52 protein-coding genes and 1 tRNA gene (2 of these 53 running past the window's edge) are annotated in these 57,671 nt (G+C 32.9%); 46 read left to right on the top strand and 7 right to left on the bottom strand.

Features of this window, described 5'->3' with window-relative positions:
* A protein-coding gene (locus VP395_RS08250; RefSeq protein ID WP_346241388.1) for an MFS transporter crosses the window boundary here: on the top strand, nucleotides 1–119 show its 3' portion. Its footprint begins 1,147 nt before the window's first position; the window shows 119 of its 1,266 coding nt (coding positions 1,148–1,266); the start codon falls outside the window, past its left edge; its stop codon occupies nucleotides 117–119.
* A 60-nt stretch (nucleotides 120–179) separates the two neighbouring features.
* Here VP395_RS08250 and VP395_RS08245 read toward each other — a convergent pair whose 3' ends face one another.
* Nucleotides 180–932, bottom strand: a complete 753-nt coding sequence (locus VP395_RS08245) for a UDP-2,3-diacylglucosamine diphosphatase (RefSeq protein WP_346241386.1) — start codon at nucleotides 930–932, stop codon at nucleotides 180–182.
* Nucleotides 933–1,204: 272 nt separating this feature from the next.
* Entirely contained in the window at nucleotides 1,205–1,657 is a 453-nt protein-coding gene (locus VP395_RS08240) for a 6-pyruvoyl trahydropterin synthase family protein (RefSeq protein WP_346241384.1), read from the bottom strand.
* Nucleotides 1,658–1,768: 111 nt separating this feature from the next.
* Here VP395_RS08240 and VP395_RS08235 point away from each other — a divergent pair, with 111 nt between their 5' ends.
* The 9 genes from VP395_RS08235 to VP395_RS08195 all read left to right on the top strand — a co-directional run bounded on the left by VP395_RS08235 (nucleotide 1,769) and on the right by VP395_RS08195 (nucleotide 8,418).
* On the top strand, nucleotides 1,769–2,410 hold the full coding sequence (locus tag VP395_RS08235) for a 2OG-Fe(II) oxygenase (protein WP_346241382.1): 642 nt from the start codon (nucleotides 1,769–1,771) through the stop codon (nucleotides 2,408–2,410).
* Between the two features lie 274 nt (nucleotides 2,411–2,684).
* Nucleotides 2,685–3,479 carry a universal stress protein gene (locus tag VP395_RS08230; RefSeq protein WP_346241381.1) on the top strand — a complete coding sequence of 265 codons (795 nt, stop codon included), beginning with the start codon at nucleotides 2,685–2,687 and terminating at the stop codon, nucleotides 3,477–3,479.
* 6 nt (nucleotides 3,480–3,485) lie between these two features.
* Nucleotides 3,486–3,559: transfer RNA gene (locus VP395_RS08225), tRNA-Ala, on the top strand.
* Between the two features lie 521 nt (nucleotides 3,560–4,080).
* Nucleotides 4,081–4,368 (top strand): helix-turn-helix domain-containing protein, encoded by a 288-nt coding sequence (locus tag VP395_RS08220; protein WP_346241379.1) that lies wholly within the window; start codon nucleotides 4,081–4,083, stop codon nucleotides 4,366–4,368.
* Nucleotides 4,369–4,439: 71 nt separating this feature from the next.
* A complete protein-coding gene (locus tag VP395_RS08215) occupies nucleotides 4,440–5,639 on the top strand; it encodes a virulence-associated E family protein (protein WP_346241378.1) in 1,200 nt (399 codons plus the stop codon).
* 219 nt (nucleotides 5,640–5,858) lie between these two features.
* The gene (locus VP395_RS08210; RefSeq protein ID WP_346241377.1) at nucleotides 5,859–6,734 is read left to right on the top strand and encodes a toprim domain-containing protein; all 876 of its coding nucleotides are present in this window, start codon (nucleotides 5,859–5,861) and stop codon (nucleotides 6,732–6,734) included.
* Complete coding sequence (mbpA, locus tag VP395_RS08205) at nucleotides 6,718–7,233, top strand: mobilization protein MbpA (protein ID WP_346241376.1); 516 nt, start codon at nucleotides 6,718–6,720, stop codon at nucleotides 7,231–7,233. Before VP395_RS08210 ends, mbpA begins: the two co-directional genes overlap by 17 nt.
* Nucleotides 7,230–8,093, top strand: a complete 864-nt coding sequence (locus VP395_RS08200; RefSeq protein WP_346241374.1) for a relaxase/mobilization nuclease domain-containing protein — start codon at nucleotides 7,230–7,232, stop codon at nucleotides 8,091–8,093. The genes mbpA and VP395_RS08200 overlap by 4 nt, the downstream gene beginning before the upstream one ends.
* A 10-nt stretch (nucleotides 8,094–8,103) precedes the next feature.
* Complete coding sequence (locus tag VP395_RS08195; RefSeq protein WP_346241373.1) at nucleotides 8,104–8,418, top strand: DUF6730 family protein; 315 nt, start codon at nucleotides 8,104–8,106, stop codon at nucleotides 8,416–8,418.
* Between the two features lie 47 nt (nucleotides 8,419–8,465).
* Here VP395_RS08195 and VP395_RS08190 read toward each other — a convergent pair whose 3' ends face one another.
* Nucleotides 8,466–9,182, bottom strand: a complete 717-nt coding sequence (locus tag VP395_RS08190) for a hypothetical protein (RefSeq protein ID WP_346241371.1) — start codon at nucleotides 9,180–9,182, stop codon at nucleotides 8,466–8,468.
* Nucleotides 9,183–9,258: 76 nt separating this feature from the next.
* Between VP395_RS08190 and VP395_RS08185 the strand changes: the two genes are divergently transcribed.
* The 16 genes from VP395_RS08185 to VP395_RS08115 all read left to right on the top strand — a co-directional run bounded on the left by VP395_RS08185 (nucleotide 9,259) and on the right by VP395_RS08115 (nucleotide 19,022).
* Nucleotides 9,259–9,396 carry a hypothetical protein gene (locus tag VP395_RS08185; RefSeq protein ID WP_346241369.1) on the top strand — a complete coding sequence of 46 codons (138 nt, stop codon included), beginning with the start codon at nucleotides 9,259–9,261 and terminating at the stop codon, nucleotides 9,394–9,396.
* Between the two features lie 139 nt (nucleotides 9,397–9,535).
* Entirely contained in the window at nucleotides 9,536–9,685 is a 150-nt protein-coding gene (locus VP395_RS08180; protein ID WP_346241367.1) for a hypothetical protein, read from the top strand.
* Between the two features lie 80 nt (nucleotides 9,686–9,765).
* Nucleotides 9,766–11,676 carry an ATP-binding protein gene (locus VP395_RS08175; protein ID WP_346241365.1) on the top strand — a complete coding sequence of 637 codons (1,911 nt, stop codon included), beginning with the start codon at nucleotides 9,766–9,768 and terminating at the stop codon, nucleotides 11,674–11,676.
* 3 nt (nucleotides 11,677–11,679) lie between these two features.
* Complete coding sequence (locus tag VP395_RS08170; RefSeq protein ID WP_346241363.1) at nucleotides 11,680–12,345, top strand: DNA-binding response regulator; 666 nt, start codon at nucleotides 11,680–11,682, stop codon at nucleotides 12,343–12,345.
* A gap of 240 nt (nucleotides 12,346–12,585) precedes the next feature.
* Entirely contained in the window at nucleotides 12,586–13,425 is an 840-nt protein-coding gene (locus tag VP395_RS08165) for a hypothetical protein (protein WP_346241361.1), read from the top strand.
* Between the two features lie 143 nt (nucleotides 13,426–13,568).
* Complete coding sequence (locus VP395_RS08160; RefSeq protein WP_346241360.1) at nucleotides 13,569–13,724, top strand: YegP family protein; 156 nt, start codon at nucleotides 13,569–13,571, stop codon at nucleotides 13,722–13,724.
* A gap of 6 nt (nucleotides 13,725–13,730) precedes the next feature.
* A complete protein-coding gene (locus tag VP395_RS08155; protein ID WP_346241359.1) occupies nucleotides 13,731–13,961 on the top strand; it encodes a DUF4177 domain-containing protein in 231 nt (76 codons plus the stop codon).
* Nucleotides 13,962–13,963: 2 nt separating this feature from the next.
* Nucleotides 13,964–14,239 (top strand): membrane protein insertion efficiency factor YidD, encoded by a 276-nt coding sequence (gene yidD, locus VP395_RS15815; protein WP_379884264.1) that lies wholly within the window; start codon nucleotides 13,964–13,966, stop codon nucleotides 14,237–14,239.
* Between the two features lie 13 nt (nucleotides 14,240–14,252).
* Nucleotides 14,253–14,621: a DUF6804 family protein gene (locus VP395_RS08150; RefSeq protein WP_346241358.1), complete on the top strand. Its 369-nt coding sequence runs from the start codon at nucleotides 14,253–14,255 to the stop codon at nucleotides 14,619–14,621.
* Between the two features lie 25 nt (nucleotides 14,622–14,646).
* The gene (locus VP395_RS08145) at nucleotides 14,647–15,051 is read left to right on the top strand and encodes a hypothetical protein (protein WP_346241356.1); all 405 of its coding nucleotides are present in this window, start codon (nucleotides 14,647–14,649) and stop codon (nucleotides 15,049–15,051) included.
* Between the two features lie 5 nt (nucleotides 15,052–15,056).
* The gene (locus VP395_RS08140; RefSeq protein ID WP_346241354.1) at nucleotides 15,057–16,322 is read left to right on the top strand and encodes an MFS transporter; all 1,266 of its coding nucleotides are present in this window, start codon (nucleotides 15,057–15,059) and stop codon (nucleotides 16,320–16,322) included.
* 2 nt (nucleotides 16,323–16,324) lie between these two features.
* Nucleotides 16,325–17,242, top strand: coding sequence for a hypothetical protein (locus tag VP395_RS08135; RefSeq protein WP_346241352.1), 918 nt, complete (start codon nucleotides 16,325–16,327; stop codon nucleotides 17,240–17,242).
* An 11-nt stretch (nucleotides 17,243–17,253) separates the two neighbouring features.
* Entirely contained in the window at nucleotides 17,254–17,784 is a 531-nt protein-coding gene (locus VP395_RS08130) for a DUF4236 domain-containing protein (protein ID WP_346241350.1), read from the top strand.
* A 75-nt stretch (nucleotides 17,785–17,859) separates the two neighbouring features.
* Nucleotides 17,860–18,351 carry a thermonuclease family protein gene (locus VP395_RS08125; protein ID WP_346241348.1) on the top strand — a complete coding sequence of 164 codons (492 nt, stop codon included), beginning with the start codon at nucleotides 17,860–17,862 and terminating at the stop codon, nucleotides 18,349–18,351.
* Nucleotides 18,351–18,725 (top strand): hypothetical protein, encoded by a 375-nt coding sequence (locus VP395_RS08120; RefSeq protein WP_346241347.1) that lies wholly within the window; start codon nucleotides 18,351–18,353, stop codon nucleotides 18,723–18,725. Before VP395_RS08125 ends, VP395_RS08120 begins: the two co-directional genes overlap by 1 nt.
* Nucleotides 18,726–18,881: 156 nt before the next feature.
* Nucleotides 18,882–19,022: a hypothetical protein gene (locus VP395_RS08115; RefSeq protein ID WP_346241345.1), complete on the top strand. Its 141-nt coding sequence runs from the start codon at nucleotides 18,882–18,884 to the stop codon at nucleotides 19,020–19,022.
* A 4-nt stretch (nucleotides 19,023–19,026) separates the two neighbouring features.
* Here the strand turns inward: VP395_RS08115 and VP395_RS08110 are convergent, their stop codons facing one another.
* On the bottom strand, nucleotides 19,027–19,425 hold the full coding sequence (locus tag VP395_RS08110; RefSeq protein ID WP_346241343.1) for a Fic family protein: 399 nt from the start codon (nucleotides 19,423–19,425) through the stop codon (nucleotides 19,027–19,029).
* An 11-nt stretch (nucleotides 19,426–19,436) separates the two neighbouring features.
* Nucleotides 19,437–19,571, bottom strand: coding sequence for a Fic family protein (locus tag VP395_RS15810; protein WP_379884306.1), 135 nt, complete (start codon nucleotides 19,569–19,571; stop codon nucleotides 19,437–19,439).
* 63 nt (nucleotides 19,572–19,634) lie between these two features.
* Between VP395_RS15810 and VP395_RS08105 the strand changes: the two genes are divergently transcribed.
* Complete coding sequence (locus tag VP395_RS08105) at nucleotides 19,635–20,756, top strand: ATP-binding protein (protein WP_346241341.1); 1,122 nt, start codon at nucleotides 19,635–19,637, stop codon at nucleotides 20,754–20,756.
* Nucleotides 20,757–20,776: 20 nt separating this feature from the next.
* On the opposite strand, the gene VP395_RS08100 is transcribed toward VP395_RS08105, so the two are convergent.
* The gene (locus tag VP395_RS08100) at nucleotides 20,777–21,994 is read right to left on the bottom strand and encodes a phage integrase SAM-like domain-containing protein (protein ID WP_346241339.1); all 1,218 of its coding nucleotides are present in this window, start codon (nucleotides 21,992–21,994) and stop codon (nucleotides 20,777–20,779) included.
* A 438-nt stretch (nucleotides 21,995–22,432) separates the two neighbouring features.
* Between VP395_RS08100 and VP395_RS08095 the strand changes: the two genes are divergently transcribed.
* The 19 genes from VP395_RS08095 (at nucleotide 22,433) to VP395_RS08005 (ending at nucleotide 57,288) form a co-directional block, all read left to right on the top strand.
* A complete protein-coding gene (locus tag VP395_RS08095) occupies nucleotides 22,433–25,249 on the top strand; it encodes a triple tyrosine motif-containing protein (RefSeq protein WP_346241337.1) in 2,817 nt (938 codons plus the stop codon).
* A 228-nt stretch (nucleotides 25,250–25,477) separates the two neighbouring features.
* Nucleotides 25,478–28,495 carry a SusC/RagA family TonB-linked outer membrane protein gene (locus VP395_RS08090; protein ID WP_346241335.1) on the top strand — a complete coding sequence of 1,006 codons (3,018 nt, stop codon included), beginning with the start codon at nucleotides 25,478–25,480 and terminating at the stop codon, nucleotides 28,493–28,495.
* 9 nt (nucleotides 28,496–28,504) lie between these two features.
* Complete coding sequence (locus VP395_RS08085; RefSeq protein WP_346241333.1) at nucleotides 28,505–29,986, top strand: RagB/SusD family nutrient uptake outer membrane protein; 1,482 nt, start codon at nucleotides 28,505–28,507, stop codon at nucleotides 29,984–29,986.
* Between the two features lie 11 nt (nucleotides 29,987–29,997).
* Entirely contained in the window at nucleotides 29,998–32,178 is a 2,181-nt protein-coding gene (locus VP395_RS08080) for a phage tail protein (RefSeq protein WP_346241331.1), read from the top strand.
* Between the two features lie 12 nt (nucleotides 32,179–32,190).
* Nucleotides 32,191–33,093, top strand: a complete 903-nt coding sequence (locus tag VP395_RS08075; RefSeq protein ID WP_346241329.1) for a glucan endo-1,3-beta-D-glucosidase — start codon at nucleotides 32,191–32,193, stop codon at nucleotides 33,091–33,093.
* Nucleotides 33,094–33,160: 67 nt separating this feature from the next.
* The gene (locus VP395_RS08070; protein WP_346241327.1) at nucleotides 33,161–34,261 is read left to right on the top strand and encodes a glycoside hydrolase family 16 protein; all 1,101 of its coding nucleotides are present in this window, start codon (nucleotides 33,161–33,163) and stop codon (nucleotides 34,259–34,261) included.
* Nucleotides 34,262–34,263: 2 nt separating this feature from the next.
* Nucleotides 34,264–36,552, top strand: coding sequence for a beta-glucosidase BglX (gene bglX, locus VP395_RS08065; protein WP_346241326.1), 2,289 nt, complete (start codon nucleotides 34,264–34,266; stop codon nucleotides 36,550–36,552).
* A gap of 864 nt (nucleotides 36,553–37,416) precedes the next feature.
* Nucleotides 37,417–37,968, top strand: a complete 552-nt coding sequence (locus tag VP395_RS08060; RefSeq protein ID WP_346241325.1) for an RNA polymerase sigma-70 factor — start codon at nucleotides 37,417–37,419, stop codon at nucleotides 37,966–37,968.
* A 117-nt stretch (nucleotides 37,969–38,085) separates the two neighbouring features.
* Complete coding sequence (locus tag VP395_RS08055) at nucleotides 38,086–39,249, top strand: FecR family protein (RefSeq protein ID WP_346241323.1); 1,164 nt, start codon at nucleotides 38,086–38,088, stop codon at nucleotides 39,247–39,249.
* Between the two features lie 157 nt (nucleotides 39,250–39,406).
* On the top strand, nucleotides 39,407–42,703 hold the full coding sequence (locus tag VP395_RS08050; protein ID WP_346241321.1) for a SusC/RagA family TonB-linked outer membrane protein: 3,297 nt from the start codon (nucleotides 39,407–39,409) through the stop codon (nucleotides 42,701–42,703).
* A 31-nt stretch (nucleotides 42,704–42,734) separates the two neighbouring features.
* The gene (locus VP395_RS08045; RefSeq protein WP_346241320.1) at nucleotides 42,735–44,297 is read left to right on the top strand and encodes a RagB/SusD family nutrient uptake outer membrane protein; all 1,563 of its coding nucleotides are present in this window, start codon (nucleotides 42,735–42,737) and stop codon (nucleotides 44,295–44,297) included.
* Nucleotides 44,298–44,565: 268 nt separating this feature from the next.
* Nucleotides 44,566–46,161, top strand: coding sequence for an alpha-N-arabinofuranosidase (locus VP395_RS08040; protein ID WP_346241318.1), 1,596 nt, complete (start codon nucleotides 44,566–44,568; stop codon nucleotides 46,159–46,161).
* A 12-nt stretch (nucleotides 46,162–46,173) separates the two neighbouring features.
* The gene (locus VP395_RS08035) at nucleotides 46,174–47,859 is read left to right on the top strand and encodes an arabinan endo-1,5-alpha-L-arabinosidase (RefSeq protein WP_346241316.1); all 1,686 of its coding nucleotides are present in this window, start codon (nucleotides 46,174–46,176) and stop codon (nucleotides 47,857–47,859) included.
* An 18-nt stretch (nucleotides 47,860–47,877) separates the two neighbouring features.
* A complete protein-coding gene (locus VP395_RS08030) occupies nucleotides 47,878–48,864 on the top strand; it encodes a glycoside hydrolase family 43 protein (protein WP_346241314.1) in 987 nt (328 codons plus the stop codon).
* A gap of 8 nt (nucleotides 48,865–48,872) precedes the next feature.
* Nucleotides 48,873–49,865, top strand: coding sequence for an arabinan endo-1,5-alpha-L-arabinosidase (locus tag VP395_RS08025; protein ID WP_346241312.1), 993 nt, complete (start codon nucleotides 48,873–48,875; stop codon nucleotides 49,863–49,865).
* A 1-nt stretch (nucleotide 49,866) separates the two neighbouring features.
* Nucleotides 49,867–52,236, top strand: coding sequence for a beta-L-arabinofuranosidase domain-containing protein (locus VP395_RS08020; protein WP_346241310.1), 2,370 nt, complete (start codon nucleotides 49,867–49,869; stop codon nucleotides 52,234–52,236).
* Between the two features lie 16 nt (nucleotides 52,237–52,252).
* Nucleotides 52,253–53,956, top strand: coding sequence for a GH39 family glycosyl hydrolase (locus VP395_RS08015; protein ID WP_346241308.1), 1,704 nt, complete (start codon nucleotides 52,253–52,255; stop codon nucleotides 53,954–53,956).
* Nucleotides 53,957–54,017: 61 nt separating this feature from the next.
* The gene (locus VP395_RS08010; protein WP_346241306.1) at nucleotides 54,018–56,003 is read left to right on the top strand and encodes an alpha-L-arabinofuranosidase C-terminal domain-containing protein; all 1,986 of its coding nucleotides are present in this window, start codon (nucleotides 54,018–54,020) and stop codon (nucleotides 56,001–56,003) included.
* 106 nt (nucleotides 56,004–56,109) lie between these two features.
* Complete coding sequence (locus VP395_RS08005; RefSeq protein ID WP_346241304.1) at nucleotides 56,110–57,288, top strand: aldose epimerase family protein; 1,179 nt, start codon at nucleotides 56,110–56,112, stop codon at nucleotides 57,286–57,288.
* An 84-nt stretch (nucleotides 57,289–57,372) separates the two neighbouring features.
* Here the strand turns inward: VP395_RS08005 and VP395_RS08000 are convergent, their stop codons facing one another.
* Nucleotides 57,373–57,671, bottom strand: partial view of a glycoside hydrolase family 97 protein gene (locus VP395_RS08000; protein ID WP_346241302.1) — the final stretch only. The gene runs 1,621 nt beyond the window's last position; only the last 299 of its 1,920 coding nucleotides appear in the window; its start codon lies beyond the right edge, outside the window; it ends in the stop codon at nucleotides 57,373–57,375.

The raw sequence follows: 57,671 nt of genomic DNA, 5'->3' as shown, positions 1-57,671 counted from the left end.
CTGCGGTTGTTTTTGGAGGCACCATGACGTTGATTACCGTTGTTACTACAGGAATTGTGTCCCCAACTTTTAGAAAGCTGGATTTAACTAAGGATTTGGAAGAACATAATAAAGACTGAAGTTAAAAAAAAACGAGACCCCACAGGTTTTTAAAACCTGTGAGATCTAAAATAGTGTTTTTAAAACTCTTTCAATTCAAAATTTTCTCCATCAAAAACGCCGTAGGTGTAATAAGAAATCCAATCGCCTAGATTGATGTATTTTGAATTTTCATTTAGGCTGATTTCCATAGGCAAATGGCGGTGGCCAAAAATAAAATAATCGCGGTGTTTGTTTTTTAGTTTTTCTTTGGAATATTGCACCAACCATTCGTTGTCTTCGCCAAGAAATTTAGCGTCATCATCACCCGAAATCAATTTGTTTTTTACCGACAGGTATTGGGCTATTTTAACGCCAATATCTGGGTGTGTCCACCTAAAAATCCACTTAAAAAACGGGTTGGTAAACACCTTTTTCATGCGTTTATAACCTTTATCGTGAGGGCCTAAACCATCGCCATGACCAATAAAAAAGGTTTTATTGTTAAAGGTAAATTCTTTGGGTTTGTGGTAAACGGGAATGTTCAATTCTTCTTGAAAATAGCCATTCATCCATAAATCGTGGTTACCAACAAAAAAGTAAACAGGAATTCCAGCATCTGTAATTTCGGCAAGTTTGCCTAAAGTTCTTGTAAAGCCTTTCGGCACTACGGTTTTGTACTCAAACCAAAAGTCGAATAAATCGCCTACTAAAAATATAGCAGCAGCATCGTGTTTAACGCTGTCTAACCAAGCCACAAACTTTTTTTCGCGTGGGCGAGAAGCTTCTATAGTTGGCGCTCCCAAATGGTTATCGGAGGCGAAATATATTTTTTTTCCTTCTGGAATATTCATGCGGTAAATATAAATAATTCCTGCAAAGACAGGAATCTTATTGTTATGGCGTAAAAATAATGAAGATTATGGGTGATTATGCCACTAATGCATGAATATTTGCTTTATCACTGCACATAGCTGCGTTAGGGATAGAAATGAAAATCCTTTTTAAATTTGAAAAACACCTAAGTTTTGGCTGAGTAATGATTTAGCAGATTGCTTCGTTCTTCGTCCTCGCAAAGACGTTTAAAAAGATTGTAATGTATAGCCCGACCCGATAGGGGAACGCCTTAAATATTATCATAAGCAAACCATTCGGCAAAAGAGCTGTCTGTTTCTTGAAGTTTTAGAGAATGCAAATCGATGTTTTCTGGCAAACGGCGTTTTATTTTTTTTGCAAAATCGATTACCATCATTTCGCTAGTTGGTTGATAGTCAACAAGTAATACATTGTGACCGCGGTCTTCAAGTTCTTTTGCAAGCTCTACATGTGGTGTGTTTTTATTGAAAACGGTGGCATGGTCGAACACGTTTACAATCTCTTCTTTCACTATTTTTTTTAAATCGCCAAAATCTATAACCATGCCATATTTTACGTTTTTGGTATCTGCAATAGGTTTTCCAATTACTGTAACCGATAGTTTGTAGCTGTGTCCGTGTACGTTTTTGCACTTGCCATCGTACCCGTAAAGAGCGTGTCCGGTTTCGAAAGAGAATTGTTTTGTGATGCGAATAAAGCTCATTTTAGAAAAATTTAAAGTACAAAGATAGTTGTTTTGTAAAAGCAATTTGTTTTTAGATTACATTTGCGCGCTTTTGTTCAATCTGGATAAGAGATTTATTGCTAAATACTTATGAATCATCTTTTTGAATCAATTGATTTTGTTGAGAATTCGCTGTACGAACAGATAATTTCGGATATTGGAAAGCAGCAATTTAGTATTGTTGAGAATTTTTTCAGTGATGAAGAAGTTGCCGTTTTAAGACAATCTATTCAAGAAAAATATGAAGAGGACAGTTTTAAAAAAGCTGCGATTGGAAATAGGTTGAATGAAACCATTGTAAAATCTATTAGAGGCGATGTTATCTTGTGGATGGATGAAAGCAATGTGAATGACGCAGAATTGTTATTTTTTGATAAAATAAACGATTTGGTTAATTACTTAAACAGAACCTGTTTTTTGGGTATTTTGCACAAAGAGTTTCACTATGCCATATATCCGAAAGATACTTTTTATAAAAGACATATTGATACATTTCAGAATGACGACAGGCGAAAATTATCATTTGTTTGTTATTTAAATGAAGATGGTTGGTTGCCCGAAAATGGCGGTGAATTGGTGTTGTATTTAAATGAAAATGGTGAGGAAGTTGAAAAGGTAATCTATCCGTTTCCTGGGCGTGTGGTTATTTTTGAAAGCCAAATTATTGAACACGAAGTAAAACCGGTAAATACCGAGCGTTTAAGTATAACAGGGTGGCTAAAAACACGTTAGTTAGCGTCTTTTTCTTCTGTTTACAAAATACACAATTATTAAAACAAGGGCTAAAACCAAAAATAGGCCATTACCACTTATAAAACTTAAAATATCCATAGTTGTTGAATTTAAAGGACAAATGTAAAAATATTTGTTATATAAATTTATAGTAATAGAAAGTATGTTTTTTATTATGAATTAATTAAAAAGTACAGATTAATTTCGTCTATATTTGTTCAGAATTTTATGCAATACATTTAATTAATTACTTTTGCATTAAATTAATTACAACATGAAAAATATTTTAGTACCTGTTGGAGCTTCCAAAAATGCATTAAGCAATTTACAATATGCTGTAGATTTTGCCCAAGCCTTTGGAGCTAAACTTTATGTAGTTCAAGTATATAATGTTTACACTAAAGCAGGCACGATGATAAAGATTGATCATATTTTAGAAGAAGATACGCTTAATTATTTAAACGATTTGGTTTCTAAAGTGAACACAAAAAATGTTGAGGTTGTAGTAAGGGCACTTAAAGGAAAATTTGTTGATACCATAGAGCTGGTTTGCAAAGCCGCAAGTATTGATTTAATTTTAATTGAACCTAGAATTTACTCGGAAGATGAAGAGGTGTTTTTAGGAAAAACTTCTGGAAAAATTGTGAAGCAAACAATCATTCCAACGTTAATAATTCCGGAGGGTTATATTTTTAAGCCTATTGAAACCATTTTAATGGCAGTAAAATCGGCAATTATTAAAAAAGAAGGCGTACTTAGTCCATTAAAAGCTGTAAAAGATAATTTTAAAGCTGTTGTGAATTTATTATTGGTTAAAACACCTTATTATAATGAAGGTGATTTTGATATTAACGATGAATTATCTGGTATTGTTTCGGATGTAACGTATTCTGAAAACCCAACCACATATCATGGGGTTTTAGAGCATTATAAATTACATAACCCTGATATGCTTTGTGTTGTAAGACGTAAAAGAGGGTTTTTCATGAAGCAATGGGAGAAAAACCAGATTTACAAAAAAGATTTTAATAGTAGCTTACCCGTTTTAGTGTTAAGCGAATTAAAATAATTAGTTGGGGATGTAGCTCAGTTGGCTAGAGTGCTTGACTGGCAGTCAAGAGGTCGTGGGTTCGAATCCCATCTTCTCCACAGTGATAGCAAGGCTTTACAAGGTTTTACCTTTTAAAGCCTTTTTAATTTGCACGCAATTTGCACGCAGAAAAGAGATTTAATTAAATTTGTATTAATTTGATACGAATTAGTTTAATTGGGTATCATTTTTTTAATTATTCAATAATCTTAAATTATAACAGTGTTTTATACCTAATTAAACATGTTATATTATTCAAAAATTTGCGCTTTAACCCCAATATTTTATAAAATCAAAGACTTCCATTGTTAATAACCCAAAATCAGCACAAAAAAGGACGTTTTATTTCCATTAAATTTGATACCGTTTGATGGCATATGACATACGGAAATATCACAGACTAAAAACTTAATTAAATTTGATCATATTTATATTAACTTATTGTATATCAATTATTTGTGAATAAATAATTGATTTTATTTTTTCTTTCAATAGCCTCGTTTTATACCTTTATTACCATAATCCCATAAGGGGTAACAAAAGCGCTTTTGTTCATTTTATTAACCTTAAAACAATAAAAATGGACACTATTTTAATACTGGAACGATTGGATCGTTTAGAAAAACTACTTGTAGGAAGCAAAGAGGTATTGACCTTTGATGAAGCCAGTGATTATACGGGCATATCCAGAAGTTATCTTTACAAACTCACAGCTTCCGGAAAAATTCCACACTCCAAACCCAATGGTAAAATGGTCTTTTTTGAGAAGAAGAAACTTGTGGAATGGTTACTGCAAAATAGTCGTAAATCTAAGAATGAGGTTGAGACGCATGCTATTACAAATTCTTTTAGAAATAAAAGAAGGTAAAGAATTACGATTTACAAAAACATTTTTTAATTAAATGGTAACACTTTTCGCCGTTTACCAGACCGTATGACATGGCTTCAACAAACAATGAGCTTTATCTCGTTAAAGACCCCAAAAAGAAAACAATTTATGATTATACCTACGAATATCTGTGTTCGAAATATGATATTTTTTATAATGAAATATCACATGATTTTCAGATATCGTTGAAAGGGTACAAATCATGGCATTATCTCAATGTGAACTCTTTGATCATAGAGTTGGCCAAAGCAGGAGTTGATATTAGTTCCGCTAGGCTTGAGATCTTGATCAAGTCAGAGCTTATCAAAAAACACAACCCTATTAAAGCGTATTTTCAAGCCCTCCCTGATTGGGACGGGTTGGACCATATTGCTAAATTAGCTTCCTATGTGCCAACCTATGATGATGATGCTTTCTTATACCATTTAAGGAAATGGTTGGTTCGGGCCATACGGTGCGCCTTTGAACCCAATTATTTCAATAAACAGGCCTTGATAATCAGCCATAAAGGCCAAAGCTCTGGGAAGTCGACCTGGTGCAGGTACTTATGCCCTCCTGAATTGAGCGAATATATGGCCGAGGATATCAGTAACGATAAGGATGCAAGAATTCAACTGTGCAGAAATTTTCTTTATAACCTGGATGAGTTGGCAGTGCTTTCCAAAAAAGATGTCAATGCTCTTAAAGCCTTTTTCTCCAAGACCTTTATCAACGAAAGATTGCCCTATGATAGAAAAAACACAACCCTGCCCAGAATATGTTCTTTTATGGGATCTACCAATATGTCTTCCTTTCTTAATGATGAAACGGGGTCTGTGCGCTGGTTGTGCTTTGAGCTAAAAGATCAAATTGATTTTGCGTATTCAAAAGAGGTTGACATCAAAAAGGTATGGACACAAGCGTATCATTTAGCTTACAAAGACACTACGTTTAATCCAGAACTATCCATTCAGGATATTCGCGAAAACGAAGAACGGAATAAGAAATATACCAGTCTCACCACAGAACAAGAACTGGTTGCCAAGTATTATGAAAAATCGACCGACATCGAAGATTTTGTAACGGCATCCGATGTCATGGTCGCATTGTCCTGTTTAAACGTAAGATTGAACCAAGTAAATATTGGAAAAGCTTTTACGGGTTTTAACTTTCAGCGCGTGAAGCATTCCAAGAGACAGGTTTATGGTTATTTGGCAAAACCAACTTTTAAAAGCAGTCCATGGGAAGTGGAATTACCTATAAACAGGTAAAACAACCTACCTAGTTACCTAAAGGGTTTAAATGTCTTATAGGTACAGGGAATTTCTTAGGTAAGATTAATAAAAACTAGGTTACCTGTTTCCCTTCCAACTTACCTGATTGGTAAGAAAGGTAAGGTGAATTTCGAACCAACCTAAGGCCTTAACCCTTATGAATAAAGGATTAGGTAACTAGGTAGGTGAAAATAGAAAAAAGAAATTATTTAGCTGATGAAAAGAAAAAAAATAAATTGTGAAACAGCCCGTAATTTTTCAGTGGAAAAGGCACTGGAAAAATTAGGGTACTTTCCCAATCGCACAACGGAACAAGAAGCTTGGTTTCTGAGCCCCTTTCGGTCAGAAACCCAAGCCTCTTTGAAAGTTTCCAGAACCAGAAACCGATGGTACGACCACGGCGAGGGCATTGGGGGTAACGTGATAGACTTGGTATGTAGGATTCTAAAATGTTCCATAAAAGAAGCTTTGGAGTTTTTAAGTGATTCCATTCCAATTAACATAATGGAACAACGGTATCAGTGGGATACAACGGCAATTAACATAATCCCATGTACCAATATTAAAATCATTAAATTCCAAGACATCATGCATCCTGCCCTGCTCCAATATATAAGGTCAAGGGGCATAGCCATAAAGGTTGCCAAAACGTACTGCAAGGAAGTGTGGTACAGATATAAGGAAAAAGCCTTTTTTGCTGTAGGCTTAAGGAGCTATAAAAATGGTTGGGAGTTACGAAATAAGATTTTTAAAAATAGTAGTAGCCCAAAGTTCTATAGTTATATTCAAAATAACAACAACCAGCTTGTTGTGTTGGAAGGCATGTTCGATCTGTTGTCATTGGCCATGTTGGATGAAAACCTTTTGGACACATCAGATATTCTAGTTTTAAATTCCCTTGCCTTTATTAAGGAATCTGAGAAATATTTCGAAACCTATGATTTTGTAAACCTCTATTTGGATAGGGATGCAGCTGGACAAAAAGCTACCAAGTATTTAATGGATAGGTACAAACATGCTATAGATAAAAGTAGCTGCTACAAAAACTATAAAGACTTAAATGAATTGATAAACCATGAAAAAGAAAGATGAAAATGATTTTTACTTCAAAGATGAACCGAAGCAGACACTAAAGATTCCTACTGAAGTACTCGGTCAATCCGATAGCTTGGAACTCGATCTGGAAAAGGATCTATCGGAAAACGAAATGCTTGTGGGTAGGAATTCGAGATGTGTGCCTGTGGACACATTCTCGTTTGCTCCCCTTGGTCGCAAAGGAAAAAAAGTGTTTAAGGGGAAGGGTGACCTCGTTAAGTTTCGATGCTCTGTTTATGAAAAGAAGCTCCTAAAAGTAAAGTCAAAACGTAGTGGATTGACCTTGAGCGAATACATCCGGCGCAGTCTCTTTGAACAGGAAATCACGGAACGGTTTACGGAGGAACATATCACGCTTTATAAAATGCTGATTAAATACCACAATAATTTTAAGTCGATTGGGAACATGTACAAAAAACGGAATCCCAAATTGACCCAAGAAGTCTATGACCTTGCGAATGAAATCAAGGTACATCTTAAAAAATTCCAACCATGATTGGCAATGGCAAAAGCATATCGCACACCATGGCATCCATGTCCTATGGATGGAACCAGGAAAAGGAGGCAGAAATCGTACTAAAGGAGTTTCTACATGGTGATACGCCAAAAGAAATCACCCAAGAGTTCAAAATGCTCCAGGACCAAAATTACCATTGTACTAAAAACACCTTATCCTTTGTGATCAGTCCCACCATTGAAGATGGCAAGCGATTGGACAAGAAAGACCTGCAAGCCATTGCAAAACGTTTTATGCATGAAATGAAATTGGGGGAACGACAGGCCATCGCTTTTGTACACCACGACAAAGAGCATAAGCACATCCATTTATATGTCAACCGCATTGATTTTAGAGGAATTGCCTATAAAGATAGTTTTATTGGTAAGCGCAGTCAACAGGCTGCTGAAAAGGTAGCGGAACACATGGGACTGACAACCGTAAAACAGATCCAATTTGAAAAGGAGTTCAATTTAAAGGAAATCCGAACGGAAATCAAACGACGGCATGACCTGACCATGAAGCAGTTCCAGCCCAAATCCTTTGATGACTATGTCAAAGCCATGCAGGTTAATGGAGTTAAGGTCATCCCTACCATTAACAGCCAAAATAAGCTTCAGGGATTTCGATTTGAGTTTGATGGACATAATCTCAAGGGCAGTGAAGTCCATCGGAACATGTCGCTTGGTAATATTGGCAAACAAATGTCAGGAATTCAAGGTGCAAAGATTCTAAAGGACAACAAGGTAAGTGTTACACTCGCAGGAAAGCTGGTTGACCTGACACCTAACCTAGCTCTGAAAATTACGAAGTTCATTATTAAAAAAGCCATTAATAAAGGAATCGATATAGGATATTAAATTAACACTCATGACAAAATTGGAAGAGCTATCAGCTTTACTGGTTAATGAACTCCATGAGTTCAACAAGAATATTGAAAAATTGGAATCTATTAGCCAGCAATTAAATGACCTAAAGGTTAAGATGGATGTGTCGGAATATAAAGCTCTCATCATTGACCATCAAAAACAAATGGCGATTCATAAAAACATGATGGAAAGTTTTGAAAGCCGTTTTAATGCTAAAATTGACCAAGCTAAAATATATCCTACTTGGGCGGTGGTGGTTTTTATTGTTTGTATTATACTAATCATAATTTTAGTATCCTATTTAATTCTAACATAAAAATATCCTAAAACAACCACTATTGATATTGTAGGAGGTGAAATATGTCATTTTTTTAAACTCCATTGACTCTTTTTAAGATTTGGACAGATATACTTGTTAATCATATACTCTGTAATGGGTTTCAATGTTTTACTTGTTTCTGGATGAAGCCCATAAGCAGTAAAATATTCTAACTCTCCATTTATATTTTTACCATACCATAAATTTTCCACTCCATCTACTTTGAAAAAGGAATAATTACAATCAGGTTCTATTCTTTTAAAATTTTGTAAAAGGTAATCATTCTTTGGAATTGATTCAAAATCACCTTTCTTATCACACGAAATAGATTCATAACAATTATCATTTGTCCAAACCATGCAATCTTTATTGGTAACATCATATCCTATATAACTGGCTAACAAAACCATAACAGAAACACTAGCAATTTTAGACTTCTTATTAAAAACCTTATTTACTTCCTTTTTTTTATTAATAGCGATAAAATCTAAATTATTTTTATAACCTAAGTATTGACATAAAATATCCAAATTATAAGTACTTGGAATTCTTCGCTCTGTTTTTTTGTTTAAAACATAACCATCATAATATCTAATAAGTGTTCGCTGATTAATATTATTATTCAATTCTTCAATTAAATACTTTGAAAGCCCATAAGCAGTGGTTTCTTTTGATAATTCCATAGCCTTTTCAAATACTTTTTTAATCAATTTTTGAATTAATTCTTCATTTTCCGTTTTAGTTGATTCTAAATTTTCCATATATAAAAATCTGATAATCAATATTTTGTATTCAATTGTAAACTTGTCAAATATTTGTCAAAAAGTTGACATGTTAATGTCAACTCATGTTTCGTCAATCAATCATTTATTTGTTTCAGAAATGGTAAACACCTTAGAAACAATAAGGTTTATGAAAGATATCAATTCTACAATGGAGTTGCAAGGTAAAGTTGTATTACCTATTGGGAAGTAAGTATACTTCTTTACTGCTGCGCTCCACACTTCCCAAAAGAGAGACGTCTCTTTAAAATTATTAACGTGTTGCTATATGACAATATCTGAGTAAAACTTGGAAAGCAACACTATTGTCTAATTCTTTAATAACAAGTAAAATGAAAAAAATACATTTAATATTGTTTACGGTTTTCCTTAATATGGCGTTATTTTCATGCACACCACAAGCTATATCAGAAACTGGTAAAGCAACAACAGAACAAGCAACTACTGGTGATGATGGAGAGATTTTACCTCCAGAAGATTAAAATCATGTAAATAATTAATAAAATCCTTTTTATCAAAAGTATAAACTGAAATTAGTTATTAATTTAGAGGAATGAAAGTTATGAAAACATCATTCCTCTTTTTTTGTTTAAATGTTACAAGTTTTCTTTTAACTATAGGTGTTAATCTATTTGCGCAGCAAAACACAGATAGTTTAGCTCATTATTATAAATTATGTGAAGACAAAACTCAAAATGCTTCAAACAACTTACAATATGCCAATAAATTAATTGACCTTGCAATTAAGAATAATAACTCTTATTATACATTAAATGGATTAAGTAGAAAAAGCTATTTGCTTTCAAAAACGGGAGATTATAATGGTGCAATTTCAACGGCGAAATTGTTTTTAAATGAAAGTAAAAAAATAAAAGACTCTTCTAATCTTTTATTAGCTTATAGAAAGTTAGCTGATTATAGTAGGCTTAACGATAGCCTGCTAAATGCATATTCATATTATCAAGAACATAAATCATTAAATGTTTTATTTAAGGATTCTTTAGAAATTATAAGGGATTTAAGATTCATGTCCAGCATTCAATATAATTTGGGTTTAATTTATGAAAGTGAATCGACAGCAGTTGAAGCTATAACACTACTAGACTGCTTGAAAGAAACGGATAAAACTATCGATGCAAAAATTGGGCTGTATAATCATTTAGGTATCATTTATAAAGAAATAGGAAGCTATAACCGCGCCTTAGAACTCTACAATAAGCTTTTATTAATTACTAAAAACCACCAATATCTAAACATAATCCATGGCAATATTGCCAATGTTTATAAGGAACAAGGTAATTATACATTGGCTATAGCCGAATTTAAAAAAGTTTATGATAATAGTTTAAAAACTAATAAAAAGAAAGAAATAGCAAGAGCGTTGAATAATTTGGGTTTGGCGAAATCGAAGTTGAATTACCCTGAAGCCCTTACTGAATTAGAAACGGCGTTGCAAATAAGAAAAAGCGAGAATGATTATGCAGGACTTTTTTCTAGTTATATAGCACTTACTGAATATTTTATAGATAGAAAGGTAACAAATAAAGCAAGGTTGTACTCTAATAATGCTTATGGTGTTTCGGTTAAAACAAATAATAAACTAGACAGAATTAAAGCCCTTTCGTATATAATTGAACTTGAAAAAGGAGAGAAAATAGTCGAGTATAAAAACTTAACTGATAGCGTTGCTAACGCTAAACAAATAAATGAAAATAAGTTTTCCTATATTAAGTATAATTATAATAAAAAAGAAAAAGAAGCTCAGGAAGTTAAGCTTAAGTATATTCAAAGTGAACTAAAAGCCACCAAAGAGCGAGCAAATAAAGTTATCTATCAATTTTTAGGATTATTATTAATCCTTGTTTTGGTGTTTTCTTATATCATTCTAAAATCAAAACACAAAAAAGACAAACTTCAAGTGGTTTATAATACTGAATCGCGCATAGCTAAGAAAGTGCACGACGAGGTGGCTAATGATGTGTATCATGCCATGACCAAGCTTCAGAATGACTCAAACAACAAAGAAGATTTGTTAGACGATCTGGAAAATATATATATACGTACTAGAGACATTTCAAAAGGTATTAGCGACATTAATGTGAAAACGAACTTTAACGAATTACTCTACGATTTATTAATAAGTTACAAATCTCAAGAGATAGGTGTTATTGCTAAAAACTTATCAACCATAAACTGGAACGGTGTTAACGATATAAAAAGAGCTACGGTTTATAGAGTTTTACAAGAATTGATGACCAATATGAAAAAGCACAGTAAAGCCAATATAGTACTTGTAAGCTTTAGTCAAACTAAAAACAAAATAAAGATAAGTTATACCGATAATGGGATGGGCTGCAAGATTTCAAAACAGAATGGTTTACTGAATACGGAAAACCGTATAGCATCTATAAACGGAACAATTATCTTTGAATCTGAGCTGGGTAAAGGCTTTAAAGCAACAATTACAATTTAAAGTATGTTTACAAAAGTTTTAGTTTCTGAAGATATGGACGATATTCACAAAGGTGTCTATACATTACTTACAGATATAGGAGTTTTAGAAGTGCAGCAGGCACAGTATAGTGACGATGCTTATTTAAAAATTAGAAAAGCAATTTTTGATGAAGCGCCTTACCAATTGCTCATTACAGATTTATCTTTTAAACAAGACCATCGTGAACAGAGATTTAAATCGGGGGAAGCATTAGCAAAAGCCATAAAACAGGAATATCCTAATTTAAAAATCATCGTGTATTCGGTAGAAAATCGTTTACAAAGAGTAAGAACTTTAATAAACGAATATCATGTGGATGCCTATGTATGTAAAGGCAGGAAAGGTTTATTAGAACTATCAAAAGCCATTACATCCGTATATAATAATGAAACTTATCTATCACCAGAAGTCGCGAATGCTTTGAGTCCAAAAAACGAATTGGAAATAGATAATTATGATATTGAGATTTTAAAACAATTATCAAATGGTTTATCTCAAGAAGAAATTAGCCAATATTTTAAAGCAAATAACATATTTCCTAACAGTTTAAGCTCTATTGAAAAACGATTAAATAAACTTCGCATTCAATTTAAAGCCAATAATGCCATTCATTTAGTGGCTCTTGTAAAAGATTTGGGGCTTATTTAAAATAATTTTAGCATTACGGATTTCCGTAAAAAACCATGCACCATAAGTAATATGTTTGTAACGCTATTAATACTTAATGCTATTATCGGCATAGAGGGATAATTGAAAAGCACGTTTGGTTAACGTGCTTTTTTTTTTGTGCTTATATGGTTTTCCGTAAAGAATAGAAACGCTATGGATTTACTTTTGTTTTATAGTCGGAACAAGCCGACTTTAAATATTTATAAAAACAAATTTATTATGAATAAAAAGTATTTAATTTTTACAATTTTAATTGTTATGTTGGCAACATCTTGTTCAACACCTTTCTATCAAGTTTATAAGGCTTCGTCTTCGGATAAGGTTGTACTTAAGGATAAATTACTAGTCTTTGAAGATGATAATTGCAAAGTTTTATATAATCTTTGGGATGAAGGTGGTAATATTGGCTTTACCTTTTATAATAAAACGGAGACCACCATTTATATAAATTTGAAAGAAAGCTTTTTTATATTAAATGGAGTAGCTAATAACTATTATAAAAACAGAGTGTATATTGCTTCAAAGAATTTGGAAAGTTCAGTTTTCAGTGGATTGGTTGCATCAAAATCTATCACAGGTTTGAATTATTCTGATTTAATTCAAACAAACAATGTATCAACCTCAAAATCCTCTGGAATTAAAACTTCATCTGGTTTTTCAACATCATATGCCGAAGAGGAAATAGTTATAATACCTTCAAAAACTTCTAAGTCAATATCAGAATATTCTATTAATGAATTACTTTTTAGAGATTGCAACCTTTTTAGATATCCAACCAGAAAGCAGATAGTTAATAAAACATTCACTAAATCAGATAGCCCATTTATTTTTAGTAACAGAATTCAATATAAAATTGGCAAGGAAGAAAGTGCCAAACTTGTTGAAAATGACTTTTATATAAAGGAAATTGGTAATTATCCAGAAAGTGAAATACTTGAATTAGTTCAAGATGAATTTTGTAATCAAAAAACTTTAACCAAAACTAAATATTTTAAAAATGTTTCTGCTGATAAATTTTATATAAAATATAGTAAAGGTCAAGATAGATTAAAGCATTAGTATATTTAAGCGCCAAGCATATCTATTAATTTAGTGGTAGTGAACTTTTTAAAAGTCAAAATGTAAGACCTTACGGAATCCCGTAAGGTTTTGATTTATAATGTGTTTAAGTTTGAATTGTTAAGCATTAAATATTAAAAATTATGAATGATAAATGGGAGTTTTATTTAGATGGAAGTAAAGAATGGAGATGGAGAAGAATTGCTTCAAATGGAAGAATTGTAGGAGCATCTAGTCAAGGTTATTTTAATAAATCCGATTGTATTGCAAATGCAATGCGAAATGGATATAATGGATAAATTATTATGGAATATAAAGTAATACCATTCGTTGCATCAATTGACTCCAAGAAAGGAAATTCAAGTCATGTTGCAGATCAATTAGAAGAAATTATTAATCATCACTCTAAACAAGGCTGGAAATATGTTCGACTAGAAAGTGTTTCAACCCTTGTTCAACCGGACGCTGGGTGTTTTGGTCTAGGAGCAAAACCAGGCTTTACAACATCTACGCAAATGGTTGTTTTTAGTAAGTAATTATGAAATATTTACTCATACTGATTATCAAATTGTATTGGGCATTCATATCTGAGTCCCAAAGAAGAAAATGTTTATTCAAAATTTCTTGTTCTAATTATGTATATGAGAAGGCTACAACAGAAGGTTTGGTTTCAGGGTTAAAAGCTTTAAAACTTAGAATCACTAATTGTAATTCAAGTTATAATATCATTAAGGTGAATAATGAATTATTACTGGTAACATCTACAAATAAGGTATTTAAAGAACAAGAGATACGCAAATCACTTTTAAATTAGAATATCATTGATAATGAAAACAACAATTACATATAAAATAAAACTTATAGCTGTTATTTGTGCTTTTTTATTATTCTTAGCGGTTTTAAAAATGCCCATTGAATATTATACACTGTTAAGAATTATTGTTTTTATAGGGGCATTGTTAATCATTACATCATTATTAAAACAAACTCTATGGGTGATAATTTTTGGAATTATAGCCATTCTATTTAACCCAATAATTCCTGTTTACTTATATCTAAAAGCATATTGGATTCCTATAGATATTATTTCAGGCATACTATTTCTTTTAATTCTGTTTTTTGAAAGACCTACAAAAAAAATCAAAAAAATAGAACCCACTAAGCAAAGGGAATTTAAAAGAGATAAGATCTATTGAACCAATTAATCAACTAATCCTTTTTATGGAAGAAACAAAAATAACTACTGAATTGAAAAGTCATTTTTTAAGACTGTACCAAATTGCATTGGCCGATGATAATTTCAGTCATTTAGAAATGCAATTGTTATACAAATTTGCAGAAGAAAGAGCCATTTCAAAAATGGAATTGGACACTGTTTTAACGGGGTATGCAGGCGACGTCCTAATTCCAGAAACCTTAGAAAACAAAATAGAATACCTCTATGATTTTGCCTTAATGATTTGGGCAGATAATATTGTAAGTGTAGATGAAGAAATAGCCTTGAAAAAATATATTAAAAACTTTGGTTTTTTAGATGATAATATTGAAGAGTTAGCCAATTACCTTTTGGATAGTGCCCAACAAGGCAAACCTAAAAAGGAAATTCTTAAAGAACTTAAAGACTAAGAAATATGGGACTATTAAAAAAACTAACTGCATTAACTTCTCAAAATGGAAAAATGAATGTGGTAAAACCAGAAGCTATTGAGAAGGAAAAAATAACTTACCATGAAGACGGATATAACACTTCTAAAGCATGTCAAGGAAATTCACATAATTTACACATATCATTAGATGCGTTATATCAAAAATTCGAAAACAAATGTAAAACGGATTTTAATGAACAAGAACGTCTCAAACAACCCTATGCAACAGAACAGAAAGGTAAAAAAACGGCATTATTAAATAAAACTGAAGAACTTGAAAAAGTAGAAATCAATATTAAAAAAGTTGATGAAGATATTGAAAAGCTTAATCAAGATATTAGAAAGGTTAAGACACATCCTGAAGAATATTTTATAGATATAAACAATAGGTCCTCAGCTAAATTTTGGATTGGTTTAAGTTTCCTATTGCCTTTAGCTGTTTACATATTTATATTTTACATATCTACATCTTTCTCAGCTTTTTTTAGGGAGTTTGACCCTGGGATTAGTTTGTTTCAAGGTATGTTTGACCCACAAGCACTTTCAAAGGCTTATAAGGACGGGTGGCTTGAATTATGTTTTGTTCTTTTTATACCATTTGTATTCTTTGCTCTAGGGTATTTAATTCACATGTTTCATGAGAAAAAAGGATGGGAAAGTAAATTTAAAATTATTGTTTTATTTATAATTACTTTTCTGTTCGACGCTATTTTAGCTTACCTAATAGATGAAAAACTATATAATTTAAATAAAACTTTTGAAAGCGAACCGTTTAATGTTTCAGTTGCCTTCCAAAGTGTTAGTTTTTGGGTTATTATTTTCGCTGGTTTTGTATCGTATATTGTTTGGGGGTTAGTATTTGATTTTGTAATGAAAGAACATGCAGATCGAGATAAAATTAAGTTATTCATTAGAGAAAAAAAGGAAGCTATTTTCGAAAAGGATAAAATACTTTCAAAACTGAATGAAAGAGTTGAAAAAATAGAGGAAGAACGATCTAAATTAAAAATTAGAATAACAGAACTTCAAAATATAATTGATGGTTGCATACTTCCTGTTATGAATTATAAAGCATTATCCACTGAATATTTTCAAGGTTGGCAAGAATATATATCAGCTGGATTAAGAATGGGTGGAAATGAAAAAGACCTTCTACTAATAGATTGCAGTAAGATATATGAAAAACACATCAAAAGTTTAGAGTTAGACACAGACACATATCAAAATAAAGTATATACCAAAACACAGTAATTATGAAACAGATACAGTTTATACTTATTATTTCAACTTTCTCTATAATATTTTGTTGTAAGAATGACACTAAGGAAGATGCCGAAATAATAGAAGACGTAATTAAATCAGAATTTTCTAGTGATTGTCCTAAATATATATTAGATCAAAAAGAAAATAATCTTAACATCAGCATTCTTTTAGACTTATCAGATAGAATTGAAGAAGCGAAAATAAAAGAAAAGGATTCAGCGTATTTATCAAGTTTGTCAAAGGTATTTGTGGATCATGTAAAACATAAAAAATTAATTTTATTAGAAGATCGAATACAACTTTTTTTTAATCCAGAGCCTTCAGACACTGACATAAATAACATCGCTAAAGAATTAAAAGTCGTTTTTACTAAACAAAGTTATAAAACACAAATTGAAGAAACGGTATCTCTATATGCTTTAAAACCTTCTCAATTATATGATTTAGCAAAAAAGGATGCTATAAAGGCTGGTGGGTATCCAGGTTCCGATATTTGGAGTTTTTTTAAATATAATGCAGCCGATTATTGCATAGATACTTGCCACAGAAATATACTTATAATTTTAACCGATGGTTACATGTATCATAACAAAGCGGTTATGAAGGAAAAGAACAGAACATCTTATTTAACGCCTAATAGCTTAAATGCTTTGAAATTAAATAAAGGAAATTGGAAAGATGAAATGGAAAAGAAAGACTTAGGGTTTATCCCTGCAACAACCCATTTAAATGATTTAGAAGTTTTAATTATTGGAATAACGAGCCGTAATGATGAAAACCCTTATTCTTATGAGATTATTGAAGCCTATTGGAACAAATGGTTTGATGATATGGGAGTGAAAAAATATAAGATTAAAAACGCTGATATTCCATCCAGTATTGAAAAGGTAATTTCTGATTTTATCTAAAAAAATAAAAAATGAGCATTCGTTTTAATAAACGCATAAACTTAGGAAAAGGAATTGGAGTTAATATCAGTAAATCGGGTATAACGCCTAGCGTCAAAACCAAAATCGGAAGTGTAAGTTCCAAAGGTTATTCAGTAAGAACCGGGATTCCCGGAATCACATATAGAAAAACATATAGTAAATCTAAAAATAGTGGTTGTCTTATTATTTTAATCTTTTTTATAGCCTCAATTACATTTTTAACAATTGCTTCTTGTAAAAATGAAATTATTAAATCTACTAATCAATGGTATCAAGTAGGAACGCTGCATAATTCTAACATTTCAGATTGGAAATATGCAACAGAAGAAAACAAGTTAGCTACTTGTGGTGAGTTTTGTGCAAATATATACAAAGACCATTCTATTGATTATATCAAAATAATTGCAACGAATCTAAAAATTTGTATTGATGAAGCGGTCAAAGGGCATGATGTTGTTAACAATTCAGCAATTTCTGAAATGGCAACATATTGTTTATTATTAATGGAAAACTTGAATTAAATTATATAATTTCTATCTGTCATAATAGATGTACTATTGAATAAGTTGATAAATCTTATATTTAAACAAAAAATAATGTTCTATTTCAAACAATTCTTTTTAACTGTTGTGTTTTTATCATGCCTTTTTGGCTTTTCGCAAATCATAACAGGCAAAGTAGTGGCAATAGCAGACGGCGACACTTTCAAGCTATTAGACAAAGATTCTAAATTACATAAAATTCGTGTAGCTAACATAGATTGCCCAGAAAGAAAGCAGCCTTTTTCAACCAAAGCCAAAAAATTTACCTCTGATGCTATTTTTAATAAAACGGTAAAAATTAATATTCTAAGAACAGATAGATATGGTAGATTAATTGGAGATGTAATTTATAATGGTTCTTTAAATTTAAGCGAAGAACTTCTTAAAAAAGGATTAGCATGGCACTATGTAAAATATTCTAAAGACCCAAAGCTGCAAAGTTTAGAAAATGATGCTCGATCAAAAAAAAATGGTTTATGGCAAGATCCAACTTCTGTAGCACCTTGGGAATGGCGTGCAAATAAAAAGAAAATCAAGAGCGAATAATGAAATTAATTAAAGTTTTTTTATTTGTCTGTTCAATAATATTTACTGCAAATGTTTCTTCTCAAACTGTTTACACAACAAAATCAGGTGAAAAGTTTCATAAAAGCACTTGTGGTTATTTAAAGTATTCAAAAAAAGAAATTACTTTAGAGAAAGCGTTGGAATTAAATTATAGTGCGTGTTCTGTATGCAAACCGCTCTCAGAAGTTAGTACATCACAAAATCCTTCAAATTTTAAAAGTACCACCAAAACAACTTCAAAGGATGCGGCTAAGTCGTCTGTTCAATGTTCGGGAAAAACAAAGGCAGGAGCACGTTGTAAACGTATTACTAAAGATTCTAGTGGCAGGTGTTATCAACATTGGGTTAGATAAGTGTTTAATTTAATTGATTAAACAGTTCAGTTTTTTAATTGTTATGTTTTATTATGATTTCTATGTAATCCTTATGTTTAATTGAATACGGAATTTCATAAACCTTTACTTATTAAATTTCGGATATTTATGTTTTTATATCTAAAAACAAATATTATGACGAAAATTGAAGCAATAAAGCCTGGTCCTAAACCGAAAAAAGAGGATGGAGATTTAGATAGAAGAAGACGGGTTACACCTGAAAAGAAAAAAGATTACCCACCGCTAAAACCTCACAAACACAAACCTAATGACTGACAATTTATTTGTTGATGGTATCTAGAGGTTTTTTGTTCAACCAGTAACGAGTCCCTTTTAACTCGCGTGTAGTTGTTGAAGCTGAAGTTTTTGAAATTCTGGTGTAATTCTCGGTACTTAAACCACCTTCGAAACCTTGATGCCCGGAATTGAAAAGTCTCTTTACAACTTTTAATTGACGTTCATTCAGGAGAGAGTTATATCGATCAAAAAACTTTGCTTTTTCAATTAAAAAATCAATGAGTCTGAGTGTTTCATCTTGGGCTTCTAAAATAGTTTGTCCAAAGTAAAGCAACCAATCAGTAATATTGCGGTTTTTGTTATTTTTCTCTAGTGATTCGAAGTAGGCTTTTTTATGTTCTTCAATTGTTTTTGATAAAGAAATCATTGTAGGTTGTTCCATACTTAGAGAAATTAATTTTTTGCAATAGCTCGGGCAATACGTCCGTTACCATCTTCAAAAGGATGAATACTCACAAAATATATATGTGCAATTCCTGCTTTAATAATTGGTGAAATCGGTTTATTCGTTTTGGAGTCATATTTTATTTGCTTTTAGCCAATATTTTATCCAAAAAACAGTACTTTTGGCTATTACAATAACAGAAGGTTATGATAAATAGAACTATATCAGCAATTTTAAATGAAAAAATAGGATCAGGAAAAGCCATTATTCTTATTGGCCCAAGACAAGTTGGTAAAACAACCTTAATAAAGTCAATACTTGAGGGGATGGATTATTTGTTTTTGGATGGTGATGATCCTACAATAAGGAACATTTTAACAAATCCTAACACAGAAGAATTAAAAAGTATTATAGGAAGCTTTAAGGTGATTTTTATTGATGAAGCCCAACGTATTGAAAATATTGGAATAACACTAAAAATTATTACCGATCAATTTAAGTCCGTTCAATTATTTGTAAGTGGTTCATCAGCTTTTGAGTTAAATAATCTAACTAATGAACCACTAACAGGTAGAAAATGGGAATATAAGCTCTTTCCAATTTCATGGCAAGAGCTGGAAGACAATGTTGGATATGTGAAATCTACACAACAATTAGAGTTAAGGTTGCTTTATGGAATGTACCCAGATGTTATTAATAGTCCTGGTGATGAAATTGAAGTCTTAAATCAATTAGTTAATAGTTACTTATACAAAGACATCCTTGCTTTTAGTGGAATTAGAAAACCAGAAATTCTAGAAAAATTATTGAAAGCATTAGCACTTCAATTAGGAAATGAAGTAAGCTATAACGAACTTTCTAGATTAATAGGTATTAACAAGGGAACCGTTGAAAGTTATATTGATTTATTATGTAAGACTTATGTGATTTTTAAATTACCAAGTTTTAGCAGAAACTTGAGAAATGAAATTAAAACAAATCAGAAAATATATTTCTATGACACAGGTGTTAGAAACGCCATCCTAGGTAATTTTACATCATTAAACTCTAGGGCAGATACAGGCGCAATTTGGGAGAATTTTTTAATAAGTGAAAGACTTAAAAAACTAAGTTATTCTAAGATGAGGATAAGTCAATATTTCTGGCGTACAAAACAGCAACAAGAAATAGATTATGTAGAAGAAGAGTCAGGTAAGATTTCTGGTTATGAGTTTAAATGGAATCCAAAAGCAAAAATAAAAATCCATAAAAGTTTTATTGAGAGTTATGATTCACAGATAAAAGTGATTAATACAGATAATTTTAGGGAATTGATAGGGTCTATTTAAATTGCTTTTCTTAAATAAAGCTAAAGCTGAACTAATTTTTTATTATAATCATCTAATACTTCACTAGGTAAAGATTTAAGATAAATTTGAGTAGTTGTTAAGCGGTTATGGCCTAACATGGCAGAAATAGCAAGTAAAGGAACATCTTGAAGCATTGCTTGAGTTGCAAAACTATGGCGAGACACATAAGATGTTACTCGTTGTTCAATATTACATTTTTCTGCAATTTGCTTTAGCCCCTTGTTATAAACTTTGCGAGCCCATAATACATCTTTGTATTGAAGTTCGTAGGGGTCTCTTTTTATAATTGGAAAGATGAAATCGGATTTTACTTTGTCTTTTGTGTAAAAATCAAGTATCTCTTTTAATGGAGCAGTGATTTTAATATCATACGGTTTAGATGTTTTACTTCTAAAATATTTTATACGATTATCTACAATGTTTTCAAGTTTCAAAAAAGCCATATCGATAAATGAAACACCATAAAGCATGTAGGATGCTAAAAAGTAATTTCGAAAATGAAAAAGATTGTCCGATTCATCTAATTGCAATAGCATGATTGATTTTATACTATTAATATCTAAAGCTCTTTTTTCGGTAGGTGTCGTTTTTATCTTATAATTTACAAAAGGATAGGCTTCTTTTGCAATAATCCCAGATTTAATGGCTTTATTAAATATAGCCCTTATGGTCTTCATATAAACAGCTAATCCATTAGTGGAATTTCCTCTAGAATAATGAAATTGTTCAAATTTTTTAAGAAACTCGTAATTAACTTCGTTAAATTTTAAATCATTATCATTATTGAATTTTTTTAAAATTTTAGTGATTGCATAATAAGAATTGGCATTTCCATACCGACCAACCTTTTTAAGGTCTTCTATGATGCTGTTGCTATATTCAAAAAATGAATTGACAGTAACTTTTTTAGTAATCTTATTTTTTAATTGTGATATGGATAAATAATTAAGTTCTTCAGTTTCATTTAATTTTTCAATAACATTATTTGCACGCACTTTTGCTTTTAATAGTTTGTAATTTAAATTTTTTACGGTTTTAGAGTCACCATAAGATTTTTTTATTTTTTCACTTTTTTCATCCCAAAAATTTAATTCCACAGACTCTCCTAGCCCTATAGACGTGGTTTTTCGAAAATGACTTAGCCTTAAAATGATTGGAAAGGAATTGTCTTTTTTCTTCCTACGAGTATCTAAAGAAAGTTTTAAATTAGTGTTCATGATACTCAAAGGTAGTAAAAAATTTGCACGCAATTTGCACGCAAACCATTGATTTTGTTTGATATTGATTAACATTAAAAATTATTAAAATGCTGATAATCAATATTATATGTTATAGTATGGTAGTGCTTAATGGTCTAATCATAACTCTGGCAGTCAAGAGGTCGTGGGTTCGAATCCCATCTTCTCCACTATAAACCCCTGTGTTTTTTATCAACACAGGGGTTTGTTTTTAGGACTAGTCATGACAATCTTACTTTTTACTTTCTTTTTTATTCTCACTTTAATTTTCCCTTTCATTGTATAGCCAAATATTTTTTTCAAAAAACCATAAAAGCCAACATTGTCTTATAAAAATTAATCTATACAAAAACTATACAAAAGTGTTTTGGTACCTTATTTTTATTAATTTAGTAACACAACAATACTTGCTTTGTTTTGAAACTAACTAAACTAATTTTTTCTTTATTAATATTTTGTGTCTGTTTCTATTTAGAATCTCAAGAAAGACCACCAATAGAAGTTTATACTCCAACCGACTATGGTGCTGAAAATCAAAATTGGGCTATGTCTCAATCTAAAGAAAAATATATTTATGTTGCCAATAACAAAGGTCTTTTAGAATTTAATGGCGCCAAGTGGACGCTTTTTACCTCACCAAACCAAACAACCATTAGGGCCGTTAAGGTAATAAACAACCTTATTTACACGGGTAGCTATAGAGAATTTGGATATTGGAAACCAAGTATATATGGGACTTTAGAATACACATCACTTTCTAAAAAAATAAATATCCCTTTTCTTGATGATGAGGAAATTTGGAACATTATAACTATTGATTATTGGATTTTGTTTCAATCTTTAAACAGAATATACATTTATAATACACAAACTCAAGATTACTCAATTATAGAATCGAGCACTACCATTTATAAAATGTTTAAAATCGATAAAAGCATTTATTTTCAAAAAGTTAAAGATGGTGTTTACGAAATAGAAAATGGTAAATCTAAATTAGTCTCAAGCAATAGTATTTTAAAAGAAAATCTACTCGTAAACATATTTAACCATAACGGGAGTATCTTATTTGAAACCGAAGATTCAGGCTTTTATCAATTAAAAAATAACGCGCTTACAAAATGGTTAATCCCAGCAAATGAAACTCTATCTAGAATTAGAATTTATAGTAGCACACAGTTAAAAGACAAAAGTTTCTTATTAGGCACTGTTTCAAATGGCATTATTCACCTTACACCAGATGGTTATATTAATTATCAAATAGACCAAACAAATGGGTTAAGCAATAACACCGTACTATCTGTTTTTGAAGATTTAGAAAATAATATTTGGGTAGGTTTAGAAAATGGTATTAACTGCATAAATATAAAGTCCCCTTTTAGTATCTATAAAGATCAAAAGGGGGATATAGGCTCGGTAAACACCTCAATAAGTTTTAATGGCTACCTGTATTTGGGAACCAATCAGGGGTTGTTTTATAAAAGTTTAGAAGCTAGTTCAACAGAATTTTCATTAATAGAAGGCACTCAAGGTGCTACTTGGTGTTTAACAGCTATTGGTAATATCTTGTTTTGTGGACATAATTCTGGAACCTTTGTTATTAACGGTAATAAGGCTAATTTGGTTTTAGATGTATTGGGTACATGGGGCATAAAAAAAATTGATGATAGAAATGATTTATTGCTTCAAGGGAATTACAATGGACTTAATATTATTGAAAACGTTAATGGAAGCTGGAAACTTAGGAACAAAATTAAAGGCTTCGATATTTCAAGTAGATATTTTGAAATGCTTAATCCCACAGAAGTACTGGTTAGTCACGAATACAAAGGTGTTTTTAAAGTAACGATAGACCAAAATTTAACTAAAGCGATAAGCATTAATCAAGATTTGTCTGTTTCTAAAGGAGAAAAATCAAGTCTTATAAAATACCAAAATGATATTTTATATAGCTATAAAGAAGGTGTTTTTAAATACAATAAAAATCAACAAAAATTTATCAAAGACACCATTTATAGTAAATTATTCAATAAAGAAAACTATACATCTGGTAAACTAGTTGCAGATACCAAATCTAATAGGTTGTGGAGCTTTTCAAAATACAACATCAGCTATATAGCACCAAGTAAGTTAAGCGGTGTTCCAAAAATTAACACGATTTCATTACCTGTTAACCTAAGAAATGATGTGCCTGGTTATGAAAACATAACTTATATAAAAGACAATATGTGCTTATTTGGCACATCGCAAGGTTATATTTTAATCGACTTAGATAAAATGATTAATACAACATTCAAAATTAGTATTAATTCAATTTCCACAAGTACGTACAAGCATGGATATAAATTCAATTTAATTAATAAAAATGAAAAGGGGTTATATAAAAATAATGAAAACAATATTCAGTTTGAATTTAGCATACCAGAATATAAAAAATATATAGTAGAAGAATATCAATTTAAATTAGAAGGTATTTATAACGAATGGAGCAAGTGGTCAACTAGCTCAAATGCCTTATTTGAAAACCTGCCTCATGGCAGTTACACCTTTTATGTGAGAGGGCGATTGGGGAATCAATTTTCCGAAAACACAGAAAGCTATTCATTTACAATAGAAAGACCTTGGTACATCTCTAATATAGCCATAGCAGGATATATACTTTTTATTCTTCTTTTTTCATTACTAATGCATAATATATATAAACGTTATTATAGAAAACAAAGAGAAAAATTACTAGAAAAAACACAAAAAGAGTTAGAGCTAAAAGAACTTGAGAACAAGCAGCAGCAAATGCGTTTTAATAATGATAAGCTAAGACAAGATATTGAAAGCAAAAACAGAGAGTTAGGTATTTCTACCATGAGCTTAATTAAAAAGAACGAGTTTTTAAACAATATTAAAAAAGAATTGCAAAAGGCTCAAGAAGACAAAAATTTAAAACAGGTTATAAAAATAATAGATAGAAATTTAAATAATACTGATGATTGGCATGCTTTTGAAGAAGCTTTCAATAATGCCGATAAAGATTTCTTAAAAAAAGTAAAATCAACACACCCTTCTTTAACTTCTAATGATTTACGTCTTTGCGCTTACCTAAGGCTCAATTTATCTTCAAAAGAAATAGCACCACTCCTAAATATATCTTCAAGAAGCGTAGAAGTAAAGCGTTACAGACTAAGAAAAAAAATGAATTTAGAGCACGATGATAGCTTAACAGATTATATTTTAGAAATATAAACACACAACATGTGTGATTTTCACCTATACAATACCACAACATTATCTGTTTTCTAATCTAAAAACAGAAATTCCTTAAAATGTATTTTTCTTAAAAACAACTTCAATTTTTAGGTTTTTATCAAAAACACGCGCCTTTTCTTGCTATGTATGTTTTTTGTTGTGGTTAAAAATTGTAATGCATCAATCTTTAGGGTTAATTTTACTTAAACTAAAAACTAAATGTATATGAGACATTATCTCTTTAAAATTCTTGCTTTATTTTTCATTGCATACTCAAGTGCGCAAAATATAAATGTAAGCGGAACGACTCTAGACCAAAGTGGTATACCTATTCCTGGAGTTAACATACTTGTAAAAGATACAAGTAAAGGAACTACTTCCGATTTTGATGGTAATTTTACAATCACAGACATTAAACTAGGAACTACACTATTTATTAGTTATATAGGATATCTTACCCAAGAAATTAAGGTTAGTAATAATTCACCATTAACTATTACACTTCAAGAAGATATAGCAAAGCTAGATGAAGTTGTTGTAATTGGTTATGGTACGCAAACTAAAAAAGAGATTACAGGAGCTGTTAGTGTTGTATCTAGCGAAAATATAGAAGCCTTAAAACCAACACGAATTGAACAAGCCTTACAAGGTCAGGTTGCAGGTGTTAATATCACTTCTCAATCTGGTACTCCTGGTGGTGGCTCAACCATTAGTATAAGAGGTGTATCTACTAATGGTGATAACAAACCATTAATTTTAGTTGATGGTAATGTTATTGAAAACCTAGATGTTTTAAATCCAAATGACATTGAAAGCATAAACATTCTTAAGGATGCTACAGCGGGTATTTACGGTGTGAGAGCAGCAAATGGGGTAATCCTTATAAAAACTAAAACGGGTCGCAAAGAAATGCCACTGACCGTTGAGTATAATGCCTACGCTGGTTTTCAAGAAACAACTCGAAAAATACCTGTTTTAAATGCTACAGAGTATGCTTTAATTGTTAACGAAGCATATGCTGCTGGTGGTAATACACCTCCTTTTTCTAACATAGCGGGTTTAGGTATAGGTACAGATTGGCAAGATTTGGTTTTTGAAAGTGCTCCAATAACAAACCATAATATTCTTTTTAAAGGAGGTGGTAAAAATTCAACTTACTCATACAGTGGTTCATTTTTAACACAAGACGGTATTGTTGGTGGTAACAAATCCAATTTTACGCGTTTTACTAATAATGCCAGTTATAGTTTAGATTTCTTAGAGAATTTTAAATTCACTTCTGGTCTTACTTTAATGAGAACCAATAAGAGAAACCTTCCAGAAAACTCAAATTCGTCAGTACTGTTTAATGCTATAAACATGGCGCCTACATTTTCAGTTTACGATGAGGCAGGAGCATATACATTAGCAGAAGGATTGGGAGGCGAAGTTATCAATCCCTTAGCACAAATAGATGATATTTTTGACAGAAGTAAGACCCTGAAACTAAGTGGTAACGCAGGTTTGTCATATAATTTTCTAGACCATTTTACTGCACAATCAAACATTCAATTTAACTATTCAGAAGTTAACGCTAAAGTGTTCAATCCCATAGCATATTTTGGTAGCGGTAAAAATAGTAATGTTGATAGAAGTAGTGTTTTTGAAGGCTTAAATTATTTTAGAGACTATACGTTTGATGCTTTTGTTAAATATGAAAATGAATTTAACAATACACATAATATCAATGTGCTTTTAGGCACATCGGTTTTTAAAACAACAGGCGAGTTTACAGGAGCCACAGGATTTGATATTCTAGACAATGATGTTACGAATGCCAGTTTAGAACAAGCCTCAGATATAGAAAACATCAACAGGTTTACAGGCAGAAATGCAACTTTCGATTCTAGGTTACTATCATATTTTGCAAGATTACAATACGATTATGATGGAAAATATTTATTATCTGCCGTAATAAGACGTGATGGTTCTACAAAATTCGGACCTGAAAATAGATTTGGTTTTTTCCCTTCAGGATCTATTGGTTGGGTAGCTTCAGATGAAGAATTTCTTAAAAATAGCAGCGTTTTCAACTTATTAAAAGTAAGAGCTTCTTACGGTATTTTGGGTAACGACCGAATTCCAGATTACAGATATATTTCATTACTAAATGGTGAAGGCACTTATATTTTTGATAATCAAGAATTTATAGGAACAGCCAGCGGTGGCATTGCAAACCCTGAAATTAGATGGGAAAAACAAAAAACCTTCGATATTGGTTTAGACATGCGTTTTTTAAACAATAAAATGGATGTTACTGCCGATTATTTTAAGAAAAGAACTGAAGATTTATTAGTAATTCCAGAAGTATCAGGACTGTTAGGTACTGGTGGTGCACCTGTTGTTAATGGCGGTACCGTAGAGAATGAAGGACTTGAATTTGCGATTGGCTATTCAGATAATTTTAGCGACAATTTTAAATTCAGCATCAAGTATAATGTGACATATATTAAAAATGAAGTTTTGTATGTAAATACAAATACAGGGGTTCTTGAAGGCGGAGGCTTTGGTATTAGCCAACCCGCACCTTCTAGAATGGAAGCTGGATTTCCTATAGGATATTTTTATGGGTACGAAACTGCTGGAATTTTTCAAAACCAAGCAGAAATTGATGCCTCGGCTGTAGGGGACATTATCCCACAACCAGGAGATATAAAGTATGTAGACCAAAACGGAGATGGCATGATCACTTTAGATGATAGAGTTAACTTAGGAAACCCACTACCAGATGCTACCATGGGTCTTAATATATCTATAGATTATAAAAATTTCGATTTTGCAGCTTACGCTTTCGCTTCGGTTGGTAACGAGATTGTTCGTAATTACGAACGTGGTCAACAGCTTACCAACAGAACAAATTCTTATTTAGCACGCTGGACTGGAGAAGGCACTAGCAACTCATTTCCTAGAGTATCTAACGGTGCTACTCCAAACGGGTTGTTTTCAAATTTTTATGTTGAAGATGGTTCTTTTGTCCGCTTGCAAAATGTGCAATTAGGTTATACATTTTCGGATAAAGTATTAAAAGATTCTAGAATAAGTAAACTACGCCTCTATGTTTCAGCAAGTAACTTATTTACACTTACAGAATATAAAGGTTACGATCCTACAGCTTCTAGTGGAGCCCCAATTGGTGGAGGTATAGACCAAGGGTTTTATCCTAGCGCTAAAACATTTTTATTAGGAATTAACTTAAAATTATAATTAAGTATTATGAAAAATTTAAAAACTATAAAGATTCTTGTTTCATTCGCTTTTATAGCAATGTTTTCATGTGCTGACGATTTTATTGATGTGGCTTCACAAGACGAGAATTCAGAAGATTTCTTTAATTCGGAAGCAGATTATCAAGAAGCCTTAATTGCAGCATACGATTATTTACAAGCAACCGCACAACAATTTCAAGTTGCTGAAATAGCATCAGACAATACACTTGCTGGTGGTGAAAGTGCTACAGATACGCCTGGTATTCAAGAAATTGATGATATGATTCACACACCTGTAAATGCCCAATTAAGAAATATTTGGACATGGATGTACACAGGCGTTAATCGTGCCAACTACATCATGGAGTTTCAAGATAAAACCGATTTTTCAAACAAAACAAGTGTTTTAGCTCAAACAAGATTTTTAAGAGCTTTCTATTATTTTGAATTGGTAAAATGGTTTGGAGATGTGCCTTTAGTGGTTGATAAACGTATTCAATTTGGTGATCAATTTGGAATAGAAAGAACGCCTAAAGCACAAGTATACGCTCAAATAGAAAAGGATTTGATTTTTGCGGTGGCTAACCTTCCATACACACAAAGTCAAACAGGAAGAGTAACAAAAGCTGCGGCCGAAGCTTTATTGGGTAAAGCATACCTATATCAAGAAAAATTTACTGAGGCAGCTACGGTTTTAGAAAATCTAATTAACAATGGCCCACACGATTTATTACCTTCAGGCCTAGCGCCTTTAATGTGGGAGAACAATTATGAAAATAATATTGAATCGGTTTTTGAAATACAATATTCTGATGTTGACGGCGGATCTTATGATTGTTTTCAGTGTTTAGAAGGAAACTATGCCGTTGGTTTTAATGGTGTAAGAGGTTATGTGGGGCCCGTATTCGATTTTGGGTATAGCTTTAACGTGCCTACACAAGATGTAGTAGATGCTTTTGAAGACGGAGATATTCGGTTGGATTATTCCATTTTAGATATCAAAAAATGGATTGAAGCAAACCCAACAGCCAGTTACAATGAAGATGCTGGTTACGAACAAACAGGCTACTTTAATAGAAAGTACATAGCACGTTTGGGAGATGCTAACCGTCCGGATGCGGCACTTACAAACCCAAATAACACACGGGCGATTCGTTATGCAGACGTATTATTAATGGCTGCCGAGGCATTAAACAGAGGCACTATAAGTGATGCTAGAGCTCAAAATTATTTAAATAAAGTGCGTAATAGAGCCAAACTTGGCAATGTTACAACTACAGGAAGTAATTTAACAAACGATATTTACAAAGAACGTCGTGTGGAATTAGTGGGTGAAGGGCACCGTTTCTTCGATTTGGTTAGAACAGGAAGAGCAGCACAAGCCATACCTGGTTTTCAAACTGGAAAACATGAGCTTTTCCCAATTCCTATTCAAGAAATAGAATTATCTGGTAATGTTTGGACACAAAATCCTGGATATCAAAACTAAAAAAATAAGATATGAAAACATTAAAATATATATTTAGCTTAAGCTTGATTTTAATTGTCTTTATTAATTGTACTGAAGATGATAACGATTTGAGTTTTATAGACAATGTGGTGGCGCCATCAAACGTAACAGCATTATTTCAAATTACTCAAGACAATACAGGCTTAGTAACTTTAACACCAAATGCAGAAGGTGCCGTTTCTTATAACATAACCCTTGGCGATGGTGCTGCGCCTATTACTGTTAAACAAGGTGCAAGTGCACAACATGTGTATGCTGAAGGAAATTACACGGTAAACATTGAAGCGATTGGTATTACAGGGCTCAAAAGCACTGTTTCAAAAGACATTACCGTTTCATTTAAAGCACCAGAAAATTTAGTTGTTACCATCGAGAATGATGCGGCATTATCTAAACAAGTAAACGTAACTGCCACAGCAGATTTTGCCATGTTCTACGAAGTTTATTTTGGAGAAGCTGGTAACGACACGCCAGTAGCAGGAAATATTGGAGAAACTGTAAGTTACACTTACCAAGAAGCTGGCACTTATACTATTAGAATTGTTGCCATGGGTGGTGCCATAGAAACTACAGAGTATTCGCAAGAATTTTTAGTAACTGCTATATTACAACCTCTAGCGTCTGCAAAAGCACCTCCTTTCAGACAAACATCAGATGTTATAAGTGTATTTAGTGACAAGGCTAATTATGAGTATAATCTTTCAAATGATTTTTTCCCTTACTGGGATCAAGGAGCGAACTGGAATGTTGGAGAATTTAAAATAGGTAATGATAAAATCCTTCGATATACTGGATTAACATATCAAGGAATACAGTTAGGCGCTAATATTGATGCATCTGGTATGGAATTTCTGCATTTAGATGTTTGGACAGCAAACAGTAATGATGCTAAAATATCACCTATTAGTGTATCAACAGGGGAGAAAGCGTTTAATTTAGATTTAACAGCCAATCAATGGACGTCGTTTGATATTCCATTATCTTACTTTACCGATTTAGGATTAAGCATGAGTGATATTGCTCAGTTTAAATTTGATGGAGCTCCATCTGGCGGCACCATATTTGTTGATAATATTTATTTCTGGAAAGAACCATCCAATTATGTGCCATTAATTTTTGATGATTTTGAAGGGAATGGAAATATTACAACATGGGCTGGAGATGGTGCAGGATTGAATACCACGTTTGCTAATCCTTATGTTAATGCAAATAATTTTTCAGATACCGTTTTAGAGTATAATGATAATGGAGGGCAGTACGCAAATGTTCAATTTGTAGCAGATTCTAAATTTGATTTATCTGGTGGTAAAAGTGTATTTACTATAAAAATTTATGTTCCTTCATCTAGTATAACAGGAAGTCAGCCTAATCAAGTTTCCTTAAAACTTCAAAACAGTGGTTTAGGTAGCAACTCATGGCAAACCCAAACTGAAATTATAAAACCTATTGCACTTGATACTTGGCAAGTATTAACCTTTGATTTTGGAAGCGACCCATTTATTAATTTAGATGTAAATTCTCCAAACCCAGTTGACAGAACTGATTTGGACAAAGTAGTTATTCAAGTAAATTCTGAAAATAACACCGATAAGGTTAAAGCCTATATTGATGATTTCAAGTATGGTACTACACCAACAGCTGATGCACCTCCTTATGCCAAAGATGGGTTTGAAGGAAAAGGAACTATTACTACTTGGGCAGGAGATGGAGCTGGTTTAAATACTGCTTTTGCTAATCCATTTATTGGGCAAAAAAACACATCTCCAACAGTACTGGAGTATAAGGATGATGGAGGTCAATATGCTAATATTCAATTTACTGTAACGCCTAAGTTCGATTTAAAGGCTAAAAGTAAATTCACATTAAAAATATATGTACCATCTTCAAGTATCACTGGAACTCAGGCAAATAAAATTTCTTTAAAACTTCAAAACAGTGGTTTAGGTAGCAACTCATGGCAAACCCAAACTGAAATTATAAAACCTATTACACTAGATACTTGGCAAGAAATAACTTTTGATTTCGTAAATGACACATTTATAAACTTGGATGGTGGGTCTCCAGATCCTGTTGATAGAACCGATTTAGATAAAGTGGTGATACAAGTTAATGGAGAAAATAATAACGATAAGGTTATAGCTTATATCGATAATTTCAACTATCATAATTAAAATTAAAAAAAGATGAAAAAAATAAATAAAATATTAGGTCTCTTTTTAATATCAGTTTTGACTTTTACGAGCTGTCAAGATGATGATATTTCCATAGGGGAAATTACAGCACCTTCAAATATTGAAATAACGGTAGCTTATATTGATGAAGGTGTAGAATCACAAGCACCCGGATTAGGAAGTGGCGAAATTAAAGTTTCTGCTAAAGCCGATAACGCTACCGCATATCAATTTGTAATACAAGGGCAAACAAAGCTTCAAAAATCAGGCAGCGTATCCCATACATTTACAACCCTTGGTACAAATATCTATGCAGTAACTGTTATTGCTTTTGGAACAGGTGGTGTTTCATCTACTAAAACCATCGAGGTTGAAGTACAAGCTTTATACGAGCCACCAGCCGATTTGTTAACCATGCTTACATCAAACAGTTCGAGATCTTGGAGAATTGCTTACGAAACACCTAACTATTTTGGTTTAGGACCTGTTGGAACTACCAGATTAGGGGAGTACTTCCCGAATGGCGGAACACCAGATAAAGCTAATTCTGGCATGTACGATGATCGTTATATTTTTAATAGTGACGGAACCTTTACCCACGATACAGGTGACGATGGAGCTGTTTTTGGTCGTAAAGGCCTAATAACTGAAATTGGTGGTCCTGGCGATGGCACTGCAGATGGTGATGATATTCTTAAATACACGTATGCAGATTATTCTGAATCTTGGACCTTAACAGCTCCAGGTGGCGTTGAAACGCTAAGTTTAGGTGGTTTAGGATTTATAGGTTATTATATAGGTGGCAGTACACCACATTCTTATAAAATATTTGCTAGAACAGACAATACACTGACTTTAATTGCCACCGATGGCAACAATCAATTTGATTGGAACTTTATTTTAATAGCAGATTAATACAGACTTCATATTTGGATAGGGGTAGCAAATCCCTATCCAGTATGAATAGTTAAAAACAGATAAAATGTTTAAAAAAATGCTTTACTCAATTCAAATCGGGTTGCTGTTTTTATTATCCTGTTCTGGAGGGGCTGATGATGCCACTATAACTGAAGAACCTCAGGAAATAATTCCCACAACTCTATCCTTAACGGTTAATATTTCAGGTAAAGATACTAGTAATCCTAACGGGGATGGCTCTGGTTTAATCACTTGTAAAGCAACTGCAATAAATGCTGTTTCTTATGGATTTAAAATAGGAAGTGATGCGGAATTAAAAAACGCCACAGGTGAATTTAATTACACGTTTACAACTGAAGGATTAAACGACTATGTTGTGACCGTATTTGCTTATTCAAGTACAGGAAACACTATCAGCGATTTTAAAAAAGTAACTGTTTTTGTTGCAGAAAAGGGACCTCAATTAATTTGGTCTGACGAATTCAATACAGATGGTGCTCCTGATACCTCGAAATGGGGTTACGATATAGGTAATGGTGTTAATGGCTGGGGGAATGGCGAAAAACAGTATTACACCAACAGAAGCGATAATGTAAGAGTTGAAAATGGAGTACTTAAAATAATAGCTAAAAAGGAAAACTATCAAGGTTTTGAATACACTTCAACAAGATTATTAACAAAAGGTAAATTCGATTTCACCTATGGTCGTGTAGATGTTAGAGCAAAACTACCAAGTGGCTCTGGTACATGGCCAGCTATTTGGATGTTGGGCGCTAATATAGATAGTGTTGGTTGGCCTGCTTGTGGAGAAATAGATATCATGGAACATTGGGGGCACAATGCAACCAAAGTATCAAGTGCTACACATACACCATCATGTTCTGGTGGTTGTGCTAATACTTCAGTTGGCGAAACCACCATAACCGATTATGCAACAGCATTCCATATATACAGTCTAGAATGGACAGAAAACGAATTGAATTTCATTATAGACGGCAATATAAAATACACTTATAAACCAACAGTTAAAAACAGTAGCACTTGGCCTTATTTTGCGCCACAATTTTTAATTATAAATGTCGCCATGGGTGGCAGTTGGTTTTCTATTGATCCAAATTTCAAAGAATCTGTAATGGAGATAGATTACATAAAAGTATATCAATAATTATGAAAAATAACAGCTTATACAGTTTACTTATAGCTTTTATATTAGTTGCTTCATGTAAAAAGCAAACTAATAATTCAGAGGACAACATCAGCAATTCTAATCAAATAATTGAAAATAAAGTTGCCCAATTATTATCTAAAATGACTTTAGAAGAAAAAATTGGACAAATGAATCAATACAATGGCTTTTGGAATGTTACTGGTCCAACACCTTCCGACGGTGATGCTGCAAAAAAGTATGAACATTTAAAAAAGGGCTATGTTGGTTCCATGCTAAATGTTAGAGGCGTTAAGGAAGTAAGAGCTGTTCAAAAAATAGCCGTTGAAGAAACCAGATTGGGTATTCCTTTAATAATTGGTTTCGATGTGATTCATGGCTATAAAACCTTAAGTCCTATACCGTTAGCAGAAGCTGCCAGTTGGGATTTGGAAGCTATTAAAAAATCGGCGGAAGTTGCCGCTAAAGAATCTGCAGCTGCAGGTATCAATTGGACTTTTGCTCCTATGGTCGATATTTCAAGAGATGCCCGTTGGGGTCGTGTTATGGAAGGTGCTGGTGAAGACCCGTATTTGGGCTCAAAAATTGCAATAGCTAGAGTACAAGGATTTCAAGGAGACGATTTATCATCTCACGAAACCATTGCAGCCTGTGCTAAACATTGGGCGGGATACGGTTTTGCAGAAGCAGGTAGAGATTACAACACCGTTGATATTGGAACTTCAACATTAAACAATATCATTTTCCCTCCTTTTAAAGCCGCTATGGATGCCGGCGTAAGAACATTTATGAACTCTTTTAACGAGTTAAACGGAATTCCAGCCACGGGCAATGTGTATTTACAACGCGATATTTTAAAAGGCAAATGGGGTTTTGATGGTTTTGTAGTTTCAGATTGGGGTTCTATGAATGAAATGATTGCACATGGTTATGCAAAAGACAAAAAACATGCTGCTGAACTTTCTGCAATTGCTGGTTCAGATATGGATATGGAATCGTATGCGTATGTAGATGAATTGGCAAATTTGGTTAGAGAGGGGAAAGTTAAAGAATCGCTTATCGATGATGCCGTAACACGTATTTTAAGGGTGAAATTTGAATTAGGTCTTTTTGATGATCCTTACAAATATTGTAATGAAGCATATGAAAAAGAAATAACTGGAAGCAAAGAAATTCAAGATGCCGTTTTAGATGTTGCAAAAAAATCTATTGTATTGCTTAAAAACGAAAATCAAGTGCTCCCACTTAACAAAGCAGGGCAAAATATAGCTTTAATTGGAGCTTTGGCTGCCGACAAAACAAGCCCGTTAGGAAGCTGGCGTATTGCTGCTGATGATGATACAGCGGTATCCGTTTTAGAAGGATTGCAAAAATATACAGGCAATAAAATAACCTATGCTAAAGGTGCCGATGTAGTTATAGGAAAAACCGAATTTGCCATAGAGCTGCAAATTAATACCGAAGATAAAAGTGGGTTTTCTGAAGCTATTGAAGCAGCAAAAAAAGCAGATGTTGTTGTAATGGTTTTGGGTGAGCACGGGTTTCAAAGTGGTGAAGCAAGAAGTAGAACTGATTTAAACCTACCTGGTGTACAACAAGAACTTCTAGAAGCCGTTTATAAGGTGAATAAGAACATTGTTTTGGTATTAAATAACGGAAGGCCTTTAACTATTACTTGGGCAGATAAACACATACCCGCCATAGTAGAAGCATGGCAATTGGGTACTCAAAGTGGAAATGCTATTGCTGAAGTTTTATATGGCGATTATAACCCGAGTGGAAAACTACCTATGTCGTTTCCTAGAAACATTGGTCAAGTGCCCATTTATTACAATTATAAAAACACAGGTAGACCTGTAATTCCAGCACCAAACGAAGTGTTTTGGTCGCATTATATAGATGAAAGCAATGACCCGCTCTACCCGTTTGGACATGGTTTAAGCTACACTACTTTTTCATACAGCAATTTGATTATTAATAAAGTTTCAAAGGAAGCATTTAAGGTCTCAGTAGATGTTAAAAACACTGGAAACGTAATAGGTAAAGAAGTGGTTCAGTTATATGTTCAAGATTTATTTGCAAGTGTAACCAGACCTGTAAAGGAGTTGAAAGGCTTTCAAATGGTTGAATTGAACCCAAATAAACAACAGACCATTCATTTTAATTTAACAAAAAATGAGCTCGGGTTTTATAACAATACAGGAGAATTTGTTTTAGAACAGGGTGATTTTAAAATTTATGTTGGAGGTAGTTCAAAAACGGTTTTAGAATCTAAATTCATTTTAGAATAACATGTCCAAATCATTTTTTGTTTTATAATTCTATAAAATATTGAAAAGGGAGTTCTTTAGGTTAGTTTAATAAACTAGATTTATCAACAAACCTAAAAAGTGACTTTCATGGAACTACTTTTATCATCCTTTGCTTTTTTTCATTTCAAACAGTTAAAGCGCAAATAGCAGAACCAGTAGAGAAAACACTTCCAATAACCTTTAAACCAGATCTTTATATTAAACAAATTCGAGCTGCCTCTTTATTTTGATGTTGTTCTAAGGAATAATAATCGTAAGATTTTGCAGGTGTTTTCTCTACTGGTTCTGCTATTGCGAATTCAGAATCTTCAGCAACACCAATTGGAGCTGGTATGTTTCTTTTGGGAATTGGATCAACTGTTGCGAGTATGCCATTATTTATTGTAGCCGGAAGAAATAAAAGGAAATCAATATTGTCTTTAAAAGCTGAAACTATTTATATTGGAGCAAAAATCAACAACTTTAATTCCCGTTCTTAACGCTTTCTATTCCATTAAATTAATAAGGTTTTAATGTTATTTAAATGGGTTATTTGTAATTAACCATAAGGGAAACAAATAGTTGTGTTTTAATTTTGCATGGGTTTATTTACTATTTTTGTTTGAAACCAAAATAAGTGTACAAATAACATTTATACAATACGCTTGGTTATGTTGTTTTTTTAGGTTAATTATGTAAAAATAAAATAGACTTGCTTATTGGTTACAGTTTAATTAGCTTTCAATCATAATTATGTTCCAATTAAAGGAGCAAGACAAAGTTTACCTGCCAAAGTAATTAAACTTATTAAAAATAGTATTAGTTGAGATAGAGAAGCAAATTATTGATTTTAATTCAACAACTTTGAACCCTAATAGCGAACCGTATCAGCTTACATTAAAAGAGTACAAAAATACATTTGACTCTTTATATACTTTGCTGTGTTTATTCGCCAATAAATATCTAAATGATTTAGAAGCTTCAAAAGACATTGTTCAAATCGTTTTCATTAAAATTTGGGAAGATAACATTGAGTTTCGCAGCGAAGAAAATATTAAATCTTATTTGTATACTTCAGTAAAGAATAAATCGCTCGATTATATTAAGAGTAAACGCGTTAAATCAACTGAGAAGTTGTCATCCTTAAAAATAGAAGACATTGAAACAGAGCCTTTTTATTTAAGAGAGGTTGTGGTTTTAGAAACCCACAGTATTGTTGAAGAGGCTATAAAAACATTGCCAAAAAAATGTGCACAAATTATAAGGTTAAGTATTAATAATTTTACAAACCCAGAGATAGCTACCGAATTGGGAATCTCAATAAATACCGTTAAAGCTCAAAAAAAAATTGCATATAAAAAGCTTAAACCTATTTTAAAGGATTACTTCATTCTTATAGCTTTTGTTTTTAGCTGATTAGCTTTTATTTTTTCATAAATAAAAAAAAATTACAATTTTTTTTAACCCTATTTTAACATTTTGTCGTCTTAAAGTTAAATAAGCATATTTTAAAGTTAATTAACCACATATTTCATGTCTGTTTTTAATAAAGTCATTATACTATCTAAAAAACTCGCTTCCTCGTTATTGAAAGATGAGAAACCTACAGATTTAGAGGCTTCAGATATTTTTAATGATGCTGATAAAGCATATATATTGAATAATCTTACCGATGAAACTTTAATAAAAGAGCGTCTTAACCTAGGGAATCAAATTAAAAAAAAGGAAGACTGGAAAAAAGTAAAAAGTAACATTACAAAGCCATCAGTAAGATTTTTATATTGGAAATACACTGCCGCTGCCGCTGTAATAGGACTATTAGCATCTACTTATTTTTTTAGAGGAACACTTTTTAACAACTCTACTGAATGCATGCCAGTAATTGTAAATAATAATATAAAAATAGGTACCGATAAGGCTACCTTAACCTTAGAAGACGGTAGCGTTTTGACCTTAGAAAAGGGGAATAATTATGAGGCTAGTAATTTTAAAAGCAATGGTGAAAAAATTGTATACAATTCAAAAGACAACCCAAATAAGCTAGCATACAATTACATTACCATTCCCAGAGGCGGTCAGTTTTTTGTTGAATTATCGGATGGAACACAGGTGTGGTTAAACTCAGAAACTCAGCTTAAATATCCTGTATCTTTTATTAAAGGCGAAACCCGAAATGTAGAGCTTGTTTATGGAGAAGCTTATTTTGATGTATCACCGAGTACTAAAAATAGCGGTTCAACATTTAATGTAATCAACCAAAAACAAGTTGTAAAGGTTTTAGGAACAGAATTCAATATTAAAGCCTATAAAGACGAAACGAATATTTACACCACTTTGGCAGAAGGAAAGGTAGAACTTGATTTTAATGGAATAAATCAAAAATTAAGCCCAACACAACAGTCAAATTTTAATTTGAAAACGAATGCCTTATTGGTAGTAAATGTAGATGTGTTCAATGAAGTTTCATGGAGACAAGGTGTTTTTAGTTTTGAAAATAAACCATTAAAAGATATAATGAAGGTATTGTCTAGATGGTATAATATGGATGTGGTATTTAATAATGAAGAAATAGAAAACGAAGCGTTTACCGGAATTTTGGGTAAAGACCAAAATATAGAGGATATTTTAGCAACCATTAAAAACTTTGGTATTATCAAGAATTATCATATAAAGAACAAAACAATAACATTGAAATAAAAAAAGGGAGCGAAGTTTTGACATTTAGCGGTATCTAACTTCGTCCCTCCTAACTAAATTAATTAAACTAATGTCTAACTAATCTTAATGCTAAATTATGAAAATTAACTTAATTGAAGTCCGTTCTCTTACTCGAAAACGGCTACTACTATTTATTATGAGAACATTTTTCTTCTTATTATGTACAACCGTCTTCAGTTTTACTTCTGAAAACACATTTTCTCAAGAAAAGGTGGTCATTGATCAAGACCAAACGGTAACGGTAGATAAGGTGTTTAAAATAATAAAAGAACAAACAAATTACCGTTTTATTTACCCAAGCAATTTGTTTAAAAAAGCTCCAAAAATTCAGTTAACTAAAGGAGAAATTGAAATTCAAAAATTATTAAACCAAAGCCTTTCGGGTAGTAATCTTAATTTTAAATTATCTAAAAACAATACCATAGTAATTAATGAGAATACTGTTAATGAAATCCAACAAGGTCTTCAAATATCTGGTACTGTCGTAGATGGTTCTGGGTTTCCGTTACCTGGAGCAAATATTCTAGAACAAGGTACTGCAAATGGTGCGCAATCTGATTTTGACGGTAACTTTTCTTTAAAAGTTTCTAGTCGAAATGCCATTTTAGTAGTTTCTTACTTGGGGTATTTAACCAGAGAAGTTGCTTTAGAAGGTAAAACAAAAATTAATATTGTACTTCGTGAAAATGCCTCTGCTTTAGATGAGGTTGTAGTTGTAGGTTACGGAACGCAAAAAAAATCTGATTTAACCGGTTCTGTAAGTGTTGTAGATATTGATAATGCAAAAAAAACAGTAACATATGATGCCGCTAAAATGCTTCAAGGTCAAGTTGCTGGTGTAACGGTACAATCTTCAGGAGAGCCAGGAGGTTTTGTAAATATTAAAATTAGAGGTATTAATTCATTTAGTAATAATAACCCGCTTTTCGTAATTGATGGGATGATTATAGATAGTCCTTTCGATTTTGCTCCAGGTGATATCGAATCTATGCAAGTACTTAAAGATGCTTCTGCAGCGGCTATTTATGGAGTACGAGGTGCAAATGGTGTCGTAATTATCACTACTAAAAAAGGGAAAATGGGCAAGTTTGATGTGAATTTAAAATCACTTTATGGGGTTCAAAATGTAGCTAGAACTTGGTCGGTAACAGATAGGGTTGGTTATCAAAACATTACAACTGCGGCAGAATTAAACGCAGGGTTAAGCATCGCTCCTGGGAACGACCCAAATAGTCCATCATACATTAACGATGTAGATACCAATTGGCAAGATGCTGCATTTGGTACTGGCTATATTGAAAATCATGCACTTACTTTTAGTGGAGGTGCTGAAAGTTTGAGTTATAATATGAATGTAGATTACTTTAAAAATAGTAGTTACATGGACTCGCCACAGGATTATGAAAGAATATCGACTAATTTAAATTTAACGGGTAATAAAGGTAAGTTTAAATACGGCTCTAAAATTGGATATACACAATCTAATAAAGAAATTTTTAATGAGTATCTGCCTGGAGCATCACCAATTGGCGATTTAATAGGCGCCATTCCAACCATGCCTGTTTATGACGCTAACAGATTAGGAGGTTATGGGGGTACAGACAACTTAACACAAAGAGCTATTTCTATGAACGTTATTGGATTTAATAACGTAAACGAAAACACAGGAATAAGAAACCGTTTTATTGGAAATATTTGGGGAGAATTAGAAATTGTTAAAGGTTTAAAATATAAATTAGATGGCAGTTTTGATAGACTAGATTGGAAAAACAGAAGATTTATTCCAGAAAGTAATTTAGGATGGTATTATTTAACAACTCCAGAAGAAGCCTCCTTAGATATTGGAACGGGAAGCCAAACCAGAACGTTTTTAAATAACTTACTTACCTATGATGTAACTTTAGCTGATAAGCATAAAGTGAGTGTTTTAGCTGGTTATGTACAGGAAAGAAATGATTATTACAACCATTGGTCAAGAGGTGTTGGATACCCAACGGGAACCATTAGTCATTTAGAATACGCTACCGATACCAGCACAGGGGAATACGAAAGTACTGTAACAGGTTTATCTTATTTAAGTAGGTTAAACTATTCCTTTGACGATCGTTATTTAGTTACTGCAAACTTCAGACAAGATAAAACGTCTTTGTTTAGTACAATAAACAACAAGGCAAGCTTTTATTCATTCTCGGGTGCATGGAAAATTAGTAATGAAAAATTCATTACATTACCAGAATGGTTAAATACCGTTAAACTAAGAGGTGGTTATGGTGAATTAGGTAATAACACCATCCCTCCTTACTTTTTTGCAACTACAACAAATCAGTTTGCAGGATACGATTTTAATAATGCTTTGGCACCAGGAACCACTGTTGTAAGTGCTTTAGACCCAAATGTACATTGGGAAAAAACAAAAACAACTAATGTAGCCTTAGAATTAGGTATGTTAAATAATGATTTACAGTTTACAGCAGAGTATTATATAAAAAAATCGACTGATTTATTAATAGGTGTACCCTTACCTTTTTCTACTGGCGCATTTCCAGCAAGTATAACAACAAATGCTGGAGCTGTTCAAAACAAAGGTTTAGAGTTTACAGCTTCTTATGGTAATAACCGTCATGAGTTCAAGTATAACATTTCGGCTAATTTGGGAACTCTTAAAAATGAAGTGTTACAAATAGGTATTAACGGAAACCCCATTTATGGAGCAGCTTCAAAAACAGAAGTAGGAAGATCTATTGGAGAAATTTTTGCTTATGAAACTGATGGTATTTTTCAATCGGCTGCAGAAGTATCTGCTTCGCCAACACAAGTTGGAGCTGCTGCTGGAGATTTAAAGTTTAAAGATCAATTAACAGTAGATACAGATGGAGATGGTGTGTTTGATGCGGCGGATGGTATAATTAATGATCAAGATAGAACCTATCAAGGAATTACTATTCCAAAATACAGTTATGGTTTTAACTTTAATAGCACCTATAAAAACTTTGATTTATCATTCTTTTTACAAGGATCGGGTGGGAACAAAGTATTTAATGGTATCTACAGAAATTTAATGTTGGGGCAGTATGTTAACCATCATACAGATGCATTAAATTACTGGACATCTACCAATACCGATACCAATGTGCCACGACCAATTATTGGAGACCCAAATGCCAATGCGAGAGATTCTAACAGATTTATTGAAAATGGCGATTATATAAAACTTCAAAATATGGAGATTGGTTTTAATATTCCTTTAGGAGAAAATAAATTAATCCAAAATGCTAGGATTTATGCTAATGGTCAAAACTTATTTATAATAAGTAAGTACAAAGGGTATGATGCAGATTTCAGTTACAATGATGGATTGTTTTCTCGAGGATACGATGGTGGGTCTTTCCCAAATCCGAGAACATTTTCTTTAGGTGTTCAAGTAGGTTTTTAAACATTAGATAAAATAATTAAAACGAATTAAAATGAAATATATAAATTTTAAATACTTATCAATATTCTTTTCGCTGTCGGTTGTGTTTAGTGGTTGTGTAAAAGAAGAAGATTTAATACAAATAGACCCTAATAACGATGCAGTAGATTCATTTTGGAAATCAGATTCTGATGCGCTTGAAGGGGTTAATGCCGCTTACGGTAGTTTGTTAACCGATGGAACTTATATGAGAAGTACCCCTTTGTTATTAGATTTAAAGGGAGATGATTGTAAAAGTAACAGCCCTTGGGGCGCGATGTATGTAGTAGGTAAATTTAACTCAAATGTTACCGATGCAGCAATTTATGGTTGGGCATATGAAACTTATTATCAAGGTATCTATCGTTCTAACCAAGTTTTAACCAATGTTCCTAATATTGATTTTACCGATACAGCACTTAAAAATAGAATTTTAGGGCAAGCCTATTTTTTAAGAGGGTTGTATTTATTTCATGCAGTAAATATGTTTAAAAGTGTCCCTGTTCCAACAGAACTAGCTGCAGTGTATCCGCAAAAAACAGAAGCTGAAGGTTGGGCACAAGTTATAGAAGATTTTAAAGCTGCTGCTGATTTGCTTCCTATTTCTTATACCAATGTTTCAGGATTAGATGCAGGAGAAAAAGGACGCGCGACCAAAGGTGCTGCTTTAGCATATTTAGGAAAATCTTATTTATTTACTAAAGATTTTCCAAATGCCAGAGATGCCTTTAAGCAAGTTATAGATTTAAATGTGTATGCATTAGTATCAAATTACAGAGATAACTTTACGGATGTTAATGAAAACAATTCAGAATCTGTATTCGAAGTTCAATTTAGTAGAGATGCAGGTGGTGTAGATTTAGGTTGGGGTGGTGCTCCGGCGTCTGGATGGGGAAAAACATCTGCAAGAGCCATTACATATGGACCAAGAGCATTCGGATGGACAGACGTTCAGCCTACAAGAGCATTGTTTAATGAATTTCAACAAGAGTTAACTATATCTGGAGATGTTGACCCACGTTTAGATGCAACCATGTTTTATAACAAACCAGGGGGTATGATGCTTTATGGTCAAGATTTTGCAACCTTTTATGGAGGCAATGCACAAGATTTGAACGACTTATTCTGTAGAAAATATCAAAATTCTGATGGAGCTTACCCTAACGAATACGATTGGCGTTCTGGAATTAATGAGCGTTTACTAAGATATGCAGATGTATTATTAATGTATGCTGAATGTTTAAATGAAACAAACGATACACCAGGGGCATATACGTATATTAAGCCTGTTAGAGACCGTGTTGGTTTACCAAATTTAAGTATAGTTAAACCTAACATGACTAAAGAGCAGATGAGAGAGCAAATAGGTCATGAGCGCTATTTAGAGTTCGCTCTAGAAGGTCACCGTTTTGATGATATTCGTCGTTGGGGATGGTTACAAGACCAAACAAAGCTTAATTGGTTAAAATCTAGAGATCCAGAATTTGATACCTATTCACCAGGAAGAGAATTTTTCCCAATACCACAATTAGAAATGGACAATAATCCTGGAACTATTCAAAATTCTGGGTATTAAATATTTATTTGAGTTAGTTTAATTAGAGTTTTTAATTCCAATAGCAAGTTGAAAACTTGCTATTGGATATTATTTTTAAAGACATTTTCAATACAGCCCATTAACTCTAGATGTTAAAACTAAAATTAGGAGTTAGATAACAAATATGTTGTGCTTAAGTTTATAAGTGTCAAAACAACATTTAATAGAGTTTTTTTGGTTTTGTTAAACTTTTTCAATTTATTTGTAAGTGTGTATTGAACACTTATTAAAATTTTAAATCTAAAGGATGAATATTAATTTACATATAAAAGAGCAAATGGTTAAGTTTAAATTTAAAAATGGGTTTTTAAAAATTCTTGCAATTTATTTTGGCGCATGTTTCAGTGCTTATTCGCAAGACAATAAAACGGTGCTTACAATAAATAAAGATGAAGAAGCGCCAATTATAAGCAAACATATCTATGGCCATTTTGCTGAACATTTAGGACGTTGTATTTATGATGGTATTTATGTGGGTGAAGACAGTAAAGTGCCAAACACGAATGGCGTTAGAAATGATATTATTGATGCATTAAAGGAATTAAAAATACCAAACTTACGCTGGCCTGGTGGTTGTTTTGCAGATACATATCATTGGAAAGATGGTATAGGTCCAAAAGAAGACAGACCATCCATGGTAAACAGATGGTGGGGTGGTGTTACAGAAGACAACAGTTTTGGTACGCACGATTTTTTAAACTTATGTGAAGTATTAGGAACAGAGCCTTACCTAGCTGCTAATGTAGGGAGTAGTACCGTACAGGAATTTACAGAATATTTGGAGTACGTAGGGCACAAAGGAGGTAGCCCAATGGCAGAGTTAAGAAAGCAAAATGGTAGAGAAAAACCTTGGAATGTTACTTTTTGGGGTGTTGGCAATGAAATGTGGGGCTGCGGTGGAAATATGACACCTGAATATTATGCTAATTTATACAGACAGTATGCTACTTTTATGACCGATTGGACCAATAGCGACAACATGTTTAGAATCGCTTCTGGAGCTAATGTGGCGGATTACCATTGGACAGAAGTTTTAATGCGTGATATTCCGAAAAATTTAATTGAGGGGGTTGCATTACACTCCTATTCGTTTGTTACTTGGGAAAAGAAAGGGTCCTCAACAAAATTTGATGAAGCTCAATATTTTTCAACCATGCAAACAGCACTTAAAATGGAAGAATTGGTTACCAAACACTCGGCAATTATGGACAAATACGATCCAAAAAATAAAATAGCACTTATTGTTGATGAATGGGGTGGGTGGTACGATGTTGAAGAGGGAACAAATCCTGGTTTTTTATATCAACAAAATACCATGCGTGATGCTATGATAGCTGGTACAACATTAAACATTTTTAACAACCATAGTGCTAGGGTTAAAATGGCTAATTTAGCACAAACTGTAAATGTTTTACAGGCAGTTATTTTAACTGAAGGTGAAAAAATGTTGTTAACGCCAACATACCACATTATGAAAATGTATACAGCACACCACGATGCTAAGTTATTACCATTAAAATTAGAATCACCTTCATATACATTTAACAACGAATCGCTTCCTGCAATTTCTGCTTCTGCTTCTATGGATAAAAACGGATTAGTTCATGTTTCATTGGTGAATATCGATTCAAAAAAAGAAAATAAAATTGAAATAGACATTACAAAATTAGGTGTTAAGAACTTTACAGGAACCATTTTAACAGCTCCAAAATTACAAGACCATAACACTTTTGATGCCCCTAATAAAATTAAGCCTGCTGTTTTTAAAACCTTTGAAAACAAAAAAGGAAATTTAACAATTACCATTCCTCCGTTTTCTGTTGTAATGTTGGAAGGAAAATAAATGTCATGTTCTATGATTAAAAGAAAAATAACATTGAAAAGGCTTATCCCATTATTTGTACTTATAGTTATTAGTTGTTCTAAAGATGATGGTGTTGATCAACCTAAAGCAGGAACTGTACTAAGTAAAGAGTGTTCTGGAACTACTCAAATCATTAAATATGCAGATGGAAAGGGTGGTTTTACTACAAGTAATATTCAAAACTCGGTGGAGTGTGGATATGTAGCACCTATTGCCTTTAATGGGCCAACATACCCCGATAATTACACACCAATAGGCTCTTGGAATTCACGATCACAATGGAATTTGGCAAATGTTCACGATCCAACAGTAGAGAAAAGTGGCGAGTATTATTATATGTATCAAACCGATGCTTCTTATGGTAATGCACACGATGGGCATGGGCATTTTCACCATAGACGTTCTAAAGATTTAATTAATTGGGAATATTTGGGAAGCACCATGACCACGGCACCTGCTTGGGTTAAAGATTCTTTAAACAATAAAAGAGCAAGAATGAATCCTGCGTTACCTGCTATCCAAAATCCTGAATATGGCTATTGGGCACCTTATGTAAAAAAAGTAGGTAATAAATTTAGAATGTACTATAGTATTGTTGTTTTAGCGCCAATTGTTGGGAATGATTATAATACATCTTGGTCTGAACGGGCATTTATTGGACTTGCAGAATCAGACGATTTAGCATCTAATGTTTGGGTAGATAAGGGTATGGTAGTGTGCTCAGAACCAGATGGTTTGGAAACTTATACAAGAACCAGTGGGAATGATTGGAGTGGTTATTTCAAATATAACGGTATAGATCCATCTATGGTTATAACAAAAGAAGGCGATCAATATTTAGTTTATGGGTCTTGGCATTCTGGAATTGCAGCGGTAAAATTAAATCCAGATACAGGAAAACCTTATCAATTAACTACTTTGGCGGATAATGGTGTTACTATTGCGAAACGAGGAAATAGCCGTTGGCAAGCTTCAGAAGGTCCAGAAATAATATACAATCCTGATACCGATTATTATTATTTATTTTTAGCGTATGATGAATTGTCGGTAGCATACAATACGCGTGTTGCTAGATCAAGAACTATAACTGGGCCTTATTTAGGAATTAACGGTGCTAATGTTACAGCCGGAGCAGATTGCTACCCCATGTTAACACATCCTTATAGTTTTAAAAGCCATACAGGTTGGGTTGGGTTTTCTCACTGTTCGGTATTTCAAAATACAGATACTAAGCAGTGGTTTTATGCGTCTCAAGCACGTTTGCCAGAAAATGTTCCAGGTATAAATGTGTCTAATGCAGTTATGATGGGGCATGTTCGTGAAATTCAATGGACTGAAGATGGTTGGCCTGTTATAGCACCAGAGCGTTATGCAGGTGTACCGATTACTGAAATAACTGAAGCTTCTTTTGTTGGAACTTGGGAACATATTGAAATGAAATATCAATATAAAACCATTCAAAATGCATCAACCATATATTTAACTGCCGATAAAAAAATAAGTGGAGGCGTAACAGGAACTTGGTCTTATGACAGTACCAGTAAAACCTTAACTATTAATGGCGCTAAGTGTAAAGTGAATGATGCCTGGGATTGGGAGGCTTCTACTAGAAAAGTGACCATTACTTATTCTGGTCTTACAGCAGGTGGTTTGCCTTATTGGGGTAAAAAAATATAATAATTAAACTAAACTAAATTGAAAAATTCATTTTTAATTATTCTTTTAATATTACTAGCTATATCTTGTAAATCAACAAGACAGGCTAAAGATCCATTATCTAAGGTAGAAGAAGAAATATCAAAATTTAATAACCCTATTATTACAGATAAGTATACGGCCGATGCTGCTGCTATTGTTTATAACGATAAGGTGTATTTATATGCAGGTCATGATCAAGCACCAGATGACGTTAATAGCTACAGAATGCATGAATGGCTAGTGTATTCATCTTCAGACATGATACATTGGAAAGAACACCCCGTGCCTTTAAAACCTACCGATTTTAAATGGGCATCGGGCAGTGCTTGGGCATCTCAGGTTATTGAAAAAAACGAAAAATTTTATTGGTATGTAACCGTTGAACATGGAAGTATTCATGGTAAAGCAATAGGTGTAGCTGTTTCAGATAGTCCAACAGGACCATTTACAGATGCTTTAGGAAAGGCACTAATCACTAATGACATGACTAATCAAACAAAAATTAGTTGGGACGATATAGACCCTACCGTTTGGATTGATAATGATGGTCAAGCTTATCTTTTTTGGGGTAATACCGTGTGCAAATACGCTAGGTTAAAAGATAATATGATAGAGTTGGATGGTCCGATAATGACTATAGACTTACCAAATTTTACCGAAGCACCTTGGATTCATAAAAAAGGAGATTGGTATTATCTGTCTTATGCCTTCCAGTTCCCTGAAAAAATAGCCTATGCCATGAGTAAGTCTATAAAAGGGCCATGGGAATTTAAAGGAATTTTGAATGAAGTAGCTGGAAATAGCAACACCAATCATCAAGCAATTATTGAATTTAAAGGGAAAGATTATTTCATTTATCATAATGGAAGTATTCCAACCCATGGAGGTAGTTTCAGAAGATCAGTATGTGTTGATAGACTTTATTATAACGAAGATGGCACCATGAAACGTGTCATTATGACTTCAGAAGGTATTCAAGAATAAAAATTAAGATGATGAAATCGATAAAGAAAATAGGATTAATATTAGCGGTTTTTATAGAGTCTACACTTTTTGCACAAAACATTCGAGTGCACGATCCTGTTTTGCAAAAACAGGGAGATACCTACTATTTGTTTTGTACGGGGAGAGGAATTGATTGTTTTAGTTCTAAAGATTTAAAAAACTGGAACCGTGAACCTGCCGTTTTTTCGGAAAAACCAATTTGGGCAGACAATGTTGTTCCAGATTTTAAAAACCATATTTGGGCACCTGATATTTCATTTCATAACAATGCTTATTATTTGTATTATTCGGTTTCAGCATTTGCTAAAAACACTTCGGCAATTGGTTTGGCAACGAATGCCAGCTTAAATCCAAAGGATAAAAATTACAAATGGGTAGATCATGGTATTATAATTCAATCAATACCAAACAGAGATTTATGGAATGCCATAGATCCTAATTTAATTTTTGATGAAAACAACACGCCTTGGTTGTCCTTTGGATCTTTTTGGAATGGTTTAAAAATGGTAAAACTTAATCCAGACCTAAAAACACTTGCCGAACCTCAAGAATGGCACACCATAGCAAGAAGAGAACGTAGTTTTGAATTAGACGATGCAAACCCTGGCGATGCCGCTTTAGAAGCACCTTTCATTTTCAAAAAGAACGATTACTATTATTTATTCTTGTCTTGGGATTTATGCTGTAGAGGCGATAAAAGCACCTATAAAGTGGTGGCAGGTCGCTCAAAATTTGCTACGGGGCCTTATGTTGATAAAGAAGGAAAGGATTTAAATAACGGTGGAGGCACCCTAATTATTGAAGGGAACGAAAACTGGTACGGTGCAGGACATAACAGTACCTATACTTTTGATGGAAAGGATTACATCGTTTTTCATGCGTATGATGCAAAAGAAAATGGGTCACCAAAGCTAAAAATTTCAGAATTATCTTGGGATAATGAGGGATGGCCAAGTTTAAAAGATAATGTACTTGATTAAAATGAAATATTTAGTTGTTGGTTTCTTGGCATTCAATTTATTTTCGGCTACAGCGCAGCAGGAAGTAAATTTATTTACACTGGATGAAGTATCGGTAACTTCGGGTGTGTTTAAACAAGCTGCAGAAATCGACTTTGAATACATACAGCAATTAAATCCAGACCGTTTATTAGCGCCTTTTTTACGAGAAGCTGGCTTAAATACTAAAGCAGCATCATACACCAATTGGGAAAATACAGGGCTTGATGGTCATACGTTGGGGCATTATCTTTCTGCATTGTCTATGTATTTTGCTTCATCAAAAAATATAAAAGCAGAAGATTTAATTGATTATACCTTATCGGAATTAAAACGCGTTCAACGGGTTAATGGCAATGGCTATATAGGTGGAATTCCAGAAAGTAAAGCATTATGGAATGAGATTGAAAAAGGCAAAATAAATGCGGGTAGTTTCAGTCTTAATGATAAGTGGGTGCCACTTTATAACATTCATAAAACCTTTGCAGGGTTAAAAGATGCATGGGTTCATGCTCAAAAACCCGAAGCTAAAACCATGTTGATTGATTTGACCAATTGGTTTATAATAACAACAGAAAATCTTACCGATGCTCAAGTTCAAGATATGCTGCGTTCTGAACACGGTGGGTTAAACGAAGTTTTTGCCGAGGTTTATAATATAACAAAAGAGAAACGTTATTTAGAATTAGCGAAACGATTTTCGGAACACGCACTTTTAAATCCACTAGCAGAAAACAAAGACATTCTTACCGGAATGCATGCCAATACCCAAATTCCTAAGTTCATAGGTTTTGAAAGAATCGCGCAACTGGAACATGATATGAAATATCGTGAATCGGCCTCTAACTTTTATAATAATGTAACACAAAAACGCACCTTAAGTATTGGTGGTAACAGTGTTAGAGAGCATTTTAATCCTATCGATGATTTCGGTTCGGTTTTAAGTAGTGAACAAGGCCCAGAAACGTGCAACACGTACAACATGCTAAAATTGAGCAAAATGTTGTTTGAAGATACGGCGAATGCGAGTTATATAGATTTTTACGAATGCGGACTTTACAATCATATTTTATCTTCCCAAAATCCTAAAGGTGGCTTTGTTTATTTTACACCCATGCGTCCAGGACATTATAGAGTGTATTCACAGCCAGAAACGAGTTTTTGGTGCTGTGTGGGTTCTGGCATGGAAAATCATACCAAATATAACGAGTTAATTTATGCAAAAAGGGATGATAAACTTTATGTAAACCTTTTCATTCCTTCAACCGTAAAGTGGGAGGAAAAGAACGCAACGCTTATACAAAAAACAAACTTTCCAGAAGAACCTTCAACAACCTTAATTTGGCAAAGTAAAAAGAAAACACAAGCAACTTTGATGTTTCGTTACCCTAGTTGGGTAAAAGCAGGGGATTTACAGATTTACATAAACGGAAAAATACAGAATATAAAGGGGTTACCGGATTCGTATATATCACTAAACAGAAAATGGAAAAAAGGCGACAGAATAGAGATTAAGTTGCCCATGCATTTAAGTTTAGAGCCAATACCAGACCAATCTGGTTATGGGTCTGTAAAATATGGCCCTATTGTACTTGCAGCTATTACAGGAGAAGAAAATCAAGATGGCCTGTTTGCTGATGATAGCCGAGGCGGTCATATTGCCTCAGGGGATTTCTTAAATTTTACCGAAGTCCCTATGTTTATTTCAGATAGTAGTCAAGATATTTTAAAGAGCATAGAACCGGTTCCTAATGAGCCGCTTAGGTTTAAGGCAACCAATTTATTTTATCCTGAAGTCTATAAAAATTTAGTTCTTCAGCCATTTTACAAAATTCATGAGAAGCGTTATTCTATTTATTTTAAGAATGAAACTCACGAAGGGTTGGCTAAAATGCAAAATGAATTAGAAGAAAAGCAACAGGCAGAAGCCCATTTACAGGCCATTACTTTAGATTATGTTGCGCCAGGTGAACAACAGCCAGAGTCCGATCATGGATTTAAATCTGAAAACTCAAATAGGGGCTTAAATCAAAACCGGCATTGGCGTGACGCTACAGGGTGGTTTAGTTACAACCTTAAAAACAAAGATGGTAAAGCAAAGGCTTTACGTGTTATTTATTTTGGTAAAGATTCTGGACGAAAATTTAAGATTTCAGTAAATGGAACTGTTATAGCTAATCCAGAATTAATGGGAACAGAAGGCGATAGGTTTTTTGAAGTTGATTACAATTTACCAGAATCTATTGTAAAAGATAATGAAACATTAACGGTGCGTTTCGAAGCAGATATAAACTCGTTAACAGCAGGTATTTATGGTGTACGTTTAATTGATAATAAAGAAACTAATGATTAACATTAAATACTTTAAAATGATAAAATTGAAATTTATTTTTAATAGTATACTTTTCATTGGAATATTTCTTTTCCAATTAAATCTTAATGCTCAAACAAATCCATTAGAAATAAAAATTGATGTAAATGAAGAATTAGGGCTCATGAATCCTATTTGGGCTTGGTGGGGTTATGATGAGCCTAACTATACTTATATGAAAGATGGTAAAAAGTTACTTTCAGAAATATCATCTTTAAGCCCTGTTCCTGTATTTGTTCGTACACATAGTTTGCTGGTTACTGGGGAAGAAACTCATGCACTAAAATGGGGCTCAACAAATGCTTATACTGAGGATAAAAACGGGAAAGCTATTTATGATTGGACTATAGTAGATAAAATATTTGATACTTATATAGAAAGAGGTATGAAACCTATGGCCCAAATAGGATTCATGCCAGAAGCATTGTCTTCAAAACCAACTCCCTATAGACATTATTGGAAACCTGGTGCAGCTTACGAAGACATTTACACCGGTTGGGCGTATCCGCCTAACGATTATAAAAAATGGGCAGAATTGGTTTTTCAGTGGGTAAAGCATTCTATTGATAGATATGGGAAAGAAGAGGTTGAAAGCTGGTACTGGGAATTATGGAATGAACCTAATATTGGGTACTGGCAAGGAACTACAGAAGAGTATATTAAACTATATGATTACACGGCTGATGCTGTTAAGCGGGCATTACCTACCGCGAAAATTGGTGGACCAGAAGTAACTGGACCAGCATGGGAAAAATCAGAAGAGTTTTTGCGTACTTTTTTAAACCATGTTAAGTCTGGCAAAAATTATGTTACGAACAAAATAGGTTCTCCTCTTGATTTTATTACCTTTCATGCTAAAGGAAGCCCTAAAGTTGTTGACGGTTTTGTTCAAATGGATATGGGAACCCAATTAAGAGATATTAGTAAGGGTTTTGAAATTATTGCTTCTTATCCAGAGTTTAAAAATTTACCAATAATAATAGGAGAATCAGATCCTGAAGGTTGTGCAGCGTGTTCAGAAGCCGATTACCCATATAATGCCTATAGAAATGGAACCATGTATGCTAGTTATACGGCTGCATCATTTTCTAGAAAATATGAATTAGCAGACCACTATGGGGTTAATCTTTTAGGCGCCGTAACATGGGGTTTTGAATTTGAAAATCAACCGTGGTATGCTGGATTTCGAGATATGGCTACAAATGGTGTAGACAAGCCCGTTTTAAATGTTTTTAGGATGTTTGGAATGATGGGAGGTAAAAGGATTAAAGTTAATCAGGAGAATCTATCTTATAATTACTTGCAAGTTAGAGACCACAGTGTGAGAGGCAAAAATCCGGATATTAATGCACTGGCATCAAAAAAGGAACATTCAATATCAGTTTTGGTTTGGAATTACCATGATAAAAATGATTTAAATATGCCCTCTGCATCAATAAAGATTATGATTGAGAATATTCCATCAGAAAAAATAGTATTAAGACATTATAGAATTGACCAAGAATTCAGTAATTCATATAGTGCATGGAAGCATATGGGATCGCCGCAAAATCCAACAGAAAATCAAATTGAAAACCTTGAAAAAGCAGGTCAATTACAACTTTATTCTTCCCCAGAATGGAAACAGATAAAAGATGGACAAACCAATATAGAAATGGGATTGCCTAGACAGGCAGTTTCATTGATAACTTTAGAATGGTAAACAATTATCGCATAAAACACACATTAATAACATCTAACTATAACAAACTTAAACTAAACTAATGAAACAAAAACTAGTTAAAAAAATCGCAATTTTATCAGTTCTATTCAATGTTCTTTTTGCGTTTAGTCAGCAAAATAATTTAGAAGTAGATTTAACAAATACGGTAGCCAAAATTCAACCCACTATGTATGGGGTGTTTTTTGAAGACATCAATTTTGCAGCCGATGGCGGGTTGTATGCTGAAATGATAAAAAACCGTTCATTTGAGTTTGATAACCCGTTTATGGGATGGATACAGCCTAATAGCGACCGCCATTCATTTAACGAAAATTCGGGGATTGCTTCGGCGGTAAATTATACCGGAAACCCAACTAATAAAAACTACATTAGAGTTAAAGTTAGTAACGATAAAGGATACGAGCTTATAAACGAAGGCTTCAGAGGCATGGGTATTAAAAAAGATGCCGCCTATAGCCTTTATATATCGGCTTCAAAAAAGAGTGGTGATATTAAAACCATCAATATTCAATTTATTGATAAAAGTGGAGCAGTTTTAGGTGAAACAAAAATAGTTCTAACATCATCAGATTGGAAAGATTACACATCACAATTAGTAGCCACAAAAACGGAGGCCAAAGCCCAAATAAAAATTACTTTTGAAGGTACAGGTGAAATTGATTTAGATATGATTTCCTTGTTTCCAGTTGATACTTGGAAAGGTAGAAAAAACGGATTACGTAAAGATTTGGTACAGCTTTTATATGATATGAATCCGGGATTTTTACGTTTCCCTGGCGGATGTATTGTTGAAGGAAGAACTTTAGAACAACGCTACCAATGGAAAAAAACAGTAGGTCCAGTAGAAGATAGAGAAAACTTAATAAACCGATGGAATACCGAGTTCTCACATAAATTAACCCCAGATTATTTTCAAAGTTTTGGATTGGGATTTTTTGAATATTTTTTGCTGTCTGAAGATTTAGGAGCAGAAGCGTTACCAATTTTAAGTTGTGGAATGGCTTGCCAGTTTAATACAGGCGAATTAGTGCCTATGGAGGAATTAGATCCTTACATTCAAGATGCCTTAGATTTAATTGAATTTGCAAATGGCAGTATAGATACACCTTGGGGGAAAATTAGAAATAGTATGGGGCATCCAAAACCCTTCAACTTAAAATATATAGGTGTAGGTAACGAGCAATGGGGACCAGATTATATTGAGCGTTATAAGGTTTTTGCAAAGGCCATAAAAGATAAATACCCAACAATGATTATTGTTTCAGGAAGTGGGCCTTTTCCAGAAGGGGATTATTTTGAGTACGGTTGGGAAGAATTAAAAAAACTTCAGGCAGAAATAGTAGATGAACACTATTACAAGCCGCCACAATGGTTTAGAGATAATGCATCACGTTACGATGCTTATGATAGAAAGGGACCTAAAATATTTGCTGGAGAATACGCTGCACAAAGTGTTGCCATTGCAAGCCCATTAAATAAGAATAATTGGGAATGTGCTTTATCTGAAGCGGCATTTATGACGGGTTTAGAACGTAATGCTGAAGTAGTACATTTAACATCGTATGCGCCATTAATGGCACATGAAGAAGGTTGGCAATGGACACCTGATATGATTTGGTTTAACAATTTAGAATCGTATGGAACCGCAAATTATCAGGTTCAAAAAATGTATGCTACCAATAAGGGTACCGATTTGCTTTCAATTACTTTAGATGGAAAACCTGTAACTGGTCAGAGCAATTTATATGCTACAGCCGCTAAAGATTCAGACAAAAAAGAGCTTATCATTAAATTGGTAAATACATCTAATAATATTCAAAATGTAACGGTAAATCTATTCGGAAAAAGAGTAAATTCCAAAGGCACAATTAGTGTTTTAACTAGCGATAGTTTAACAGACGTAAATTCTTTTGAAACACCTAATTTAATTAGTCCTAAAGAATCAATCTTTAAATTAAAAGGTAAAAAGGCTGTGGTGGATTTAGAAGCAAATAGCTTTGTGATTTTAAAATTTAAATTGATATAAGTTCTATTTTTTTAATACTTTTAAGCGTTAAAACTTACAAGTGTTATAATTACACCCTTGAAATTAAAAAAGGTTTAAAACAATAATTAAAAAATCACCACTAATTATGAATAGATTAAAGAGAAGTATCTATGTCCTTTCTTTACTAAGTATCGCTTTTTTAAGCGTACAATGTAAAAGTGAAAAGAAAAAAGAAGTTGAGGTTGTTCCTGAAAAAATAAATTTGGTAACTATTTCTAAAGAAGCGTATGGTACAACATCCGATAGTATTGCTGTAGATAAATACACTTTAAAGAATGAGAAGGGTATGGAAATAGATATTATAACCTATGGTGGCATTATTACAAAATGGACAGCTCCAGACAAAAACAACAATTACCAAGATATTGTTTTAGGCTATAATACATTGGCGGAATATGAAAAAGCAACACCTTATTTCGGTGCTTTAATTGGTAGATATGGTAACAGAATAGCAAAAGGTAAATTTTCAATTGATGGCGTTAAATATACCTTAAATGCCAATGATGGTCCAAATCATTTACATGGTGGTGTAAAAGGGTTTGACAAAGTAGTTTGGACAGCTGCTGAAACTTCAACCGATTCTACAGCATCCATAATACTTACTTATTTAAGTAAAGATTTAGAAGAAGGTTACCCAGGTAATTTAAAAACCATAGTAACTTATACACTAACAAATGATAATGAATTGTTGGTTGATTATAAAGCAACTACCGATAAAAAAACGATTGTAAACTTAACACAACACTCCTATTTTAATTTATCGGGTGATTTTTCTAAACCTATTTTAGACCATGAAATTGCTATAAATGCTGATAAATTTGTGCCAGTTGATGCTACTTTAATTCCAACAGGCGAACTTAAAGATGTAACCAATACACCTTTCGATTTTAGAATAGCTAAAACCATAGGAAAAGAAATTGGAGTTAAGGATGAACAATTAACAAGAGGTTTAGGTTACGACCATTGCTGGGTTTTAAATAACCAAAATGAAGGTGTTAGACTTACAGCATCTGCCTACGAAAAAGAAAGTGGCAGATTACTTGAAATTTTTTCTGATGAGCCAGGTATTCAACTATACACAGGGAACTTTTTAGATGACACGTTGCAAAACAAACAAGGTGGTACTTACGCCCACAGAACTGGTTTTTGTTTAGAAACACAACACTATCCAGATTCGCCTAACCAAAAAGATTTTCCTTCTACAGTATTAAGTCCAGGACAGACATACAATTCTAAAACTACATTTAAGTTTTCAGTTAAATAGTTTTTCTTATAGTAAAAGCAAAAAAACCAGCCCAGTAAAGTAACTTTACTGGGCTGGGTTTTTTAGGGCTAGTAAAAGAAAGGGTTAAAACTTCATTACAAAGCCATCATGTGCCTGCATGGTTACCGTTAGCTTATCAGTTGCTTTTATGGTTTTCTGTTGAAACCCATTATCATTTTCAAAAATAATAAAGCCTTCTTTTTTGTTCACAAATGATAGGTCAATATCAAATACTTTAGGTTCATTCTCGCCATTAACTCCAACTATAAACCATGTATCATCTTTTTTTCTAGCCATAATAGAATGCTTTCCAGGATAACCTTCTATAAATTTAGAATCGTCCCAATTGGTTGGAATGTCTTTTAAATAATCGATGACAAACT

Source organism: Mariniflexile soesokkakense, assembly GCF_039650365.1.
Taxonomy (GTDB): domain Bacteria; phylum Bacteroidota; class Bacteroidia; order Flavobacteriales; family Flavobacteriaceae; genus Mariniflexile; species Mariniflexile soesokkakense.
Note: the sequence above shows the minus strand (reverse complement) of the source record. Positions and strands in the feature narration are given on the sequence as shown.

Coding starts and splice junctions, on each gene's coding strand:
- VP395_RS08245 (WP_346241386.1), bottom strand. CDS start 932: ATGAATATTCCAGAAGGAAAAAAAATATATTTCGCCTCCGATAACCAT.
- VP395_RS08240 (WP_346241384.1), bottom strand. CDS start 1,657: ATGAGCTTTATTCGCATCACAAAACAATTCTCTTTCGAAACCGGACAC.
- VP395_RS08235 (WP_346241382.1), top strand. CDS start 1,769: ATGAATCATCTTTTTGAATCAATTGATTTTGTTGAGAATTCGCTGTAC.
- VP395_RS08230 (WP_346241381.1), top strand. CDS start 2,685: ATGAAAAATATTTTAGTACCTGTTGGAGCTTCCAAAAATGCATTAAGC.
- VP395_RS08220 (WP_346241379.1), top strand. CDS start 4,081: ATGGACACTATTTTAATACTGGAACGATTGGATCGTTTAGAAAAACTA.
- VP395_RS08215 (WP_346241378.1), top strand. CDS start 4,440: ATGGCTTCAACAAACAATGAGCTTTATCTCGTTAAAGACCCCAAAAAG.
- VP395_RS08210 (WP_346241377.1), top strand. CDS start 5,859: ATGAAAAGAAAAAAAATAAATTGTGAAACAGCCCGTAATTTTTCAGTG.
- mbpA (WP_346241376.1), top strand. CDS start 6,718: ATGAAAAAGAAAGATGAAAATGATTTTTACTTCAAAGATGAACCGAAG.
- VP395_RS08200 (WP_346241374.1), top strand. CDS start 7,230: ATGATTGGCAATGGCAAAAGCATATCGCACACCATGGCATCCATGTCC.
- VP395_RS08195 (WP_346241373.1), top strand. CDS start 8,104: ATGACAAAATTGGAAGAGCTATCAGCTTTACTGGTTAATGAACTCCAT.
- VP395_RS08190 (WP_346241371.1), bottom strand. CDS start 9,182: ATGGAAAATTTAGAATCAACTAAAACGGAAAATGAAGAATTAATTCAA.
- VP395_RS08185 (WP_346241369.1), top strand. CDS start 9,259: ATGTCAACTCATGTTTCGTCAATCAATCATTTATTTGTTTCAGAAATG.
- VP395_RS08180 (WP_346241367.1), top strand. CDS start 9,536: ATGAAAAAAATACATTTAATATTGTTTACGGTTTTCCTTAATATGGCG.
- VP395_RS08175 (WP_346241365.1), top strand. CDS start 9,766: ATGAAAACATCATTCCTCTTTTTTTGTTTAAATGTTACAAGTTTTCTT.
- VP395_RS08170 (WP_346241363.1), top strand. CDS start 11,680: ATGTTTACAAAAGTTTTAGTTTCTGAAGATATGGACGATATTCACAAA.
- VP395_RS08165 (WP_346241361.1), top strand. CDS start 12,586: ATGAATAAAAAGTATTTAATTTTTACAATTTTAATTGTTATGTTGGCA.
- VP395_RS08160 (WP_346241360.1), top strand. CDS start 13,569: ATGAATGATAAATGGGAGTTTTATTTAGATGGAAGTAAAGAATGGAGA.
- VP395_RS08155 (WP_346241359.1), top strand. CDS start 13,731: ATGGAATATAAAGTAATACCATTCGTTGCATCAATTGACTCCAAGAAA.
- yidD (WP_379884264.1), top strand. CDS start 13,964: ATGAAATATTTACTCATACTGATTATCAAATTGTATTGGGCATTCATA.
- VP395_RS08150 (WP_346241358.1), top strand. CDS start 14,253: ATGAAAACAACAATTACATATAAAATAAAACTTATAGCTGTTATTTGT.
- VP395_RS08145 (WP_346241356.1), top strand. CDS start 14,647: ATGGAAGAAACAAAAATAACTACTGAATTGAAAAGTCATTTTTTAAGA.
- VP395_RS08140 (WP_346241354.1), top strand. CDS start 15,057: ATGGGACTATTAAAAAAACTAACTGCATTAACTTCTCAAAATGGAAAA.
- VP395_RS08135 (WP_346241352.1), top strand. CDS start 16,325: ATGAAACAGATACAGTTTATACTTATTATTTCAACTTTCTCTATAATA.
- VP395_RS08130 (WP_346241350.1), top strand. CDS start 17,254: ATGAGCATTCGTTTTAATAAACGCATAAACTTAGGAAAAGGAATTGGA.
- VP395_RS08125 (WP_346241348.1), top strand. CDS start 17,860: ATGTTCTATTTCAAACAATTCTTTTTAACTGTTGTGTTTTTATCATGC.
- VP395_RS08120 (WP_346241347.1), top strand. CDS start 18,351: ATGAAATTAATTAAAGTTTTTTTATTTGTCTGTTCAATAATATTTACT.
- VP395_RS08115 (WP_346241345.1), top strand. CDS start 18,882: ATGACGAAAATTGAAGCAATAAAGCCTGGTCCTAAACCGAAAAAAGAG.
- VP395_RS08110 (WP_346241343.1), bottom strand. CDS start 19,425: ATGGAACAACCTACAATGATTTCTTTATCAAAAACAATTGAAGAACAT.
- VP395_RS08105 (WP_346241341.1), top strand. CDS start 19,635: ATGATAAATAGAACTATATCAGCAATTTTAAATGAAAAAATAGGATCA.
- VP395_RS08100 (WP_346241339.1), bottom strand. CDS start 21,994: ATGAACACTAATTTAAAACTTTCTTTAGATACTCGTAGGAAGAAAAAA.
- VP395_RS08090 (WP_346241335.1), top strand. CDS start 25,478: ATGAGACATTATCTCTTTAAAATTCTTGCTTTATTTTTCATTGCATAC.
- VP395_RS08085 (WP_346241333.1), top strand. CDS start 28,505: ATGAAAAATTTAAAAACTATAAAGATTCTTGTTTCATTCGCTTTTATA.
- VP395_RS08080 (WP_346241331.1), top strand. CDS start 29,998: ATGAAAACATTAAAATATATATTTAGCTTAAGCTTGATTTTAATTGTC.
- VP395_RS08075 (WP_346241329.1), top strand. CDS start 32,191: ATGAAAAAAATAAATAAAATATTAGGTCTCTTTTTAATATCAGTTTTG.
- VP395_RS08070 (WP_346241327.1), top strand. CDS start 33,161: ATGTTTAAAAAAATGCTTTACTCAATTCAAATCGGGTTGCTGTTTTTA.
- bglX (WP_346241326.1), top strand. CDS start 34,264: ATGAAAAATAACAGCTTATACAGTTTACTTATAGCTTTTATATTAGTT.
- VP395_RS08055 (WP_346241323.1), top strand. CDS start 38,086: ATGTCTGTTTTTAATAAAGTCATTATACTATCTAAAAAACTCGCTTCC.
- VP395_RS08050 (WP_346241321.1), top strand. CDS start 39,407: ATGAGAACATTTTTCTTCTTATTATGTACAACCGTCTTCAGTTTTACT.
- VP395_RS08045 (WP_346241320.1), top strand. CDS start 42,735: ATGAAATATATAAATTTTAAATACTTATCAATATTCTTTTCGCTGTCG.
- VP395_RS08040 (WP_346241318.1), top strand. CDS start 44,566: ATGAATATTAATTTACATATAAAAGAGCAAATGGTTAAGTTTAAATTT.
- VP395_RS08035 (WP_346241316.1), top strand. CDS start 46,174: ATGATTAAAAGAAAAATAACATTGAAAAGGCTTATCCCATTATTTGTA.
- VP395_RS08025 (WP_346241312.1), top strand. CDS start 48,873: ATGATGAAATCGATAAAGAAAATAGGATTAATATTAGCGGTTTTTATA.
- VP395_RS08020 (WP_346241310.1), top strand. CDS start 49,867: ATGAAATATTTAGTTGTTGGTTTCTTGGCATTCAATTTATTTTCGGCT.
- VP395_RS08015 (WP_346241308.1), top strand. CDS start 52,253: ATGATAAAATTGAAATTTATTTTTAATAGTATACTTTTCATTGGAATA.
- VP395_RS08010 (WP_346241306.1), top strand. CDS start 54,018: ATGAAACAAAAACTAGTTAAAAAAATCGCAATTTTATCAGTTCTATTC.
- VP395_RS08005 (WP_346241304.1), top strand. CDS start 56,110: ATGAATAGATTAAAGAGAAGTATCTATGTCCTTTCTTTACTAAGTATC.